The sequence below is a fragment of the Metabacillus mangrovi genome, assembly GCF_009711125.1.
Taxonomy (GTDB): Bacteria; Bacillota; Bacilli; order Bacillales; family Bacillaceae; genus Metabacillus_B; species Metabacillus_B mangrovi.
Window position 1 is genome coordinate 336,733 of the sequence record NZ_WMIB01000001.1, and the last position, 57,671, is coordinate 394,403.

Sequence of the window (57,671 nt, forward strand, 5' to 3'; positions counted from 1 at the left end):
TGGACAAAGCAAAGGAATTTGCTCTCGGTCTCGGGATGCCGAGCGAAGAATTTTATGAATCATCCGCGATCGGCGGCTATGACCATGTCTCCAGCATGCACATGGCCGGTGCATACAGCGCATTCGGCAACGGAGGATTCTACATAGAACCGCACGTTGTAAAATCCGTTGAATACCAGGATGGTACAAAGATGGATCTTGCACCGGAACCGAAGGCGGCTATGAAGGATTCCACAGCATTTATGGTTACCGACATGCTAAGAGATGTGCTTGAACCGGGCGGAACCGGTGCAGCAGCCAATGTACCCGGACTGGATATCGCCGGTAAATCAGGTACATCCAATAATTCAAAAGATTCCTGGTTCGTTGGCTATACCCCTTCTGCCACGCTTTCCGTATGGACTGGAAAAGATCAGGGGCTGAGTGATACAGAGGACGATATGGCAAGGAAAATTTTCAAATCTGTGCTCTCAAAAACGTCTTCTGATGATTCCAGATTTAAAAAGCCGGCAAGCGTTTCAGAAGTTGAAGTACTGACAGGATCAGATCCGGCTGTAAAAGCGGGTCCATATACTCCGGAAAGCAAAAAGACAACCGAGTATTTCGTTAAAGGAACAGAGCCAAATGAGGAGTCAAATCAATTCCAGCAGCCAGAGGAAGAGGAAGAACCTGAGGAAGAAAAACCGGCAGCTGAAAAACCTTCCGGCTTATCGGTCAACTATGATCAGGCTTCCAATGTAATTAATGTTTCCTGGGATGGCCAGGAAGGCGTTACATTCGAAGTCGCTCTATCACAGGATGGCGGTCCTTCCCAAACGGCAACGAGCACAAAAGGAACAAGCTTCTCTGTTTCGGGCCCTCAGCCAGGATCAACGTACCAATTCCTGGTTACAGCTGTAAGTGACAGTGATGGATCCAGAAGCGAGCCTGCCGCTGCTTCGATTACAGTACCGGCAGCTCAAGAACCTCCTGCAGAAGATGGACAGAATCCGGAAGAGCCTCCTCCGGCAGACGGGGGCGGAAATGAAGGACAAGAACCTCCTGCTGGAGAAGAACCCCCTCCAACCGAACCTCCTGCTGACGGCGGAGATGGCGGCCAGGACGATGGAGGCCAAGGCGGCGGAGGCCAGGATGACGGCCAGCCTGATCAGCCTGAACAGCCCGGAACCCCTCCTCCCGGCCAGGATGGAACCGGTGGTACTGGCGGTAACGGCGGTACAGGCGAATCAGATGATGACGGTGGAGACGACGATTAATAGACGATTTAAAGAGACCAGCCGGCGACAAGATCCGGCTGGTCTCTTTTTTACGGCTGATGGAGAACCATACAGCAGTTAGATACAGCTGCTTCCCATCTGGGTACCGGCATGCCGAAGTGAACCAGGATGGGCGGGAATGTTTGCAATTTTGCTTTGCTGGTATTCCGTATGCAGCACTGTGCTATCTACTATCCGCTATAGGAAATCTGTGTCTGACCTGCAAGATCCGTTCCATAACACACAAAAAAACCCCGCCTTCGCGGGGTTTTACTTGTATTTTGACATGGCCATTTTTTTCAAATAGAGCTTTTCAAGCTCTGTAACGAGCTGGTTCAGCTGAATAAAGGAATGAAACTGAAGCGGATTTTCTTTTATATAGCCCAGCCTTTCCCGCAAATTGAGCGGTTCGGTGCCGAGATTTGGCGGTTCTTTTTGAAGGGAGGATACCGGCTGGCCGCCGGCCCAGTGCAAGCAGGCGATAAACAGGCAGAATAAGCGGCCCGTCAGCTCAGGAGAGGCTTTTCCCCGCTCCTGTCTGAATCTGTCCTCCTGCCTCGCTGACACGTCCCTGCAGTACCCGAAAAGAAGCGGGACGGTATGCTCGTGATGCTTCCAGGGGCTGTAGGAAACGAATTTGTTTTCAGACTGCAGGACGTCAAATAGGAGAGGAAAGTCAGGAAGGATTTCTTCCGGCTTTTTATTAAGATCTGTATACCACACGTTCAGCGGCTGCAGAACCGGAAGCTGAAAGGAATCGGGCACGCTGAAAACGTCATTTGGCATACTGGATGAGCCCCTTCTTCATTCTTTTGCTTCCCTCTCTGCACAGATCAAACAGCGGGCATTCGCCGCATTTTGGAGCCTGGGCTTTACAGTGGTAACGGCCGAAGAAAATCATCCGGTGATGGGTATCCGACCATTCCTCTGCAGGGATTTTCTTCATCAGCGTCTTCTCGACCTCAAGTACAGAGTCTTTCCATCTGCAGAATCCGAGTCTTTTCGAGACCCGTTCGACGTGGGTGTCCACTGCAATCGCAGGGATCCCAAAAGCAACTGAAACAACGACATTGGCTGTTTTCCTGCCTACACCCGGAAGCTTCACCAGTTCATCGCGGTCCTTGGGCACCTCTCCGTTGTACTCTTCCAGAAGAAGCGCACACAAATTGCGGATGTTTTTTGCTTTATTCCGGTACAGTCCGATAGACCGGATGTCTTCCTGAAGCTCCTCAAGCGTCACTGCGAGATAATCCTCTGGTGTCTTGTACTTTTGAAACAGATTTTTTGTCACCCTGTTGACGAGTGCGTCCGTACATTGGGCGGAGAGTGCAACCGCAATTACCAGCTCAAAAGGATTCTCATGAACCAACTCGCAGTGTGCCTCCGGAAAGAGCTCCCCCATTTGATCCAATGCTCTTCTTATTTGGGTTTTAGTCAGCATACCAGAACCTACCTTCTAATTTTCAAGCCAGTTATAGAAAGGAACTTTGCGCTGATAAGGTTCACTTGCTGCATCAGCAGCCGGCTTGCTTTTTCCCTGCGCATAGCGGAACTGTCTTGAACTTTGTTTCGCCTGTTCAATTGTTTTTATCCCCTTGCGTTTCCATTCAAACAGGATGCGGTCTATATAGCGGAAATTAAGCTTGCCAGAAATAACGGATTCCCTTAAGGCAGCTTTAATAATTTCATGGTCGTGATGATCCTGGTCCATCCAGATTCCAAGCGTCTCACATTCAAATGGGGATAGCGGCCTGCCGAATTCCTGTTCGAATACTGTGTACAGGCTCTCATCCGTAATTTCCGGTTCGCATTCCTGCTGCTCAGGCACCGTTAAAAAGCGGAAGAGCTTATCCCAAAGCGGTTCAAGGGTATACTTTTCATACCCTACCTCCTGCTCCTCGATCTTTAGGAACCCGCGCTGAATCAATCCTCTCAGCATCATGGAGCAGTCTGGAGAAGAAGATGACATTCTGCCTGACAGTTCATCCGGTGTGGGAAACGGATTTCCCTGCTGAATAAACAGCTGAACCTGAAGCAAAAGGATCATTTCAGGCTCAAGCAGTCCAAGCTTCGGATAATTAAGGAGCAGAACTGCGGGGAGGCTGACTGACCCTTCCATTTGCATAGAGATGAATTGTTCTTTTTTCATGCAGTCCCCCTCCTTTCTCTTTTTTTCACAGCGCTCAGGCTGCATGTATAAAGGCCTTCATTGGCTGAAAAAAGTCTCCAATCATGGAGACTTCGCTTCATTGTGCATTATGGGTATAAGCGATTAAGAAGTCTTGGGAACGGAATGGATTCGCGGACATGTTCCACTCCGCTGATCCATGCTACTGTCCGTTCAAGGCCCAAACCGAAGCCTGAGTGAGGAACAGAGCCGTATTTACGAAGTTCAAGGTACCATTTGTATGCTTCATTTTCAAGACCATGCTCTTCAAGTCTCTGCTTCAGCAGCTCCTGGTCATGGATTCTTTCTGATCCGCCGATAATTTCCCCGTACCCTTCAGGGGCAATCAGGTCTGCACACAGCACAACATCCTCGCGGTCTTTTGCAGGCTGCATATAAAACGGCTTGAGCGATGTAGGGTAATGCGTGATGAATACCGGCATGTCAAAGCTTTCAGCGATGGCGGTTTCATGCGGCGCACCGAAATCATCACCCCATTTAATATCATCGAAGCCTTTTTCATGGAGCATTTTAAGAGCCTCATCGTATGTGATCCTCGGGAACGGCGCTTTAATTTTCTCCAGCTTCTCTGTATCTCTTCCCAGCACGCCGAGCTCTAAGCGGCAGTTTTCCAGTACGCTTTGAACGATAAAGGAGACATAGTTTTCCTGTACGATCAGATTGTCCTCAAATTCATAAAAAGCCATTTCCGGTTCGATCATCCAGAATTCGATAAGATGGCGGCGTGTTTTGGATTTCTCGGCACGGAACGTCGGTCCAAAAGAAAACACCTTTCCGAGTGCCATGGCAGCTGCCTCCATATAAAGCTGTCCGCTTTGGGACAGATAAGCATCTTCATCGAAATATTTTGTATGGAACAGTTCGGATGTGCCTTCAGGCGCACTTCCGGTAAGGATTGGAGGATCTACTTTGGCAAATCCTTCTTTGTTGAAAAATTCGTAGGTCGCCCGGATAATTTCATTCCGGATCTTCATCACGCTGTGCTGGCGTTTGGATCTGAGCCATAGATGGCGGTGGTCCATCAGAAACTCCGTACCGTGCTCTTTAGGCGTGATCGGATAATCCACAGCTTCGTGGATCACTTCTACATTCGTGACTCCCATTTCAAATCCGAACGGAGACCGCTCGTCTTCCCGGATGATTCCAGTAACATATACAGATGTTTCCTGGGTCACAGACTTTGCCTTTTGAAAAATTTCTTCGGAAACTTCAGCCTTGACTACGACTCCCTGCATAAAACCTGTTCCGTCCCTGAGCTGCAAAAAAGCAATCTTGCCGCTGGAGCGTTTATTGGCGATCCAGGCACCGATCGTGACTTCTTTTCCTGTATATTGGCTTACTTGAGATATAGTTGTTTTCACTTCAAAATTCCCTCCACGGACCCTTGTCCGAATATGTATGTTTTTTATTATACTAACGGCAGGATGAGCAGGTCAATACGGTGCTGCCATTAAAAAAGGGCGGCGCGTACACCGCCCTCCTTTTATGCTTGATGGTTCTCCATATACCTGCTGATTCTGGCAAGCGCTTCTGTTAACTGATCCTGGGATGTAGCGTAGGACAGACGTACGTGATCAGGAGAACCGAAGCCTGATCCCGGGACGAGCGCTACTTTTTCTTCTGAAAGGAGCGCTTCAACGAACGCGTCCACTGATTCATGCCCGGTAGCTCTAGCTGCTTCACTTGCATTTGCGAACAGGTAAAAGGCTCCCTGCGGCTTGATGCATCGGAATCCCGGTATTTTTTCAAGCAGCGCATGCGTCTGATCCAGTCTGTTTTCAAACGATTTGCGCATGTCCTCAACAGGCTCCTGAGATCCCCTGTAAGCTTCGATTGCCCCGTACTGGGCCATAGAAGCCGGATTGGATGTACTGTGGCTTGCGAGGTTCGTCATGGCGCTGATGATCTCTTTCGGCCCTGCAGCATAACCGATTCTCCATCCCGTCATGGAATGGGACTTTGAGACACCGTTGATCACGACGGTGCGTTCTTTCAGTTCAGCTGACAGCTGTGCGATGGAAAAATGCTTCGCTTCCCCGTAAACAAGCTTTTCATAAATTTCGTCTGACACAATCAGCAGATCATGCTTGATGCATGTTTCACCAATCGCGATCAGTTCCTCCTCCGTATAAATCATCCCGGTCGGATTGCTTGGAGAATTAAGGATGAGCGCTTTCGTGCGATCGTTTGCGGCGTGGGCGATCTGCTCAGGCGTAATCTTGAATTGCTTTTCTTCGCTGCCTTCGATAATAACCGGCTTGCCTCCGGCGAGCTTCACTTGTTCAGGATAGCTTACCCAATATGGGGATGGAACGATTACTTCGTCCCCTTCATCCAGGATCACTTGAAAAAGTGTGTACAGGGCATGCTTTGCACCCGTGCAGACAATTACTTCTGCAGGCGTATACGAAAGCCCCTGATCTTCTTTAAATTTATCGATGATGGCATCCTTCAGTTCTTTTAAGCCTCCTGAAGGCGTGTATTTTGTGTATCCCTTTTCCATGGATGCTTCCGCTGCTTTAATGATGGCTTCCGGGGTGTTATAGTCCGGTTCTCCAGCCCCGAGGCCGATCACATCATGCCCCGCAGCCTTCAGTTCCTTTGCTTTGGCCGTAATGGCAAGTGTAGTGGATGGTGTTAAGGATGCCGCTCTTTTCGCTAATTTCATCGGGAAAATTCCTCCTATTTAATTGCAATATGCGCTAACATCGTACCTGATTTTGCATCAATATAATCATATGTGTAACGGCTGTAGCTGTCGATGTATTTCACTTCCCACACAGGCACTTGCTTATTTTTCTGCGGAAGCAGCCCGAGTTTGACACTGATCATTTTTTTCGGGGAGTATTCCTGCCTGGAGATCTTTGAAGCCCTGCTCTCTGAAATGATATCCGACAGGATCACCGTTACCGGTTTCTCTTTCAGCCTGCCAGACCTCACGAGGGAAGCCGCTTCCTTGCCGCCCGCATTCCTTCCGTAAACCGCGTATACCGGCTTGGAGTTTTCAGTGGGACCGTTAAACACGGTGGTTTTTTCTGCCGAGACGAGTGAATCGCTGTCCAGGACTGCGGCTTCTGCCGCCTTTTTTCCGTCTTCCGTACGATGAATGCCTGCCTGTACGGCTGAGGTGACAAACCAGCCAATACCGGCGCCAGCTGCGGTGATGATCAGAATAATCAGCCATTTTTTACTCATTATGTACTCCTGCTATGTACGGTAAATCGTGAATACAGCCTTGCTTTGATCCTGCTCATCGAGCGCGAGGCCAAACATCAGATTTTCCCTTTTTAATGTTCTGTTCAGGGAGTCCACGATTTTATAAAGATCATCTGAATGCTCCACTTTTACTGTAGAAAGGATTTCAATTTTGCTTTCCATAACAATTTCCTCCTGTACGCCACAAAAATTGTAACTAATATGTCTTCCTATTGGCGGCACAATAAGATTACAGCAGTGCAGATCGTTCTGCAGGTGGTTCCATTATAACAAGAACCGTACGATTCAGTGAAAATAATTTCTTCCTGAACCCACACCAATTTTTCCGGCTGAAGACAAGCTCTTCAGCCGTTTTTTATTTCTTCAGCCAGTCTGCTGCAATTTCGGCCAGTTCTTTAACCGGCTTGTAATGAACTTCCAGACCAGGTACTGCCTGCAGGAAGGATTGGCCGTAGCGCGCCGTCAGGATCCTGCGGTCCATCACCATGAGGACACCCCTGTCGCGGCCCGAGCGGATCAGCCTGCCGAAGCCCTGTCTGTATTTAAGGACGGCTTCAGGAAGAGAAAAATCGTAAAATCCGTTTTTCCCTTCTCTTTCGATCCTTTTTGTTTTGGCTGAATTGACGGGCTGATCGGGAGGTGCGAAAGGAAGCCGCACCATGATGATGGCTTCCAGTTCCTCACCAGGCAGGTCAATGCCCTCCCAAAAGCTGTTCGTTCCGAGGAGCAGGGCTTTATCGAGCTGCCTGAAGGATTTAATCAGCTTTCCTTTTCCTCCTGCACCTGAACCCTGACCGAGTACCGTATAATCAGAGAGCTGTTCATTTGCTTTCAAATGCTGCTGCGTGCTTCTCAGCATCTCAAAGGATGTAAAGAGAACAAGGGCTTTCCCTTTTACTGTGCGGACAAATTCAGCAATGCCTTCCGCAGCCGCTTCTGTGTATTTTTCCTGACTCACATCCCGGATTCCGGGAATATCGGAAGGGATAAACAGCTTTGCCTGCTTCCTGTAGTCATATGCCTGCGGAAGGATCAGCTTCTTCGGATAAAAATCGGCAAGGCCAAGTTCTCTTATACAGTAGTCAAAAGAACCATTGACAGCAAGTGTGCCGGAAGCCAGGATGACAGACCTGTGCTTTTCAAAAAGGCTGCCCGCAAGCATTTCCCCGATTGCAACAGGCCTGCTGCATAGGGCAGCAGCATTTTTTGCACCTTTCGCTTCCACTTCAATCCAGCCTGCTGTATCTGAAGCTCCGGTTGAAAACAGCAATGACACAGCTTCCCCCGCTTTTTGAAGCTTCTCGGCAATCGAGAAATATTCATTCATACGGGTCTGAACCTTCAGCGGCAATTCCATATGGGAAAGAAGCTGTTTTTGCTTTTTCATAATGGATGTCAGGTCGAGTATGTAAAAGCGGATCCTGTCTGCGAGTTCTCCGATCGCCTGCCAGTATGGATCTTCAAGCACTAATTCATCTACTGTGTAGGAAACCCAGTTCCCGGAAGTTTTCTTTTTTCTTAATACTGTAGAGTGCAGGGCCGTAAAAAATTCATCCAGTTCTTCACTGAATTCTTTGAGCAGCACATCCAGCTCTAAGCACAGATCGTATCCTTTTTCACTGTTGTTTTCAAACCATCCGGCCGCCGCGGCGAGCAGATTATCCGAATAAAGATGGCCGATCCGCTGCAGCCAGGCATGGATCGATGCATACTCCAGCCTCACTCCCCACTGGTCGCCTGCGATTCTTTCCAGATGATGGGCCTCATCGATGAGGATCTCCTCTGTATCCGGAAGCTGCTGCCGGCCATTCGCTGCATCATTCAGCAGAAGAGCATGATTGACAATCACCACCTGGCTCTGTTCCGCTTTTTTCCGTGCGAGATGATAGAACGACCGGTCCCGGTAAGGGTTATCCGGGTGAGCGGATAGGTGATCATGATGGATTCTCTCCCATAGCATTCTCCCGCCGGACGGGATGTTCAGTTCATCTGCATCGCCCGTTTCCGTCTCCTGAAGCCAGATGAGGAGCTGGGATTTTGTCAGGTTGGAATCGTAGTTATCATCCTTCTCCATCAATGCCAGCTCAAATTTATGAGGACAGATGTAATGCGATTCGCCTTTAAGGACCGCAGCTTTAATCCTTTTGCCGAGGATTTTTTCTGCAAGCGGGAGATCCTTTTCCAGCAGCTGATTTTGCAGCGTAACGGTATGTGTGCTGTAGATAAACCCCTTCCCCGTTTCAAGCGCGTATTTCAAAGAGGGGATCAGCAGGCCGATCGATTTGCCGGTGCCGGCTGGAGCTTCTGCCAGCAAGTGCTCACGGTTTGCGAGCGCCTCATATACCGAAAGCATCAGCTGCTGCTGGTGGTTACGCTCTTCATAGCCTGATATGCTTTCCTCCATACGCAAGAAAAGTTCGGAGAAATCCGGCTGGCTTGCTTTTTCAGGAAGCGGCTCCTCCTTTCGTGTAAAGACTGGGGAAAATGCCAGGGAACCGAAGACTTCGGTTCTGTTTCCGGAAGCGGTCGAAGGAAAATCCCCTTTTCTTTCAATGATCTCCTCAAGCACTTCATCGAGATCGCTGATAAAAGCCTCCGAGAGCTTCCTCAGGCTTTTAAGGGTGACCAGAGGCAGCTTCTCAAGCCTTGAGAGGATCAATCCAAAAATTTCTGCTGTAGCCTCTGCGTCACTGTCCGCCTGATGAGGCCGGTCATGCAAAATTTCAAGCTCCCTGCACAGTTCAGAAAGCTTATAGCTCTCAAATGACGGAAACATCAGCCGGGAAAGCTCAACAGTATCCATAATGGATCCCATAAAGCGAGGATACCCCGCCTGCTCCAGCTCCGCCTGTACGTAAGACAAGTCAAAATGAACGTTGTGCGCGACGAACGAGGCGCCATCCAGAAGACGGCAGATATCAGCGGCAATGTCAGAAAAGACAGGGGCACCCTCTACCATTTCCGTGCTTATTCCAGTTAACTCTTCTATAAAAGCCGGTATGGGCTTAAGCGGATTCACATAGCTCATGAACCGCTCAGAAATTCTTCCGTTCTCCCATACAACAGCCGCGAATTGTATAATTTTTTCACCCTTTTTAGGGGAACTTCCAGTTGTTTCAACATCCAATACAACGTATCGGCGATCATCCATTTATGACACCTCAATCAGCTTCCATTCCAGTACATTGTAACACTTTCCGGCACAAAACGCCTTCACTGCTGATGAAGAAAGCACTTCACCATTCAAGAGCGATCAGACTCCTGTTGAATAGAAAATGGCCGGTTTCCCTGCCAAACCGGCCATCTGCCTGATTATATCCGGATTGTTGAAGCGGGCTCTGTGCCAAGCATTTCAACTATACGGTTCTCTTCATCCATGATTGCGACTTTAGGAGTATGAGTGCTGACGCGTTCTTCCGGAATAATGGCATAAGAAATAATTATGACAACATCCCCCTCCTGAACGAGTCTCGCTGCCGCTCCGTTCAAACACACGACTCCGGATCCCCTCATGCCGGGAATAATGTACGTTTCAAATCTTGCTCCATTGTTATTATTCACAATCTGGACTTTTTCATTAGCTGTCATCCCCACAGCATCCAGAATCTCTTCATCAATGGTAATGCTGCCTACATAATTAAGGTTTGCCTCAGTTACCCTGGCACGGTGTATTTTAGCGTTCATCATGGTGCGGAACATTTAGTTTCCCCCTTTGTTAACTGTCCAGATTATATTATCGATCAGTCTTGCACCGGAAAATTTCACTGCAGCAGCAGCAATTATTTCACGGCTTTGTTCCGTAACAGGCACGAGCTCAGGATATTGCAGAATTTCTGCATAATCCGTTTCCCCGCCCTCGATTTCTGCAAGATGGCGCAGGATCTCAGTCTTAGCTGATTCTGCATGGAATCCATCCTCATAATTACGCTGTCCAGCCTGCAGAGCTTTATAAATTTTCGGTGCCTGCATCCTTTCGTCCTCCGTCAGGAAAACATTCCTTGAACTCTTCGCGAGGCCGTCTGATTCCCTTACCGTCTCAACCGGGACGATTTCAAGCGGGAAGAAAAATTCATCCGTCAGTCCTTTTACGACGGCTACCTGCTGGGCATCCTTTTTTCCGAAGTACGCCCGGTCTGGCTGAAGGATATGGAAAAGTTTCGTCAGCACGGTTACGACTCCGTCAAAATGGCCCGGCCTGGATTCACCGCAGAGGACATCTGTCCTGGCAGCTGCTTTCATCGTGACCGCCGGAGTTCCCCTGTACATTTCAGAAGCTGCCGGAGCAAAAACAAGATCCGCGCCTGCTTCTTTTGCAAGCTCCAGATCCCGCTCAAGGTCCCTCGGGTAGGATTCGAAATCCTCATTCGGACCGAATTGGGTGGGATTAACAAAAATACTGACTGCGGTACGTCTGTTTTCTGACGCTGCGTGCCGGATCAATTCCAGATGCCCCTCATGCAGGAACCCCATGGTAGGAACGAATCCGACTGAATGGCCGGCCTCCTTCCACCCTGCTATTTCATCTCTTGCTTCTGATATGGTATTGACTGTCTTCACTTTCTCAATCCTCCATATAATCCTTCAAGCAGCTCTTCATTCATTGTGAATGTATGCTCTGCACTCGGGAAAATCCGGTTCTTCACTTCATCAACATAGCTGGATAATGCCTTCCCCATGTCAGCATCTGCCTGGCCGTACTGCTTGACGAATTTAGGAACGCGGCTCACTCCGTATCCGGTAATATCATGATACACAAGCACCTGGCCATCCGTTTCTGCACCCGCCCCGATTCCGATAACAGGGATGTAAAGTTCCTGCCGGATTACAGCTGCCAGCTGCCTCGGCACACATTCGAGCACCAGCACAGCCGCGCCCGCCTTCTCGCATGCGATAGCGTCCTGAAGCAGCTTTGCCGCAGCTTCTTTCGATTTCCCCTGAACCTTATAGCCTCCAAGCACGCCTACTGACTGTGGAGTAAGTCCAAGGTGGGCGACGGCGGGCACACCGCTGTCCGTGAGGGCCCTGATCATTTCCGTCACTTCACCTGCTCCTTCCAGCTTCACGGCATGGCAGCCTGCTTCCTGCATGAGGCGGGCTGCGTTTTTCAGCGTTTCAGCCTTGGATGAGTGATAGCTCATGAACGGCATATCCGTCACAATGAACGTATCAGGAGCCCCTCTTTTTACAGCTTTCGTATGGTGGATCATATCCTCCATCGTAACGGGGATGGTGGAATCGTAACCCAATACCACCATTCCGAGTGAATCACCGACCAGAATCATATCGGCTCCCGCTGCTTCTGCCTGCTTTGCAGAAGGATAGTCATAGGCCGTAATCATCGCAACCGGCTGGTCTTCCTGCTTCATTTTCTGTAAATCGGTTCTGTTTTTCATTCTTTTCCTCCTCTTCATCTGGAGGAACAAAGGTATCCGAAATATAAAAATTCCTTCTTTCATCAGGAAAGAAGGAATGGAGACTTCGCGCACACGGATCATTCCTCTGTCCCAGTCCTGTGGATCAAGGCAGACGCTTTATAAAATGTATGGATCATGCTTTACAGGTGCAGTTCCAATGAAAAGGGATACTGCCCGAGTTAAGTATATCAAACCGTTTTATTTTTTCAATTATTTTTCCTTTTCAGGCAGCTCAATATCAGCAGAATAGATTTTCTCAATGCTTCCGTTCATCGTTTCCAGCAGGAGAACGCCTTCATCGTTAATGCCGATGGCCTTCCCTGTGATGGTGCCCTGAAGAGTCCTTGCAATGACTGTTTTCCCAAGGCTGATAGCATAGGATTCCCACAGCAGCTTGACCGGTCTGAACCCCGAGGACAGGTAAGCAGTGTACAGCTGTTCAAGATTCCGGAGGATCGCCTGAACGAGAACGGCTCTCGAAACCTCGGACCCCTTTTCGATTTTTAAGGACGTCGCGATTTGCTGAATGCCTGCGGGGAAATCTTCGGGGGACTGGTTGACGTTGATTCCCGTTCCAATAATCACAGAATGGACGGAATCCGCTTCTGCCTGCAATTCAGTTAATATTCCCACTGCTTTCCGGCCGTTTATTAAAATGTCGTTCGGCCATTTGATGGAAGGGGAGATCCCTGTCGTCTCCTCGATTGCCTGGACGATGGCAACCGCCGCAAGCAAAGTAAGCTGAGGTGTCTGGCTGATGGGGATTTTCGGCTTCAAGATGCAGCTCATCCAGATCCCGGTATGAATGGGGGAGTACCACACTCTTGCAAGCCGCCCTCTTCCCTCTGTCTGCTCATCTGCAATGACAACGGTTCCGTCGGCAGCGCCTTCCCCTGCGAGCCGGTGCGCGATCTTCTGGGTGGAAGGAACCGACTTTTCGTAATAGATGCTCTGACCAATAAATTGTGTATTCAATCCGGACTGGATTTCTCCTTTACTGAGCGATAAGGGCTTATTGATCAGCCTGTAGCCCATCCTCCTTACCGCTTCCACTTCGTACCCTTCATTGCGAAGACCTTCGATATGCTTCCATATAGCTGTCCTTGAAAGGCCAAGCAGCTCACTGATTTTCTGGCCGGATACAAAATCATCCTCCGCCTCCGAAAATGCTTCCAGCAGCTTTTGCTTTACGTTTCGGTTTTCCTGCTCCAATTTTCCAGCCACCTCCCGATCTCTTCTCTATCGTTTTGCAGTCTTCCTGCGAGCACCTCAGCTTCAATCCGGCCCAGCAGTGCTGAAACCCATGACCCCGGAGGCTTGCCTGCAATACGCAGGAGATCATTTCCATTGACTGCCAGATCTTTTCTGCTGAAGATCGGCAGCTGCCTGTACCTGTCTGCAGCATCACGTTCAGCTGACCATTCCGGCTGTTCTGAACAGATTTTCTCCGTACTGATGACTGTTTTCCCGCCAGCTTCATAGAGCAGCTCTTCAGTCCAGCTGCCGGCAAGCCTCGCGAGCAGATACTGATACACCGCGGCAATCTCTGCGATCCGGCTTCCAGACATTTTCCAGTGCTTCAGGAAATCCTTAGGATCATCCGGTCTTATATCGTACAGCAATAAAGCCCACCTTTCGTTTGCTTCAAGCTTCTCAAAAGAACGGCCTGAAAAGCGATGCAGGCCTGCAGATCTGGTACCGAAACCTGGCAAATACTCGTGAAGGCCTGTCCGGATCAGCAAACGAAGAGCAGCGTTCACATTTTTGCCCTGTAAAAGCTTGTCTACTTCGGCAAGCTTGCGTTCAGCGGAAATATCCTTCATTAAGCCCGCGAGCTTTTCAATTTCATAGAGTGCTTCTTCCGATACTGAAAATCCGAGCTGGCTTGAAAACCTCAAGGCCCTCAGCATCCTGAGCGCATCCTCCGAAAACCTTTCTGCCGGATTGCCGACGGCTGAGATCAGCCCTGCCTGCAAATCCTCCCGGCCGTTAAAGTAATCATAGATCTTTCCCTTTTTGTCCATTGCCAGGGCATTCATTTTAAAATCTCTCCTCTTCATATCTTCGAGAAGAGAGGTCACGAACGTTACACGGTCCGGGCGGCGGTGATCAGCATAACCCGATTCCGTCCGGAAGGTTGTGACTTCATAAGGATGACCGGAATGGATGACGATAATGGTTCCATGCTCGGCCCCGACATCTATCGTTTTTGGAAACACTTTTTGTATGTCCCCGGGTGCAGCCGATGTGGCAATGTCCACATCATGAATCGGCCTGCCGATCAGTCTGTCCCGCACCGCCCCTCCAACGAAAAAAGCCTCATATCCTCTCGTCTCAAGGGCTTCTATTATCGGCATAGCCAGCAGAAATTCCTTTTCCATATCATCAGACTCCCTGAACCAGATCATAGTAAATCGATTCATATTGTTCGACTATCTGGTCTCTCTTGAATCGTTCCTGGGCTGCGATCTCAGCCTGCTTTGAGAAACGTCTGTGAAGCTCCGGATCGCCGAGAAGTTTCACGGCATGAGCAGCCGCGGCCCCGATGCTGCCCGTTTCTACAATGTAACCATTCTCATTATGGGAAATGACCTCGGGAATCCCGCCTGCATCCGTGCCGATGCACGGAACACCGCAAGCCATCGCCTCAAGCAGGACCAATCCAAAACTCTCTTTCTCGGACATCAGCAGCTTTAGATCACTGATCGAATACAGCTCATCCAGATTCTCCTGCTTCCCTAAGAGCAAAACCTGATCCTTGATTCCAAGTTCATCGACTAGACTGCATACAGAAGACATTTCCGGGCCGTCTCCAACCAGAAGAAGTTTAGAAGGAATCTGCTCTGCGATCTGCGCGAAGGTGTGGACCACATCCTGGACACGCTTGACCTTCCTGAAATTTGAAACGTGGATGACCACTTTTTCATGTTCTTCGATCTTATAAGCTGCCTTCAGGCGTGAAGCATCTTTTTTGTAGTAAATCCGCTCGTCAATAAAATTGTAAACGGTTTCGATATGTTTGTCGGGTGCGATCAGTTCGTGAGTCTGCTCGACAAGCGCATTCGATACAGCTGTGACGCGATCTGAAGCTTCTATCCCAAAGCGGATCAGCTGGGCCATCGATGGATCAGAGCCCAGAACCGTTATATCTGTCCCATGCAGCGTAGTCACGAATTTCAGACGGCTGCCCGTCATCTGCTTCGCTAAAAAAGCACAAATCGCATGCGGTATCGCGTAATGGACATGAAGCAAGTCCAGGTCCTCACGCCGGGCTACCTCAGCCATTTTGCTGGAGAGGGCGAGGTCATACGGGGGATGCTTGAATACAGAATACTGATTGACTTCTACACCGTGAAAATAAATATTGCTGTACACTTTGTTCAGCCGGAAAGGGACACTGGATGTGATGAAATGAATTTCGTGGCCTCTTTCTGCTAAAAGCTTTCCGAGTTCTGTTGCCACTACTCCTGACCCGCCTACGGACGGATAGCAGGTAATACCGATTTTTAACTTCTTTCTCATTTTTCCTCACCTGGCAATTCATTAATCAAAATAGGATCTGTGCTAAAGAAGCCTTCACCAAATGCTCGCTGGACCATGGACCCATAATGCTGCTCCCTGAAAAGGGCATGTTCTATGTATAGCTTGGAATCTGTTTCGTAAGCCCCAAGGCCCGCTTTTTTTATCTCGGTGTAATCTGTTATATCCAATACAAAATCCGGAGTCTGAAAACCTGCTGCCAAATAGCTGAACTGTTGCCGTACGGAATGAGAGGGCAGATTCAGACTGTCTCTGTACCGGTCGATCCCGGCAGAATGAACAGCTTCTTTCACTAAGGACGCACAGGATGCAAAATCGGGCTTTGTTCTTTCTTTAGCCGGAATGCAGATGATCTCGGGCCGGTATTTCCTGATGACCGAGACAAGACGATCTACGTAGGACGCTGCCATGTAGAGACCCCTGTCCGGGAAATCAAGGAAAACCCTTTTTTTCACACCGAGCATCTCAGCAGCTGAACGTGCCTGATTCTTCCTCTCTGCGACTGACACACCGGGTGACAGCTCTGCTTCTGTCAGGTCACAAATCCCTGTATCTTTTCCTAAGCTTGAGTATTTGGCAAGCGTGCCGCCCATTCCCGCTTCTGCATCGCCCGGATAGACGCCAAAGGCGAGAATAAACAGTTTATCTTCCTTCATCCGCTTCCTCTTCCCGGCGCTGATGAAGCACCTTCCTCCATTTCAGATCTCCCCGGTCCAAACCATGAATGAGGATTTCTGCTGTTCCCATATTCGTCGCGAGAGGAATCGCATAAACGTCGCAAAGACGGATTAAGGCAGATACATCCGGTTCATGGGGCTGTGCTGTCAGAGGGTCACGGAAAAAAATAACGGTGTCCATCTCATTGCGGGCAATCATCGCCCCGATTTCCTGATCTCCTCCGAGCGGGCCGGATTGGCATCTGGTGATCTTAAGCCCGGTCGCCTCCGTAATACGCAGACCTGTCGTTCCAGTTGCATACAATTCATGCTCCTCAAGGATGCTTTTGTAGGCAGTGGAGAACTGGACGATATCATTCTTCTTTTTATCATGGGCGATCAGTGCAATTTTCATTGGTATCCCTCACTATTCGATGATATTTTCCAGCCCGTAAACGAGCGTCTCAATCTTCATTACCTGTTCGGCAGACAGCCTGACGCCTGACATAAAGGATTTACGGTCATATGAATCATGCCTGATTTTAAGGGTCTGGCCTTCTCCCCCGAAAAGCACTTCCTGATGGGCAACGAGTCCTGGCAGCCTGACGCTGTGGATGCGGATCCCGTTGTACGATGCACCTCTTGCACCTTCAAGGGTTTCTTTTTCATCCGGATGGCCCTGCTGCTTTTCCTCTCTGATCTCCGAAATCATTTCAGCTGTCTTCAACCCTGTTCCGGATGGAGCATCGAGCTTCCGGTCATGGTGCTGCTCAATAATCTCGACGTCAGGAAAAAATTTGGCGGCAAGCTGTGAAAATTTCATCATCAGCACGGCTCCCACCGCGAAGTTAGGGGCGATTATCGCACCGAGTCCCCGGCTTTCAGCCAGCTCCCTTAGCTCCTTCAGATCCTCTTCAGAAAATCCGGTTGTACCCACTACCGGTCTCACTCCTGCTTCCAAAGCCGTTTTCGCATGATACATTCCGGTTTCAGGTGTCGTCAGATCAATGAGGACGTCCGGGTTTGTCTCAAACAGACATTCCTTAATGTCTTCATAAATACGAGCCTCACTGCTGAACCCTTCTCCGATTTCACTCAGTTTGCTTCCGCCGTTCCTGCGGTCGAGTGCACCGGCGAGTGTAAAATGAGGGGTTTCTTCTGCAAGTTTAACGGCTTCTCTGCCCATTCTTCCGCGGGGCCCCGCGATGACCACTTTAATTTGTTCCATTTTACTTCTCCTCTTTTCTCGTCCAGCGGTTCGCATCCCGTACTGTGAATTTGTTCATGACCAGGTCATGTGCCTGCGCTAGATCAATGTTTAACGAGTTTGCCATACAAACAAGGACAAACAGGACATCCCCTAGCTCTTCTTCAATCGCTTTATCACCTTCGGATGATTTTTTCGGTTTTTCACCATACCGGTGATTGATTTCCCTGGCAAGCTCCCCGAGCTCCTCTGCCAGTCTGGCCGTCATGGCGAGCGGGCTGAAATAGCCTTCTTTAAACTGGCCTATGTATTGATCCACTTCATTCTGGATCTCCTTCATGCTTTTTTCTTTCATCTATAAACCCCGCTTCCTTAGATCAATCCATGAATCTGTTCAACATTATACCATCTGCTTTGCCATTTCGCCTTGATTTGCTGTTTCTTCCGGGTTGAACTATAATGTTAACGCCAACATAAGCCATTTGGGAGCTGATTGCAATTGTACGGTCTAAAATTTGAGAATATTTTGTTTATCCTTCTCGGTTCAGCTATCTTCGCATTTGGACTCGTCCACTTTAATATGCAGAATGAACTGGCAGAGGGCGGTTTTACGGGGATCACCCTCCTGCTGTTTTTCCAGTTTAACATCGATCCTTCGATCTCAAACCTGGTGCTGAATATTCCCCTGTTCGCAGCGGGATGGAAACTGCTCGGCCGGGTTTCGTTTATCTATACCGTAATCGGCACTGTGAGTCTGTCCTTGTTCCTCTGGATTTTTCAGAAATACCAGTTCCCCCTTCACCTGGAGAACGACTTGCTGCTCGTATCCTTGTTTGCCGGAGTGTTCATCGGTGTCGGACTCGGAATTATCTTCAAGTATGGCGGCACTACAGGCGGAGTTGATATCATCGCACGGCTCGTGCAGAAATACAAAGGGGTCAGCATGGGAAAAACCATGTTTCTTTTTGACGTGTGCGTCATCGGACTTTCACTGTTAACCTACCTTGACCTGAAAAGGGCGATGTATACCCTTGTTGCTGTGTTCGTGGGTGCCCGCGTCATCGATTTCCTGCAGGACGGGGCATACGGGGCGAAAGGCGCAACCATCATCTCCAGAGATAACCTGCTGATTTCGAAAAAAATTCTCGAGGAGATGGACCGCGGTGTAACCATCCTCAAGGGGCAAGGCTCTTACTCAGGAAACGAGATGGATGTCCTGTACTGCGTCGTTGATAAAAGAGAGATTGTCATGCTCAAACAAGTTATCACTTCCGTCGATCCTCATGCATTCGTAGCCGTTACCGATGTCCATGATGTGCTCGGAGAAGGATTTACGTTGGACAGCGAGAAAAACCCGATCGCAAGATGACCCTTATAAGCACCTGTGCCTGAAGACTTCCGGCACAGGTGCCTTTTTTAATGAGTGTTTCTTTTCCGCTTCTTTCCCGGCATCGAGCAGCGAAAAAGAAAACCCCGGAAAGCATGCGCAGCAGCACATTTCCAGGGTTTTCAGCCAATCGGTACACGAGGGATCATTAATAGGATAGAACAGCTGCTTCAACTTGCTTCAGCTTGTAAAAGTCCCCTTTTTTGTTCATGAGCTCTTCATAAGTTCCTTTTTCCTTTATCCTTCCCGCTTCCATCACGACGATTTGGTCCATCGATTGCAGACCAGCCAGCCTGTGGCTGATGAAAACAGCTGTTTTTCCGTCTGATTTCTCCAATACTTTTTCCATCAGCCGTTTTTCCGTCAGCAGGTCCATAGAAGAAAAGGCTTCATCCAGGAGCCAAAGCTGTCCTTCCCTTAAAAACGCGCGGGCTAGGGCAAGCTTCTGCCGTTCGCCGCCTGATAAATTTTCCCCTTTTTCAAGAACTTTGTCCTCCAGGCTGTACTGGCTAAGCTCTGCTTCTTTCAAGGCCTGTTCCATCATTTTTTCTGTGGCATGCTCATTTGCAAGCAGCAGATTGTCGCGTATAGATCCAAAGAAAAAATGATTTTCCTGCAGGACGGGGTTGGCCAGGCGCCAGATGTCTTCCTGATCAATGGACTGAAAAGGACGGTGATTGCAGGTCAGTGACCCGCTTTCAGGCTCGTACATCTTCAGGAGAATCTGAAGGATCGTCGATTTTCCGGACCCTGATGGACCGACAATCGCGGTTCTCGATCCCAGTTTCAACTCCAGGCTGATATGATGCAATGTATTTCTGAAGTCCTCCGGATAGGCGAAGGTCACATCGTCCATGATGATTTCCACAGCATCCGCTGCAAAAGGTTCGGCCGGCTCCTTTGCTGAATGGGCATTATCCTGCGCAACGGATTGAAGCTGGATGGCTGAACGGCGGGCATCCGCAAAATGAGCCGGGAGGGCTGCCATTGGGAAGGCATACTCGAACACATTCAGCCCCATCATGATCAGCATCGCTAAAAACAGTCCGTCCAGCTGTCCGCTTGCAGCTTCAAAAGCACCAATCATGGCGATGGACCATACAGCGAGCATGGATACAGCCATATTTACGGCTTGCCCGCCGTTGTCCAGTGACTGTCTTCTTTCCTGTTCCTCAAGGGCAAGGCCTGATAATTTAAGAAGATCCTGCTTTTTTGTTTCGGCTTTTTGATGGATTTTAAGATCCCGGAAGCCATATAAGAACTCCGCTGCTTCAGCTGACAATTCATTCCTCTGTGCCTGAACCGACTGCTTCGCCTTATGCTGGCGCCAGGCAAAAAAAGCAGGCGCGGCAAGGCCGGTGATCAGCATTCCGATTCCCAATGTCAAGCTGATCCAGACAGAATAAAAAGCCGTAAAGAAAATGACAGCCGTAAAGACAAAGAAAAAGATGAGCGGCGGATAAAAGACTCTTAAAAAGAAGTTCTGCAGGTTTTCAACGTCTCCTACAAACCGGGCAAGCAGATCCCCGCTTCTCCAGCGCTTTAAAACAGAAGGCGGGAGCGGCTCAAGCTTTTCAAAAAACCCGCTGCGGAGATTGCCTAGAATGGTAAAGGTCGCCCTGTGTGAATAATACCGTTCCGCATATTTGCCCAAGGCCCTGGCGATCCCAAATACCTTAAGCAGTGCGAGCATAATCGTTAGTGTGTAAAGGGGCGGAATAAGGGCGGCTTTTGAAATGACATACCCGCTCGCCCCAAACAGGGAGATTCCAATCAAGGCAGCAGCTATTCCAAGACCTGCTGATAAAAGGACATCCTTTTTCTCTTTCATGACCATTTGACTGACGATCATCAAAGCCTTCAAGTGACCAACGCCCCCTTTTGGTTATCCATCATTTTCCGGTAAGCGGGTACCGTTTTAAGAAGGTGATGATGAGTTCCGGCTGCCAGGACTTTTCCGCTGTCCAAATAGACGATGGTGTCCGCCTCTTTGATCGTATAGAGGCGGTGAGCTACTGTAATCATGCTTGCGTGACGGCTCAATTCCTTGATCGATGCTTGCAGGATTTGCTCGGTGGATAGATCCAATCCGACAGTCGGTTCATCAAAGAGGATGATGGACGGCTTTTTGATGAAGGCTCTTGCCAGAGCGATGCGCTGTTTTTCGCCTCCTGATAAGCCTCTTCCCCCTTCTCCGATCTCCGTTTCAAATCCGGATTCCAAGGACTGAACCAGCTCAAGAAGACCTGCTTTTTCTGCTGCTGCGTGCAGTTCGGACTCTGTCACGTCATGTTCAGCACCAAGGCTGATGTTCTCCCTGATCGTACCTGAAAACAAGTACGGATTTTGGGAGATGTAGCTGAGCTTTGAGAACCACTCTTTTTCCAGATAGCTGTTTCTAGGCTTACCGTTTATGTGAATCGTTCCGGAGGACGGCTCGATCAGTCCGGACAGCAGCCGGAGCAGTGTGGTTTTTCCGGAGCCGTTCGGACCGATAACAGCAAGCTTTTCACGCGGGTGTACGGTGAGGTTCAGCCCCTCCAGCGAGAAAGGTCCGCTCTCGTACACAAAATCAACATGTTCCAGCTTGATTTCAGGAGGGCTGCTGTCTAATAATCCTGATTCTCCCCAAGCCTGGAGCCTCGCTCGTGCATTCAATTCTTCACTGATCTTAGATGCTGCTCCGCTGCTTCCCCGGCCTGCATGGAACGCGCTGCCCAAATCCCGCAAAGCGAGATAAAAATCCGGGGCCAGAATCAAAATGAAAAACGCAGCAAAAAAAGAAACATTTTGAAACACGACAAGCTGAAGACCGAGTTCAAAAGCGATGAGGCCTACACTGAGCATGGCGATAAACTCCAAAGCGAGCGAAGAAGCAAAGGCCGTTTTTAGAACATCCATCGTTGCATCACGGAATGCAAAGCTTTTTTGGCGGATTGCCTCTTTCTGCTGTTTTGCTTTACCCATAAGCTTTAATGTAACAAGTCCCTGTAGGACATCGAGAAAATGGCCGGAGAAGGCCGTCATTTTTTCCATCTGCTTATCTGCTTTTTTTTGCGTTTTCAGCCCGATCACAATCATATAGATCGGGAAAAACGGAGCAGTGATCATCATCAGCAAACCTGAAAACAGGTGCTGTGAGAACACCGCTGCCAAAATGAAGACCGGCACAATCGCCGTTTGAATCACCTGTGGAATATAAAAGCTGTAGTACTGATCCACTTCATCTACCGCATCTAAAAGGATGCTGGTTTTTTTCCCGGTCTGTCCGCTTAGCGATGCCTGCAGAGGATGATCTGCATACGTTTGAACGAGCTCCCTGCGTATTTCCTTCTTTACAGCTGTCCCGAGCTTTATACCGGATCGCCTCGAGCTGAAAAGCGTCACGACTCTAAACAGCAGGAAGCCGAGCAGGATAAAGAAGACCGGAAGAACCGTTTTAAAATCCCCTTTTTCCAAAAAGATTTCATTCACGATCCATACAAAGCAATAAGCCTGGCCGATCAGCACGGCTCCATTAAACACAGATGAGAGAATCAGCGGAATCATCCATTTTTTATGAGCAAAAGCTCTCTTTCTCAGCTGTTCCATTTATTGAGAATCTCCTCACTTGACAATTAGTTTAGCGGGGACTTCCCTTTTGCCCCCCATACAAATAGGATGACGATGGCCGAAATGACCAGAATTACTGGTGCTGCCGTGATTAAAAACGTGTTCATGACAAGTCCTCCCTATTTTCTTCCCTGCACATAGTCGTTATTGAACAGGAATAATCTCATCAGCAGATACAGCGATGGAACAAGCAGGAAAAATCCTGCCAGGAATGCAATGATCAGCGTGATGGCCATTGTGTCATTTGTAAAGCTTCCATAAATGGTCAGGTACGGATAGAGCAAATAGGGGAGATGCGCGGCTCCGTACCCGTAAAAGGCAAATGCAAACTGAAGCATGACCAGAATGAATGAGATGCCCGGTCTTTTCTTTTTCCAGATCAGATAAACGGCTCCGAGGAAAAAGAGGAAGGAGAGCACGAACATCCAGCTGAGGTCCAGCATTTTCTCAAAATGGACAGAGTTATGGCTACTCATCGCCCAGAAAACGAGAATACTTGCAAGAATCGTCGGAGCACTCCAGGAAAGGGCATATTTCCGGAGCACAGCATACGCTTCCTGATCCCCTGCCTTGTGTGCATAAAAGGTCAAAAAACAAGCTGAAATGTAGAGAACACTTACGATTGCAAGAAGAATCACCGCCCACGAATAAGAGCTTGTAAACAAAGCACTATAGTTCAGGGAAACGTCCGGTCCGGCCACTTCTATATAGCCGCCCTCCGAAATGGTAAAGACGGTAGAAAGAGATGCCGGGATGAGGAGGCCTGTCGCGCCGTAGAGCAGCTGATACCAGCTGCGTGCTTTGCTGCCGTAATGATGAAACGCATAGTAAGAACCACGGATCGCCAGCAGAATCACCGCTATGCTTCCAGGAACAAGCAGTGCTGTTCCATAGTAAAAGGAAACCTCCGGGAAAAAACCGACAAGCCCGATATAGAAAAAGATCAGGAAGACGTTGGTGACCTCCCACACCGGAGACAAATACCGGTTGATTACTTTTTTAACGACATTTCCTTTACCGGTGACCGATGCGTAATAGCTGAAGAAACCTGCGCCAAAATCAATGGATGCAACAATGACATACCCGTATAAAAAGGTCCATAGCACCGTAATCCCGATGATCTCATAGCTCATCTCCATCCCTCCTGTCGAGCCCTGTTTTTTCAAGTTCTTTTTCTGCCGGATTCCCTTTAAATGTGCGGATTAATACGGCAGCAGCGGAAACAATCAGGATCAGATAGAGCGCAGCGAATAAATAGAGCATAAGGTCCACATTCTGTGAGGTGGTTGCCCCTTCTGCCGTTTTCATGACCCCTCTGATAATCCAGGGCTGACGTCCCTCTTCCGCAAAAAACCAGCCGGCTTCGATCGCAATCATGGCAAGCGGACCTCCTGCTGCGATCATCATCAGGAGCGGTTTATTATAAGGATTCCACTTTTTTTTCTTGTAGAAGAAAAGGTACAGGAAGGAAATCAGGGCAAGAGCCATCCCGATACCGACCATTGTGTCAAACATATAGTGGACAACAAGCGGCGGCCAGTTTTCTTCAGGAAACTCTTCAAGTCCGGTCACCTCGGCATCCGGTGTTCCGTGCGCCAGTATGCTCAGCGCATAAGGAATTTCGAGGGCATATTTAATCTCACCGTCTTCCTCAAGAATTCCTCCAAGGATCAAGGAAGCCTCTTCCACCGTTTCAAAATGCCATTCAGCAGCAGCCAGTTTTTCTGGCTGGTAATTGGCTAAATATTTTCCTGACAAATCACCTACAAGCGCAGTCGTTACTGCAAAAACAAAGGCGACAGTCATAGAAAGGTGAAGTGCTTTTTTATGGTAAACATGATTTCTTCCCCGTAACAGGGCTACGGCAGAGATGGCAGCCAGCACAAAAGCCGCGGTCAGGTAGGCTGATGATAATACATGAGACACCTTAGTGGGTGTAGCCGGATTAAACATAGCTGCAAACGGATTAATGTTGGACAGCACTCCATTCTCATAAGTAAACCCGAGCGGTGCGTTCATAAATGAGTTAACCGTCGTAATGAAGAAGCCGGATGCTGTGGCCCCGAGCGCAGCAGGAATCAGCAGCAGCAGGTGGTACATTTTGTTTTTAAAGCGGTCCCACGTATACAAGTAGATTCCAAGAAAAATGGCCTCAAAGAAAAAAGCGAATGTTTCAAGGAACAGCGGCAAGCTGATCGTCTGGCCGGCAACCTGCATGAATTTAGGCCACAGCAGGCTGAGCTGCAACGCTATTGCGGTTCCTGTCACGACTCCTACAGCAACGGTTATGATATACCCCCTCGCCCATCTTTTGGCGAGCAAATGGTAATGATCATCATTCCGTTTAATGCCGATCCACTCAGCGAGAGCAATCAACAGCGGAACACCCACTCCCAATGTAGAGAAGATGGTATGAACGGCGAGCGTTAGTCCTGTTAGTATTCGGCTGTATAAAACCGGATCATATTCAAACAAGTGCGGTTCCTCCTTTTCGATTTCGAAGGTGTATTGTAGATGAAGTATACGCATCTGCCATGCATCAATCTATACGTTTCACGAATTCTCCTCAAATTGTTCACAGTTTCACAATCTTATTTTCGACACATTTACAAAAAGCTTCGTTTCGGATCACCTAAACCTGCGGGACAGCAAAAAGAGCAGCACCCAGCTGCTCTCCTGTTTACTGCTCTCTTTCCCTCTCCCCCTGCTTTTCTCCTTTAAACTTTCGCCAGCCCGCATAAAAGAGAGTGGAGATGATGATTCCGCCTGTTGAGATGATGACCCAAATCAGCGATGGGTCGGATTCGTCTTTTTTTACTCTGTCAAAAAGCTGCTGAAATTCAGATTCCATGGCTGTCAGATGTTCGACCTTCTCTTTTTCCGAACCGCTCTCCACCCATTGATTTTTCCCGCTGGTAATGAGAGCGTCTACTTTCCGGATCTGATCAGGCGGCACATCAACGGACACCGATGGATAAATCAATTCGTAAAAGCCGAGGAATTCATTCCAGTCCTGCTCAAACGCGGCCGCTTCGCCTGCTGCATCTTTTTTCATATTCTGAAAAGCTGCCATTATACTTGGTTCTGCTGAACTCCACAGCGGTTCATTCTCTGTAAAAGCAGCATCTACTACCATGTGGAACTGGGTGACGGCCCTCACCTTATCTTCTTCGCCGCTGTTCATGTTCATCAGTGCATCCACCGCATTCTGATGGACGGATGAAATGGTGCGGACTGTCCGCCCTGATACAGACGAATTACTTCCCTGGTCCTGAAATTGCCTGGAGAAATAATTCAGTACTTTTAAGGAATCCTCTATGCGTCCCTGCTTAGCAAGCTGAAAAGCACTGTAAGAGGTTTCAGATAAACTTTTCCACCGGTCCGGCGGCTCTTCTGCCTTTACTTTGCTTCCCGAGAAGAGAAAAAGCAGGATCACTATGCACGCTGTCCATCGTTTCATGTTTGTCCCCCCACCAATCATCTAGTAAAAAATATGTGGGGAAGGACAAGATTAGACCAGTCAGTGACACGGATTAAATAATCTCGAGTCTCGTTCTTTTCTCTTTAATCACGAACCAGTAGGCAATGCCGAGAGAAGCAATGCTCAGCCAGAACGTAAAATACCCGATATTCGGCATATAATCCATTAAGGAATAATAGATCGGCATCTGTCCGAATACATAGTCAATTACATCATTATGAAGCGTCCAGATGGCAGCGATAATCAGGTGGCTCATTTTAAACCGGTAGAATGGTATGTACAGGAGCCCCTGGATGGCCATCGCCATATGTGAAGCCATCAGCATGTATCCAGCAGGCTCAAGATCGCCTGTTGTCAATAAGACAAGCAGATTCATGACAGTCGCCCAGATACCGTATTTGAAAAGGGTGACGACAGCGAGAACCTCCATCAGGCCCGACCGTTTCCCTATCAAATAAAGGAAAAGTACGATCGTAAAGAAAAGACTTGCTGTTGGACTGTCTGGCACAAAAATCAAAAAATGCGCAGGTGTCACAACGAACTGGCCCATATACCAATAATAGCCGTAAATCGTTCCAAGGAGGTTTACTGCAAAAAGCAGCCATAAAAACGGTCTTTGGATTAAAGCAAATTGAATAAATTTCATCATCACAGCCCATTTCAAGTGAATTTACCACTTAATATCATATAAAAAAGCTGACAGATTGTCAGCTTTTCATATTTAGATTCGTTTATTTCGAAGAAACTTTGGAGACAAAATCGGAAAGCACCTTCAGCTCTTCGTCTGTTCCTTTGAAAATCCCCCCAGGCATCGAACCTTTTCCCTCTTTGGCAATCTTCGCAATTTCCTCAGGCTTCAGACCGTTATCCACAAGCGAAGGACCCGCAGCCCCTCCCTGAAGATTATCTCCATGGCAGGATACACACGTTTGCTCCTGAAATACTTTGTACCCTTCAGAACTCGTATCAATTTTTGCTTCCGCCTGGATTTTTCCCTGCTCGGCGGCTTTTTCCCAGTCATGGGTCGATACGGACTCCCACGTCAGGAAAATGATCGCTGCCGTGGCGAGAAGCATCATACCGACCGTGACCGGCCTCTTGGCAGGACGGCGCTCCGGCCCTCTGTCTAGGAACGGAACGAGGATTAAGGCTCCTGCTGCGATGCCCGGCATGATGATTGCACCAAGAACAGTATAGGGTCCGGCCGCGTATGTGTATTTCAGCAGCTGGTACAAAAATAGAAAATACCAGTCAGGCAGCGGGATGTAGCCGGTGTCTGTTGGATCGGCAATCCGCTCAAGCGGTGATGGATGAGCAGCTGTCAGGCATAGGAACCCAATAAGAAACACCGAGCCGACAAGCCACTCCTTTAACAGGAAATTGGGCCAGAACGCTTCTGTTTTACCTGGGTACTCTGAATAATCTTTCGGAATGTTCGGTTTTCTTTCGGCAGGAACACGTGAATCCCCGACGAATTTCATGCCTTTCCCGCGATGCATGAATCCCCCTCCTTTTTTTAATGACGGTTATAGAGCAGCATGCCTCCTTACAGCGGTCCGGAAATCCCCTGTTTCCTGATCATCAGGAAGTGGGCTGCCATCAATCCGAACAAGGCGGCCGGAAGGAAAAATACATGTATCGCAAAAAAACGGGTCAGTGTCTGTGCCCCTACAATATCGGGATGCCCCGACAGGAGGACTTTAACCTGCGTTCCAATCAGCGGGGTCGCCTCTGCGATCTGCAAGCCTACTTTCGTCGCGAAAAGCGCTTTCATATCCCAGGGCAGCAAATAACCCGTGAAACCGAGACCGAGCATAACGAAAAAGATCAGCACTCCGACGATCCAGTTCAGTTCCCTCGGCTTTTTGTAGGCCCCCTGGAAAAAGACACGCAGTGTGTGCAGGAACATCATCACGATGACGAGGCTTGCTCCCCAGTGATGCATTCCGCGGACAATCTGGCCAAAAGCTACTTCATTTTGAAGATAATAGACCGATTCCCATGCATTCTTGATATCCGGAACATAATACATGGTCAAAAACATTCCTGACAGCACCTGAATAACGGTAACGAAAAATGTCAGGCCTCCGAAGCAGTAGACAAAAGCAGAAAAATGGTGCGCCGGATTCACGTGTTCGGGCACTTCATGGTCGGCAATATCCCGCCATAAAGGAGTTATATCCAGACGCTCATCCACCCAGTCATAAATTTTGTTCAGCATCTGCTAAGCTCCTTTCTTCTTGGCTTTGCCGAGATAAAGATACCCGTCTTTGACCTGCTGCTCGAAGATGTCAAGCGGCGCGAGAGGCGGTGTTCCGGCAATGTTTTTCCCGTTTTTTTCATAACGGCCGTAATGGCACGGACAGAAAAACTGGTCTTTGTTCTCCGGATCGCCGTTCCAGCTTACCGTACAGCCAAGATGCTTGCATACAGGAGAGAGCGCTACAATGTCACCCTTCTCATCTTTGTATACCCATGCTGAACGCGGTTCATCTGACTTGTACCAGGCATCCACCTGCTTGATTTTAAAATTAAAACGCTTCGGCTCAGCCGTAATTTCGTCCACCTTTACCACCTGAACCATATCCTGGCCTGCTACGGGACGCAGAACAGGGTCAAGGGCAAACCGGACCATTGGCATAATCATTCCTGCAGCCATAAATCCGCCGACTCCCGTCAGCGTATAGTTGAGGAATTGCCTTCTCGATACCCCGTGTTTTCTCTCGCTCATCTTCCTCCCCCTTCTATCCCCTTTAGATGAAGTCTGGATGCAAGGCTGTAAAAATTTATAGTACTAGGACATTCTAATGATATATCAATCTGCCAAGAGGGTCAATATCATCCACATATGGAAAAAAGTATAATGATAGGGTTTTCATTTACAGTTCCAAAATTGTAATAAAATGTTCATAATTTGGTCAAGATGACTGTCAAGAAGCTGTTCGGCAACAGCATGGTCCAGTGTGTGGAGCGGCATGGACGGAATCCAGATGAGCCGGTCCTGAAGCTCCGCCGCTGTCTTCCAGCGGGGATCTGAAGTCAGGAAAAAGACATGCCGGACTGCTCTCTCTGCGTCTTCCTTCCAGTGAAGCAGCCGTTCTTCCACGCCTTCTTCTTTATGCAGATATGTAAATGGAACACTGAGCATCACTCTGCCGCGCAGCCTTCTTTCGAGCTCTTCAGAAAGCAGCAGCGCAAATTCCCCAAGCTGCACAGTCTGCAGAAAATCAGGACCGGTGCCAGCAGGGATCAGCGGGATCACCGCAGTGTCTATGTATTCTTTTTCTTTTTCCAAAGCGGTTGCATCCTTTGCAGCCCATTTCATGATATTTCACCTCCCTTTCTCTTATTATCCTAAAAGAAGACAATAAGGACATGCCCTATTGTCTTCATTTTACTACATTTTTTTATTGTATTCAGAAAATTTTTAATGCTTCCATTTCGTAAGAATTACTGTTCCTCCATCCGCTCTTGCCGGAATCGTCACAGTCACTTTTCCATCTTTGCCTTTTTGATAATCTTTATTGCTGTACAGATCTTTCACTTTTGAATCAGATGGGAGTGTGACCTGCTTCGGCTGATCTGTTGTATTGATGCCGACTAAAAGCTCCTGGCTTTCATATTTTCTGGAGAAGAGGAGGTAGCCTTCTTCATCTCCGCCTGCCACCATTTTACGGTCTCCTTTTGCAAAAACTTTCGAGTAGTGCTTTCTTGTCTGAAGGAGCTTTGCATAATGGACAGCAAGGTCATTGCCTTTCACCTGATCCCATGGCATATCATAGCGGTTTTCGTTAAATTCCCCTTTGTCAAAATCACCGCCGTGTTTGCCGGAAAGGCCGAGTTCTTCCCCGTAATAGATGACCGGCTGGCCTTTAGCGGTTATTTGCAGACTCGCTGCAATCTTCTGCTTTGATTTGTCTCCTCCAGCGCGGGAGACGAGGAAGCCGTCTTCATCATGGCTGCTCAAAAACTGGCCGAGCGTAGCGGTGTTGTTCAGCATGCTGTTCCGTTTTTGCATACTTGCTTCGGCTGCTTCAATGTTTCCGTTGATGAACGCTGCCGCGTCGGATTTGAATCCGAAGTCAAGAAGGGAGTCCATCTGGCCTGTGCCGAGGTAGCCGCCGGTATTGTCAGCACTCGCCCCGTAATTTTCACCGATCAGTTTGAAGTCCGGTTTAATTTTTGTCAGTTCATTCTTGAAGGCGCTCCACGTTGTGCTGTCTACATGCTTGACTGTATCGACCCTGAAATAGTCAATCGTATCGCCTCTTTTTGTTTTCGCTTTGTTCAGCCAGTCGGTCTGCCACTTGATCAGCTGATTTCTGACAGCAGGATCTTCTGTTTTAAAGTCCGGCAGACCTGCAAGTTCTCCTTTGATGACATCTGTGCCTCCATCACGGAACATGTCTTTGAAGCGGAGGGCATCTTCTACTGTCGGATAGTTGCGGATGGATTGCTGTCCGCCGTCCTTCAGCCCGTAGCCGCCATGGTTCAATACGACATCGACCATGATTTTCATGCCTTTGTCGTGCGCTTTGTCAATCAGCTTCTGGAACGCCTGCATATCACCAAGATGCTCGTCCAGTTTTGTAAAGTCTTTCGCCCAATACCCGTGATAAGCATATTGCGGACCCTCTTTTCCTGTCCGGATGTTCCAGTCTACATTATCGACAATCGGAGTGATCCAGATCGTATTGATTCCCATATCCTCGAGATAGTCGAGCTTTTTGGTGATGCCGGCAAAATCTCCGCCGTGATACGTTTCCGGATGGTTCCGGTCGTAGTTTTCTTTGTTCGGGTTGTTGTTTGATGAATCCCCATCAAAGAACCTGTCCGTCAGCATAAAGTAAATTCTCGCCTCATCCCAGTCGAATTGATCCTTACCGGATCCTTTCACTTGAACAGGCTTCACTTCAAGCTGTGCCATCCCTTTATGCGTGTTGCCGTACTGGTCCTTCACTGTAATCGGAAGCTTCTTCACACCCGCTGTCACATTGTCTTTAACAGCTACACTAATCTCATTCAGCGCAGGATCAACAGGTGTTTTCTCCGAACCTCCCAGCGCTCTTAAATCAATGCTCATTTCTGCCGTTTCTGCCCCGTCTCCTTTAGCTGATACAGTGATGACGGCATTTTCTCTCGATGATATTTTTTTAGGATAGGCTTCTGCCGTTACATCGATCTTCGGCACAGCATATTTCACAATCGATTTCCCATTGGTATCGGTATTATACGGATCGCTTACTTCGGATGTCTGCCCGTCTTTAGTGACGAGGAACGTATATTCATAGTTTCCTTCTTTCAGGTTCTCCATCGTATAGCTGAAATATTGGTTTTTGCTGTCGTATACCATCTTGTAAGACGTTCCGTTTATCTTGACTGATACGTTCTCAATCTTTTCCTGCGTTCCCTGCTCATAAAGCTCCTGGTCCCTGTAATAGAAGGTGAGCTTGCCATCTTTCAGAACAGGGCCTTTAACTGCCGGCACTGTTTCAATTGGACCGACGCCGCTTGTAACGGTCACTTTCGTCACAGACTGGGCGAGATCGGCTTCAATATAGCGGTCCTGGCCGTAAGCATCTTTTTCAGCCCAGTCGGTTCCTTTCCTGAGTACGAATCCGATGCGGCTCGTATCAGGGCCGATCGGGAACCTGGCCACTGCTCCGGCATCTGTTACTTTGGAGAAACGCTTTTCTCCATCTTCCACACCGGTCTGCCATGTCCAGATGTTCCAGCCATCATATTGGCCATCCCCTCTTTTGTACGTAAACTCTACATATCTCTGAACATATTTCTTCACTTCTATTGTCTTTGAGGCTACAGCTGATCCTGCTTTAGCTGTGATGACAGCCTTACCGGTATTCAATCCGGTGACTTCCCCTGATGAAGAAACAGCTGCGACCTTTGGATTGGATGAAGTCCATTCGATGGAAGCATCCGTCAGCTTTTGGCCGAACTGGTCTTTTACCGTGCTCTGAATCTGTATGGAGCCTGATTCGTAAACAAAATCTTTGCTTTGCAGTTCAATCGAAGCAGGCTGGATGTCCTCAACCGTTACATTCATTGTTTTCTTTGCTTGTCCGCTCTTTGCCGTTACCGTCGTTTTGCCTGGCTTCTTCGCAGTAATCTTTCCTCTTTGGTCGATGGCTGCAACAGATTCATCTCCGCTGGTCCATTCTACAGGCTGTTCTTTCATCAGTCCGCCGAACTGATCTTTTACAGAAGCCTGGATGAACCGGGATTCCTGATCATCGAGGAACAGATTTTCCGATGGCAGTGTGATGGACGATGCAACCGGTTTTTCCGTCCGTTCTTCATCATACAGGACCATCATGGATAGCGGCTGAACATCCACAGCGGTTCCGCTGATTTCGTTCAGCACTTTAACTCCTGCACGGTTTCCGTCTGTTACCGTCTTCCAGGTTGAAGCAGATGCCGGCACGGTTACTTTTTTCGTTTCATTAGCGGCATTATAGATGACGATAATGTTCTTCCACTTGTCTCCGTTGGCATGGTTTTTCAGCTGATACGCGATGAGCTGATCCTGCTTCTGAAGGACTTGCAGATGATTTTCGACGTCCTGCTTTGCCGTCATTTTAAAGGCAGGATGCGCGTTACGCAGTTCATACAGCCCTTGATAGTAATCATTGACCTCATCGAATGCTGAGACATCGGACCAGTCGATCTGATTGATAGCATCCGGGCTCTTATACGAATTATGGTCGCCATATTTCGTTCTCAGCATTTCATCTCCCGCATGAATAAATGGGATCCCCTGTGCTGTGATGGCGATGCCGTTTGCGAGCAAGGAACGTTTGACCGTTTCGTTTTCAAGCTCGTTTTTAACATCGACCGCATGATGCGGTGTAGCCGCTGCAACTGCTTCTTCCACCGATTTAAATGCAGCAGCATCTTCTCCCTGCAGCTTCCCGTCTTTAATGTTTACAAAGCCTTCTTTTTCTCCCAGTCCCTGCGTTTTGATCACTTTATCCCACATATTGAGATTATCGTGGGCTGTTACGTAGTTGATGGATTCAGCTGGTGAATTTGTAAAGTCTGTATAAGAGCCCTTCACCCCTGTGATGATCGCATCTTCGCGGCCTTTTTCTCCAGTTGCAAAGCCTTTGGATGCATCATCACTTCCGCCTTTGATCGCACCGCGGATGTTATCGTTGAACACTGCGAACCCTTTGTCTTTCTGTGAGCCTTTCAATGTCTGAAGACTTTCCGCGAGCGGAGATCCTCCAGCCTGCCAAGGTTCACCGTACACGAGGATTGTTGGATCAACCTGCTCCTTCAATTCTTTCGTAATCTGTTCCATCGTGTTTACATCAATCAGACCCATCAGGTCAAATCTGAATCCGTCAACACCATATTCCTCCGCCCAGTACTTAACGGAATCTTTGATGTATTTCCGGACCATCGGGCGCTCAGAAGCGACTTCATTACCTGTTCCGCTTCCATTTGTGTACGAGCCGTTTTCACTGGTCCTGTAAAAGTAGCCCGGGACAAGTTTGTTGAACGGTCCGTTATCAATTTCAAATGTGTGGTTGTATACGACATCCATGACAACCCTGATTCCTTTTTTATGCATCGCCTGAACCATCTCTTTGAATTCTTTGATCCTTACACCCGGTTCTTCCGGGCTGGTGGAATAAGAGCCTTCAGGAACATTGAAGTTCTGAGGATCATAGCCCCAGTTAAACTTCGGATCGGCTGCATCCGGGTCATCGACCTTCAGTTCATTGACTGTTTTAAAATCATAGGAAGGCAGCAAATGGACGTAGTTTATGCCAAGCTCATCCAAGTGGTCGATCCCAGTCGGATCTCCCGCACTGTTTTTCGTGCCCGTTTCTGTGAAAGCTTTGAATTTTCCTTTGTTTTCAATACCTGAATCATCACTGATGGAGAAGTCCCTGACATGAAGCTCATAAAGAGAAGCATCCGCAGGTGACGAAACGGCAGGCTTGTCCATCGGCTTCCACTCTTCAGGATCGGTGCCATCCAAACTGATAACAGCTGATCTTTGGCCATTGGCACTTACTGCTTTTGCATACGGATCAACTGAATAATTGACTGTTCCGTCCGTGAATTCTGCTTTATACATATAAAACTTGCCCTGCAGGTCTCCAGAGCCTTCAGCAGACCAAACTCCGTTGTCTGCTCTCTTCATTTCCTGTTCTTCCCCGCCGCTGTGATCCTGGACGGTTCCTTGAGCATTATACTCACCCGCCTCATCGTAAAGCACGAGGCTCATTTTCTGCGCTGTAGGCGCCCACACTTTAAAAGATGTGCCAGCGGGGGTATAGACGGCTCCCAGGTCCGTGCCGCCGTAGTAAAATTTCCGGTCATCCAGTGCTTTCCGGACTGTGACCTTCCCTTTCCCATACCGCGCACTTTCAACCGTATACGCGTTCCGGACGTCTATCGATGCCGGATCATTGATCAGGATAAGGACTTGATTATCCTTTACTTTTTTTATGACAGCCGGTATTTCTTTATCTTCGGCAGAATCTTTCAGCTTAATAGCGCTTACATCTTCCTCTTTTAACGGATGAGAGGTACTCACTGTGATCCTGTCCATGGAGTCCATCATCGCCGATGTGATCCGCTCTCCGACATTCGCATCCCCTCTGCTGTAATAGACAGATGCATCCCCTTCCACAATCCAGGCTTCCACAGTGTTTTTGCCGTCCGGCACAGTGATGGTTCTGGTCATTTCCTGTGAAGTCCAGTCACCTGGACGGGCGATCACGTTCAGCTTATTGGAGGAAGCTTTAACTTCAGCCTTCGCGAAACCATTTGCTGATCCGCTGAAATCTGCTTCTCTTCCATCTTTTCCGTCTTCCCAAACCCATAGATCCCAGTTTTCAGGTTTGCCATCATTCCGGTAATAATGGATGGTGTAGCTGTATTCCTGATCTGATGCAACCGCTTGCAATTTTCCTGAAGCCAACGCTCCGGACGCACTGCTAAAAGAAGTCAGCAGCAGAACAAAAGCAAGAATAATGGATATGCCACCTTTGATATGCCCTCTCATAACTTTCCCCCTGTTATTCAATTGTGGAAACGTTTGCACTTGCAAACGTTTCCATATTATTTTCACACGTTAATGAGATAAATTCAATCTCTTGCAGAAAATTGAGAATATTATCCCACCTTTAGAAAATACAAGAAAAAAAGCCCTCGAATGGAGAGGGCTTTTCGCTCATTTTAAGCTGTTCAGCTGGCTTGACAGGCTGGTAAATGCCGCCTTATCATTTCGGTCAAGTGCCTCATCAATCATTTTCAAAAGTTTATCTTTTTGATAGGTTTGAAGGGCGGTTTCAATCACGCGCTCCGCAATAAGACGGTCCTTCTCATTGCCGTTGAGATGCTTTGGCATGAACGGATTCGTTTCCATAACGGCTGCATACTGCGGAGACTGATAAGCGGACCGGAAATTGATTTGAATATACAGCTCTTCATCTCTGTTCAGACGGATATCGTGGAAGGATTTTTCAGCATCGGTCGTCATCACATTTTCTTTGTAAAAGCGGAAAGGCACCTCTTCTACACAGTGAGTGGACATGATGATGCCGCGCGGGCAATACTGTGCCTGTTCAACAAAATGGACCCGCTCCATCAAGGCATCATGGCTCATCAAGTAGTTGAGGATCCAGACACACTCCCTCCGCTTCAGCTGATAATGATTCAAAAACCAGCGGATAAAATCCTTTTTTTCATGGACAGAAACAGGGGTCATCATTGTAGTTCCCTCCTCTGCAAAACGTTTCTTGTATAAAAGTTTCAACACGGCAAAATTAAAATCCTGCCTTCCTACCTGTTAATTTCATCTTCTAATTGCATCAATAACGATTCAATTTCGACATGAGCCGGCTCAATAACCAGAATTTCCTTGCATAATTGTATCGCTTTTGGGCGATTTCCTTCCTCTATGAGGAAACGTGCGTATTCTTCGAGGAACTCCGTATCATCTTTATAGAATTTATATGCCCGTTCATAATAGTCTGATGCCAGTGAATATTGTTCCGTTTCATTGTAGCTCTTTCCGAGGAGCCAGAAGTATTGGGGATCTTCTTCGTCAAATTTCATGACTTCCGTCAGGCAGTCAATGATTTCTTCATATTGTCCCCGCTGAAGATAAATATTGGCCAGCGTGATAACAGCCTCTGCGTGACCCGGATCCATAGCTGCCGCCTCTCTAAGAAGATCAGCTGCCTGATCGGGAAGATGGTTTTTCAGAGAAATTTTTCCCGCAAAGAGATACAGATCTTTATTGAACTCATCCTCGCGCACCCCTGCAAGTGCCGTTTCCATGCTCTCTGCAAGCATCTCTTCTGCTTCATACGCTTTTGCAAGCGGCAAATAGACGGAAGTAAAAGAAGGATCAAGCTCCTTCAGCTTTTCAAACTGCAGGACAGCTGTCTTATTCTCGCCGGCTTTCATTGCAGCCAGCCCATAACCGAAAAGGGAATGAAGATCTTCCTTCTCCTTTACGGTTTTTTCATAATAGGGCAGTGCTGCCTCAAATTCACCTACTCCGCTCAAGGCATCCGCGAGCCTCTGCTGGACATCAATACCGGCAAAGGCTGTACCTGCTTCAGCCGCCCGTTCATAATAGGGGATAGCCGTCTTATCGTCGCCTGAATGGTAATAAAATTCTCCCAGTGCAAAGTCGAGCAAAGGTTCTTGCGGAAGAATCTTTTTTGCCTCCTTCAGCTTTTTCTCCGCCACTTCATGGAGACCCTGCAGCTGATACAGATCAGCTTGAAGGAGCAAAGCCTGGGCATATGCCTGATCTTCCGGCTGAACGGACTCCAGGATCGAAATTGCTTCATCTTCCTGTTCCAGGTCGATGTAAGCCTCAGCCATCAGGAGGGAGATATCCGTTTCATGGGGATACAAAAGGTGAAGATCTTCAAGGAGCCTCAGTGCCTGATCAGGCAGACCCCATTCGTAATACTTATCTGCAAGGAGGAACTTCTCTTCATCATGGAGGGAATTCTCCAGGCCCTTCAGCCTCTTCAGACCTTCCTCCGCTTCCCCGCTCTCTACAAGGGCAATTGTTTCTTCTAATGATAAAGCCACACAGCATGTTCCTTTCTATATAAGAGGACGGGGCCAGCAGGCTGCGGGTTGCCCGCTGCCTCACCTTAAAGCCCTTCCTCTGTGAAATGTAATGGTTGGAATAAGCTTATCATAATCGAGATGCCGGTCTGTTTCAACCGAATCGCTTAGATGGGAAAGATTGCAGACTCCGTCAGCTCCTGCTGCGATTGCCCTTCTTTGCAGGTCAGGCATGGTCCTGCAGGGACCTGAAGTAAAAGGATGACAAGCTTGCTTCGCCATATACGTCCTCCTTCGCTTTGAACGTCTTGCAGTTCCATCGGGGATTGCGGTGACTCTGGCAGTAAAGACCATCCTTCAGCCACTGTAACCAAGACTGGATGAACTCAGCCTCTGATCATTCAGCAAAATACACCTGCTTATTCAGCTGTGAATCGGTCCTGTTCAAAACGGATGGACCGGTCGCGATCCAATCGTATCGGATAAAACCAGCTGTATCTCCTGTTGAAAACACTTGCTTTTTCTGACTGAACTGTGAAACCATTCAGAGTTTTTGCTATTTTTCTCCCTGTGCAGCAGTGTTATAGACAAGCTATGCGAATAAACAGCGATTTATGTGTGCATGGTGGAAAAAGCCGCTGTACCGCGATTGTTGCGGTTGCGGTCCTCTTCTGCTCAAACGTAAAACCCCCGATGCTTGAAGCATTTCGGGGGTGACTCTTACCTTTTTCAGACAGAAGCTCTCTTACCGGCTGCTCAGCCGCTGCAAGTCTTCAAAGAAATGGGGATACGATACATTGATTGCCTCGGGACGGTCCAAATCGATAGGCGATTCAGTCAGGCAGGAGGCAATTGCGAGCATCATGCCGATGCGGTGATCCCCATGGCTTGAAACCGCGGCTCCGCCTTTTAGCGGTTTTTTCCCGGTGATGACCATTCCATCCTCTGTCGCCCGTATATCCGCGCCAAGCTTCTTCAGTTCGTGCACGACTGTATCAATCCGGTTCGTTTCTTTAACCTTGAGTTCTTCAGCATCTTTAATAATGGTTTCGCCTTCAGCCTGAGTGGCCATAAGGGCGATAATAGGAATCTCATCTATCAGCTTCGGAATCAATTCTCCGGAAATGACCGTTCCTTTTAAGGAAGACGTTTCAATTTCCAGATCTGCTGCCGGCTCATATGAAGCAGATTCAACCGGAAGGATACGGAAGGATGCACCCATTTTTTCCAATACATCAAGAATGCCGTCCCTCGTAGGGTTGATTCCAGTGTTTCTCAGCAGGATACGGCTTCCTGGAATAATGGCTCCCGCGGCAAGGAAAAAGGCTGCCGAAGAGATGTCACCGGGAACAGCAACCGTTGTCCCCTTCAAGCGCTGGCCTCCTTTAATCGAAACCTTCAGTCCTTCCTCTTTAACCTCGGCACCAAAGGATTTCAGCATCCGTTCTGTATGATCCCTGGATTTATGAGGCTCCGTCACACTCGTCCACTCATTTTCAGCATGAAGTCCGGCAAGCAGGATGGCTGATTTCACCTGGGCACTGGCTACATGGGACGTAAAATCGATCCCTCTCATCCGGCTCCCGCGTACGGAGACCGGTGTGTAATTTCCACCGCCCCTGCCATCTATTGCCGCGCCCATTTCCCTTAGCGGATCTGTTACCCGCTTCATCGGGCGCTTAGCGATCGATTCATCACCGGCGAGGCAGGAATGAAAAGCAGTCCCAGACAGAATGCCGAGGATGAGCCTGGCCGTCGTACCGGAATTCCCGACATCCAGCACCTCTTCCGGCTCCTTGAGGCCGCCTATTCCTTTTCCATTCACTTCAACATCTGTCCCGTTGATGGCAATGTCCACACCCATCTTCTGAAAACAGGAAATCGTGCTGAGACAGTCGGCACCGTTCAGAAAATTGGAGACCACTGTCTGCCCTTCTGCGATTGAACCGAACATAACAGCTCGATGCGAGATGGATTTATCGCCCGGAACACGGATTTCTCCCTGCAGGCCGCTTGTAAAATGAAGCTTCATTTCTTTTCCTCCTAGCCGAAAAATGTTTCATAAGAAGTATACTTGGCAATACAGTCTCTCGCCCGAATCCGGTCTTCTTCCCTCTGGAAGCTGATCCGTAATACTCCATTCACATCTTCCCTGGTTTCAATGATTCGAATGTTCGTAATACTGATCTGTTCTTTGGCGAGAAAACCGGTTATTTCTGAAATGATCCCCGGGAAATCCGGAACATCGATATAAAGGTCGTAAAAAGCAGGGATCGCTCCCTGCTGTCTCGCAGGCAAACCATCGCGGAATTCTTTTGCATCTGAGAAGTACCGGTAGATGGCGTGGCTGTCTTCGGTATCCACATAATTGCGGATCCGCTGCATTTCTTCAAACCAGCGTTCAAAAAGCTGAAGCATATGATCTTTGTTTTGCAGCAGAATATCCCTCCACATCCCGGGGCTGCTCGAAGCAATTCGGGTGATATCCCTGAATCCCCCGGCAGCGAGCCTTCTCGTCAGCGGATTTTCTTCCTCATGCCTGACAGCCTGATGAACCAAGCCGGCAGCTATAATATGGGGGAAGTGGCTGATTACCCCCGTGGCAAGATCATGTTCTTTCGGGTCCATCACCACAAAATTTGCTTTTGTCCCCGCGAAAAGATTTTTTAATTCTTCTATGTATAGAGCTTGCTCATCCTTCTCGCCGCACAGGACATAAAACGCATTCTCGAACAGATGGGCTTTTGCAGCCGATACCCCTGATTTATGGGAGCCTGCCATGGGATGTCCGCCGATAAACACTACATCATCCGAAAAGATTTTCTTTGCGTGCAGGCTGATCGTTTCTTTTGTGCTTCCCACATCGGTAATGAGCACGCCTTTTTTCAACGGGAGACGGGACAGCTCTTCCATCAATTGAAGGGTTTGCTGAACAGGAGCCGAGAGGATGATGCAGTCCGCCCCTATGGCACCCTCTGCAGCAGAGCCCGCAATCTCATCAATGACCCCCAATGTGAGAGCTAGCCCTGCATTTTCGGAATTGATATCGTATCCGGTCACATAGATGGAAGGGTGTTCTTTTTTAACAGCCATGGCAAGGGACCCGCCTATGAGGCCCAAGCCGATAAAACAAACACGGTTTCTCATTATGGCACATCCTCTTCTTGATGCATCTGATTTTCCTTCTGTCACGCTTCAGTTTTTTTACAGAATGGTTTTTAACAGGCTGATGATTTCATTGTTCTCCTGCTCTGAACCGACGGTGATCCGCAGTGACGAAGGGAACCCCAGTGCTGCTCCGGAGCGTACGATGTATCCTTTTTCAAGAAGCTTCCTGAACAGGACATCCGCGTCTTTATTAAAATCAATCAAGATGAAATTACCTTCTGAAGGATAATAAGACAGGTTCATTTCTTTGCAAAAGCGGTAGTATTGCTCCAGCCCTTGTTTGTTTCTTTCGCGGCAGGAGCCGATAAACTCCTGATCATCCAGGGCAGCCAGTGCTGCAGCCTGCGCAATTCTGCTTGTATTAAAAGGCTCTCTTGCAGGTTCAATTCTCTGAATCAGGCTTTTTTCGCCGATTCCGTAGCCGATGCGGAGAGAGGCGAGGCCGTATGCCTTGGAAAACGTCCTGAGAATCATTACATTCGGATAGGCATTCAGGTATGCGATTGTATCAGGGAAATCTTCCGCGGTAACATATTCATAGTACGCTTCATCCAGCACAACGAGTACACCTGAAGGGACTGCTTTTAAGAACCGGTCAAGCTCTTCCCGGCCCGCATACGTTCCCGTTGGGTTATTCGGACTGCACACCCACACTACTTTTGTATAATCATCAATGGCCTTCAGCATCGCGTCCAGATCATGCTTCCCTTCCTTGAGCGGCACCTCGCGGATTTCCGCATTTTCAATGACCGCATTGTGGCGGTATTGAGGGAAAGTAGGAGTAGCCATGACTGTATTGGAAAGACCATCAAGGAAAGCACGGCATATGATCTGGACAACTTCGTCCGATCCATTTCCGAATATCAGCTGTTCCTCCCCCACTCCCAGCCTCGCTGACAAAGCGGTTCGAAGCTGTGCACTGTAACCATCGGGGTATAGAGCGAGCCTGCTGATCTCTTCTTCGATTGCCTGCTTTACTTTTGGAGAACTGCCGTAAGGATTCTCATTTGAAGCAAGCTTTACAATCCGGTCCAGCCCGAATTCCTTTTTCACTTCTTCAATCGGTTTTCCCGGCTGGTAAGGCTTTAAATCAAGCAGCTGGCTTTTGACTTCCATTTCTAACACCTCTCCTAAACAGTATGAACATCTGTCTGTAATTCATTTATTGAAGGAATTGCATCCCTAGAAAAATAAACGGGCACCGGCTTGTGCGGCCGGAAACCCTATTCAAATAAAACAGAAGGCTTATCTTCCTGGCCTGCTCACTGCTTCCCGGCTTTTTTCAGAAACAAAGGCACGTGCGTATTGTTCTACTTTTCTCAGTGCTTCAGGACGGCCTGATTCGGAAAGAAGCTCACTTCCCAGTTCTTCCACTTTTCTGATGATGGCACTGCCGACCACAACCCCGTCGCATACTTCATTCATTTCCGCTGCCTGCTCTCCTGAAGAAATTCCGAACCCTACGGCTACTGGAATCGGCGAGGCATTTCTCACCTCATTAACGAAACTGAAAACTTCATCGCTGAATTCTTTTCGTTCGCCTGTAACCCCGAGAGAGGAAACACAGTATAAAAACCCTTCAGAGGATGCTGCGATTTTTTCAAGCCTGACACTGGATGTCGGAGCCACCATCGAGATAAACTGGATTCCCTCTTCTCTGCAGCGCTTCCTGAGGTGCCCGCTTTCTTCAAAAGGAAGGTCAGGAATCAGCACGGCATTTAACGTATTTTCGCGCATTAAAGCGAAAAAGTTTTCTTCTCCCAATTGTAACACAGGATTGTAATATGTGAACAGAATGATGGGAATTTCCACTCCATTCTCCCTCATCTCCGGAACGAGTTCCATCGCCTTTACGATGTTCATTCCCCGCTCAAGAGCCCTGCCGGACGCCCTTTGAATGACAGGGCCGTCCGCGAGCGGATCAGAATAAGGAATGCCAAGCTCAATTGCGGATGCTCCAGCACTCTGGAGGGCTGAAGCGAGCCCGACCGTGGCCTCTGCGGATGGGTCTCCCGCTGTAATAAACGGAATAAACAGCTTTTTACTCTGCTCCTTGATTGACTGATAATAATTCATCCTGATCCACTTCCCCTTTCATTGCTTTCATTAAGGTATGAACATCCTTATCTCCCCTGCCTGACAGACAGACAAGAATGGATTGGTCCTGATCCATCTCTGCCGCGAGCTCAAAAGCTTTGGCAAGGGCATGGGCCGATTCGATCGCAGCAAGCAGTCCTTCTTCCCGTGCAGTCCGATGCAAGGCTTCAAGCGCCTCATCATCTGTTGCATGAAGGTATCTAACCCTTCCTGTGGCTGCGAGATGGGCATGCTCAGGACCTACACCAGGATAATCCAGACCTGCTGAAATCGAATAAGGCTCGATAATCTGTCCATATTCATCCTGTATGAGACGGGTTAGGGAACCGTGAATGACTCCGGTTGTTCCTTTTGTGATCGTTGCTGCATGCAGCGGGGTATCGATGCCTTTTCCTGCCGCCTCTACACCAATCAGTTCTACGTCGTCCTGAAGGAAAGGGTGGAACATTCCGATCGCATTGCTGCCTCCGCCAATGCAGGCTACAATTTTATCTGGCAGTCCGCCTGTTACGGCCTCAAACTGTTTTTTTGCTTCTTCCCCGATTACTTTTTGGAAGTCCCTCACGATCATCGGATATGGATGAGGACCGACAACAGAGCCGATCATGTAAAAATGGTCTTCGCAATGCTGAACCCAATAGCGGATCGCCTCATTTGTTGCATCTTTAAGGGTTTTGTTGCCCGAGTGCACCGGAATGACTTCCGCCCCGAGCAATTCCATTCTGAAGACATTCAGCTGCTGTCTTTGCACGTCTTCATGCCCCATGAAAACCTTGCACTCCATTCCGAATTTAGCTGCCACGGTCGCAGCAGCCACACCATGCTGTCCTGCGCCTGTTTCAGCGATCAGCTTCGTTTTGCCCATCCTCCTCGCAAGAAGCGCCTGTCCGATCGCATTGTTGATTTTATGGGCTCCTGTATGATTCAGGTCTTCCCGTTTTAAATAAATCGATGCTCCGCCAATCGACTCCGTCAGATTTGAAGCATATGTCAATGCCGTCGGTCTCCCGGAATAGTTTTTCAGCAGCTTGACGTATTCTTTTTCAAACTCAGGATCCGCTGCTGCTTCCCTGTATGCTGCTTCCAGTTCTTCAAGCGGCTCCATAAGCGTTTCGGGAACAAACTTTCCTCCGAACTCCCCAAATCTTCCTCTAATATCCGGATACATATCGCGACACCTTCTCCTCAAGTATTTTCATCAGGTTTCTGTCTTTTTTTCCGCTGCTTTCAATTCCGCTCGCCAGATCGATTCCATGGGGGGACGACTGCTGCAGCAAACTCTCTGCATTCTCCGGAGTGATGCCTCCGGCAATAAAACAGATCTTTCCAAGCCCCTCTGCCTTCTGTATATAGGCCGATGCCCGGCTCCAGTCAAAGGCTGTTCCCGTCCCGCCCCATGCTCCTTCGACTTTGCTGTCGATCAGGAACACATCTGTGAACGGAGCATAAGCCTCCATTTTCTGAAGTGCGCTTTCTTCATGGCGGATCGCTTTCCAGATCTCTGCACCGTTGCGGCTTCTGAACTTTTCCAGGAGTGCAGAATCCTCTTCTCCATGAAACTGAACGGCATCCAGCTTCAGCATGGAAGCAGCTTCTTCCGCTTCTTCAAGAGAAGGATGAACAAAAACTCCGGTCAGCTTTTTGCCTTTCCTCCCATATTCATCGATCCATTGTTTTACTTCTTCAGGCTTTACCCGCCTCTTGCTGTCTGCAAAAATAAAACCGAGATAATCCGCATCCGAAGCAAGGGAGAGCTGATAATCATGGTTGCTTTTGTTCCCGCAATACTTCAGCAGCGGCCGGTTCATGCATGTTCACCGAAAAGCGAGCGCACGGCCTGTTCCTGATCCTGTTCTCTCATCAGCGCCTCACCGACCAGTACAGCGTCCGCTCCGAAGCGCCTCACCGTTTCAATGTCTTCAGGGGTGTGAATGCCGCTTTCACTGACAAGAAGCGAGTCTTCGGGAACAAGTCCCCTGAATTCTTCCACCCTCATGATACTCGTCTGAAAGGTCCTTAAATCCCGGTTGTTTACACCGATAAGCTTTGGTGTGACATGTTTGAGGATGCCCTCTAAAACCTGCACAGAATGGACTTCCACCAGAACGTCCATTCCAGATTCCACTGCATGTGCATGCAATTCGGCAAGCAGTACAGCATCCAGTGCTTCGCCAATCAGCAGGATCGCGTCCGCCCCGATGGCATCCGACTCCTCTACCTGCCTGTGATCAATAATAAAATCTTTTCTCAGTACCGGCAGACCCGCCGCTCTTTTGACGGAGCTCAAATATTCAGCTCTTCCCTGAAAAAAATTTTCGTCTGTCAGCACAGACAGGCAGTCCGCTCTTCCTCTTTCATATTGCAGCGCATGCGTTTCCGGAGAAAAATCCGCTTTGATGATCCCTTTTGAAGGGGATGCCTTCTTCACTTCGGCAATCAGACCGGTGATCCGGTTCGGATTTTTCAGTGCTTGGAAAAAGGAGCGTTTTTCAAGGCCTAGATGCTCGCGCTTCCGGTAATTCATCAATTCCTCTTTTTTATGGGCAAGTATTAGATCAAGCATATTTTTCCTCCTTTTTCTTCTGCAGCCTCTGCAGCTGCTGCATCGCCTCTCCGCTGCTGATGGCTTGTTTTGCGGCGTGCACACCTTCAGCCAGGTCCTCTGAGCGTCCTGCCGCGTAAAGGGCGGCGCCGGCGTTCAGAGCAATAATATCCCTTACCTCTTGCGGCCCCTGATGCTGAAACGCCTTGAGAATCATTTCAGCACTCTGCTCTGGACCTTCCGCTTTGAGTGCATCGGGGTCTCCGCGTTTCATCCCGAACTGTTCCGGGGAAATGACCGTTTTGCTTATTGAACCGCTTTTGACTTCGATCACATTTGTCTCATCTGTAACTGTAATTTCATCCAGTCCATCTGCTCCTGTAACGAGGAGGGCATGAACCGTTCCCATTTCCGAAAGCGCACCGGCCATGAGCTCTGCATATTTTTCCGAAAACACTCCGATTACCTGCCTTTTCGCCCTAGCCGGATTTGCCAGAGGACCGAGCAGATTAAACACTGTCCTGAAACCAATCTCTTTTCTCGGATTGACAGCATGCTTCATGGAAGAATGATAGAGGGGGGCAAAAAGGAACCCCATGCTGTTTTTCCTGATTTCCTCGGCCGCCTGTTCCGGTGAATCGGCTGCCTGGATGCCCAGTACTTCAAGTACATCTGCGCTCCCGCTTTTGGAGGTGAAGGAACGGTTTCCGTGCTTCGCAATTTTGACACCAAGCGAGGAGGCAGCAATGGCTGCAGCAGTTGAAATATTAAAGGTTGAGGCATGATCACCTCCGGTACCGCAAGTATCCACAGCATCCTCAAGGCCTTTTATTGTCAGCATTTTCTCTTTCATTGCATTCGTAAAGCCGATGATCTCCTCAACGGTTTCCCCGCGGAGCCTCAGAATGGAAAGGAAACTTGCAATCTGGCTTGGAGTCGCCCTGCCTTCCATAATGACCATCATCGCTTCCTGTGCTTCTTCTGCGGAAAAGAGGTACCCGTCAACGGCTTTTGATAGAATGTCCTTCATACTCCGCCTCCTTGCCGAATTGGTCATTGGCCATTTCGATCGCCTTGATCAGTGCACTTGCTTTGCTCCTTGTTTCTTCCCATTCGTTTTCCGGAACCGAATCTGCTACGATTCCTGCTCCGGCCTGTATATGAGCCATTCCATCTTTGATTACCGCTGTACGGATGGCAATGCATGAATCGATGCTGCCATCAAAGCCGATATAGGCTATACAGCCGGCATATTGATCTCTCGGAGTCGGTTCGAGCTCGCGGAGAATTTCCATCGCCCTGACTTTTGGAGCACCTGAAACGGTGCCTGCCGGGAAAGAGGCAGCGAGAGCATCAGCCGGATGTACATCCTCCCTCAGCCGGCCGGTTACTTTTGAAAGCAGGTGCATGACATGGGAGAACCGGGTAAGCTCCATGTAATTCTCGGTTTTAACAGAATGATAGTCTGCTACTCGCCCAATATCATTTCTCGCAAGGTCCACAAGCATGAGATGCTCCGCTTTTTCTTTTTCATCTGCCAAAAGATCTGCTGCAAGTCTGCGGTCCTCTTCTTCGTCTTTCCCTCTCCTGCGCGTTCCGGCGATTGGATGGATTTCGAGATGGCCGTTCTGAACGTGGATCAGCCTCTCAGGCGAGCTTCCGGCAATCTCTGTGTCACCGTAGTTTAAATAAAACAGGTACGGGGAGGGATTGACCTTCCGCAGTATACGGTACAGCTCAAACCCGCCTGAACGGATCGGAACCTTGAAACGCTGGGAAAGAACAGCCTGGAATACATCGCCGCTCGCGATATATTCCTGGATGATGCCGACCTTTTCTAAAAATGCCTCTTTGCTCATATTCGAATTCACTCGATCAAAGGAAACGGTTCCCTGGCCGCTGTAATCGAAAAACAGATCCTTCAGCGGACTGCTGCTGTTCACCTGCGTAATCAGGCTGCTGATGCTCTCACAGGCTTTCGTATAGCAATCGAGCAGCTCCCGCTCTGTTTCACGTCCGTCTAAAAATGCATATTCGATGCAATACAGCTGATTGGCTGCATGGTCGAATGCCAGGTAGGAGCGGCATATAAACAGGCTGCACATCGTTTCTTCTTCAAGGCGGGCGGGGTGCTTTTTCACTTTTTCAAAGAGACTGACAGCATCATAGCCAATGTACCCCACTGCACCTCCTTTAAAAGGAATGGGGATATCCGGCTGCTTCAACTGAAGGCTTCTGTCCAGATAGCGGAAGATGCCGGACAGACTGTTTTCTGAATAGACGGTGCTGCCGTCTGTTCCTTTCACTGTAAATACATCGTTTTTTTCTCTGATGGTATAAACCGGATTCAGACCGATAAAGGAAAAATTGGACCAATCCGACTCCTGGTCGCTGCTCTCCAATATATATACCGCCTTGTCTTTAAGGGCGTTAAACAATTGTATGGGGGTTAATGTATCAAGCTTGTAGGTTTTGATGACCGGAATGGTCCTGTGTTCTTCTGCATGCTGCAGAAATGAGGTGAATTCTGATTGGCTCATCTCGTATTCCTCCTTTTTTTGAGAAAAGGCGAATGGAGGAGCGTGAGGGGGGCCCGGCCCATGCGTATAACGAAAACAGCCCAAAAATGCACGTATATGCATTTTTGGGCAGCAAAAGTCCGGTTTCTTTTAAGAAAGTACATCCTCAGCTCTGCTCTAACATTCTCTGCTACCCTAAACTCTTCTCTGCTCTTGCTCTAAACTAATACTCTCTAAACTTATTGAATATTTTAGTATGTTCTTACTTCTCTGTCAATCCTGGAGACTTCTGCAGGTCCGGTCTCAGCACTTCCGCACCGCCCAAATAGATATGGCGGATTTCCTGCTGGTCTTTTTCTGTGTCTGTATGCATCATGACTCTGATGCACTTTTCGAGAGAACCCGGCACATCAATTTCAGACATGCACATAACCGGCACATGAGTCCATCCTTTTAGCTCCCGGAGTGCTTTGGCAGGAAAAGCCGCATTCAGATCAGGTGTAGCCGTAATGATAACACTGGACACCTGTTCCGGAGAAATCTTGTTTTCAACAGCCATCTTTCTGAACAGCTCTTCCGCTGCAGTCCAAATGGCTTCCTCTGAATTGTTCTCTGCTGTTGCAGCACCCCTGATTCCTCTGATCAATTCAGCTCCTCCTTTCGGTAACGATCGAGCAGCGCCTGAAGCTCTTCCCGGCTGAAAGAATACAGCACCGGAGCTCCGATCCGCTCCAAAAGAACCATGATTATCTTTCCGGCCCCGGCCTTTTTGTCTTTCAGCATAAAAGGAAGAAATTCTTCTGTTTTCATTTCAGGAACAAGCGGCTGCGGAAAACTGCACGAATGAAACCATTCTTTTAGGCGGGTATAGTTCAAATCTGCCCCGAGAACCTTTTCGCTCAGCCATGCTGCGAACAGCATCCCGGATGCGACCGCGTCACCGTGCGTGATACGGCCGTAGCCCATATACGCTTCAATCGCATGCCCCAAGGTATGGCCGAAATTTAAATAAGCCCGAATGCCCTTCTCTTTCTCGTCCTGAGAAACGATTTGCGCCTTTATTTCGATCCCTTTTTTAATCATATAGGCAAGCTGCTGCCCATCAGGCGCCATCACTGCTTTTGAATCGGATTGCAGCCACTCCAGGAAGAGCGGATCTGCAATCATCGCATGCTTGATGACTTCAGCCATTCCGGAACGTATTTCCCCGCCGGAAAGAGTCTGTAAGTATTGAGGATCATAAAATACCCCTGCAGGCTGGTGAAAAGCGCCTATCATATTTTTGCCAAGAGGATGATTGATTCCTGTTTTCCCCCCTACTGCACTGTCATGGGCAAGAAGGGTCGTTGGAATTTGAATAAACGGGATGCCCCGCATGAATGTTGCAGCGGCAAAACCGGCGAGATCCCCGACCACTCCCCCTCCGAGAGCAGCGATCATGCTGCTGCGGTCAAGCTCCTTTTCGAGGGCAAAAGTCAGGATTCTGTAGTATTCTTCAAACGATTTTGCTTCTTCCCCGCTTTCAACAACGAGACATTCAACCGGAGCTATTTCCCCGAGCAGGGTCTTCACCTGCTCTCCGTAAAGAGAATAGACCGTTTTGTCTGAGATCAGGAGGATTTTTTTTGGATTTTCCGCACATTCTTTGACAGCCCCCAGAGAAACAGGTCCAATGTATACGTTATAAGAGGAAGAAGTCGTTTTGACTGCCACCTGCTCCATTAAAACTCCCTCGCACGCTGCCGCATGTTTTCTGCGTTTTCCCTGATCTGGTCTATTCTGTCCTGACCGAATTGTTCCGTAATCGCAGCTGCAAGCTCCCATGCCACAACGGCTTCTGCTACGACAGCTGCCGCAGGAACAGCACAGCTGTCAGACCGCTCGATGCTTGCAGAGAACGGTTCTTTCGTTTCAATATCCACGCTCTGCAGCGGTTTGTACAGAGTAGGAATCGGCTTCATCACTCCGCGCGCGATAATCGGCATCCCAGTCGTCATCCCGCCTTCCAGACCGCCGAGCCGGTTTGTTTTTCTGTAATAGCCGCGTTCCCGGTCCCAGGCGATCTCATCATGCACCTCGCTGCCGAATAACCTGCCGGCCTCAAAGCCGATGCCGATTTCTGCACCTTTAAATGCATTGATGCTCATGATGGCGCCCGCAATCTTCGCATCAAGTTTTCTGTCATAATGAACATAGCTTCCGACGCCCGGAGGCATGCCTTCTGCTACCACTTCGACGATTCCTCCGATCGAGTCCCCGTTCTTTTTGGCCTCATCGATGGCTTCCATCATTTTCACAGCCGCCTTCTCATCCGCGCACCTCACAGGAGAGTCCTCCGTCCTGCCGATCAGCTCATCAACGCTTTCAAAAGAAGGATGCTCCGAGCGGATGCCGCCGATTTCGAGTACGTGCCCGGCAATCTTGATGCCGCACTCGGCCAGGATGCGTTTCGCGACAGCTCCTGCTGCCACACGGACGGTCGTCTCCCTTGCCGAAGAGCGCTCAAGCACATTCCTCATATCACGGTGGCCATATTTGATTGCTCCATTCAAATCCGCATGGCCCGGTCTCGGCCTGCTGATTTGTCTTTTTACCTCTGAATCTTCCATATCCTCGAGCGGCTCTGCGCCCATGATCTTTGTCCAATGCTTCCAATCTTTATTTTCCACAATCAATGCGATCGGAGAACCGAGCGTCTTTCCGTGCCGGACGCCTCCCGCTATTTCCACTCTGTCTTTTTCAATCTGCATCCTGCGGCCTCTGCCGTGCCCTTTTTGCCGTCTTGCCAAATCAGCATTAATATCTTCTGCCGTCAGGCTTAAACCGGCTGGAACCCCCTCCAGAATAGCCGTCAGCTGAGGACCGTGCGATTCTCCCGATGTTAAATACCTCACAGACCTTCTCTCCCTTCAACGCGTTAACGCTTTTAAGTATGTATTTGATTATTTTACACTATACCACAGTTGAGTGCCGAAGAGTAGCACGTGTTACATCTTCCGGTAGAAAAAAGGTTCTTCCGACTGCAGTCCGTACCGTTCAGGGTGAAAAATCTGCTCTGTGCTCCCGACGAACAGGATGCCCCCTTTTCGCAGAGCCCCGCTGAATTTGTGATAGATTCCCTCTTTTGCTTCCTCTGTAAAATAAATCAGCACATTCCGGCAAACGATTAGATCGAATCCGCTATCGTACCGGTCTGATAAGAGATTTTGCTGTCTGAACTGAACCATTTTTTTCACTTCATCTTTCACTTCATAGGAATCATTGCTGATCGTAAAGTATCGGGATTTCACTCCTTCCGGAACTTCCTTCACCGACCGCTCGCCATACAGCCCGAGTCTGGCTCTAGCCAAAACATTTTCATCAAGATCGGTCGCAAGAATTCCAGCTGAACTGATCCCGGCATGTTTCAGGATCATCGCAATGGTATATGGCTCTTCTCCTGTGGAACAGGCTGCACTCCAGATCTTCAATGCGGGTTTTTCCAGCAAAAGGGTGGGCAGGATCTGCTGCTCCAACACTTCCCACCGCTTCCTGTTCCGGTAAAACTCCGAGACATTGATTGTCATTCTGTCAAGAAGCTCCAGCAAAAGGGAATCATTTTTCTTCAGCTCCTGAAAATAAGAAGAAAAGGAATGAAAGCCCCTTTTTTCATAGAGCGAGGTAAGCCGCCTCTTCATTTGTGCTTCCTTGTATGAAGCAAGGTCAATTTTCGTCAGATCATAAATATTTTTGGCAAAAAGCTGATATTCATCCATATGTTTTTCTCCTACTGCTTTATTCTGAGATTTCTTTACAATGAGTATAGCTTAAATGCTGCACATGCGGGTGGAAAACATGATGTCGCGGCAAGCGGTTTTTTGCGGTTTGGATTGGAGCAGATCTATGTGGATTTTGGAAGCGGGATACCGGGCGTGGGCTGGGTGTGGTCTGATCGTTGAGGAGGTGTGGTCTGATCGTGGGCGGACCGGTGCTCTGACCCCACTTCCGCTAAAGCACTAAACCTCCGTCCCCTTACGCTGCACCGCTTACCTGCCATAGGCTGACGCTGCTTTTGCTTGTTCCCCTGCCGCTTTAAAGCATAAGGGGTCAGAGCAATGACCCCACTTCTGCTAAAGCACTAAATCTCCGTCCCCCTCACGCTGTACCCCTTGCCTGCCATAGGCTGAGCCGGCTTCCGCTTGTTCCCCCGCTGCTTTAAAGCAATGAGGGTCAGAGCAAAGCAGCGGCCACGCAGAGTACTATCAACAAGCCAAAGCTGAAGCCCTGATCTCGTATCCCCCTCCAAACCCGCTAACCACAGGTATTACCAGTCTTACTCACTTCCGTCTAAAGAAACACGCGTTAACAACAAAAAAAACCAGCCCGGGGGCTGGCAGAAATCAGTAAATGCAGCTGTTCATTAATTTTTCGTAGCCTACCAGCTCTTCCTGCTTAAAGAAAAGGCTGATTTCCCTTTCAGCACTTTCAGGTGAATCTGAGCCGTGAATGATGTTTTTTCCAACGATTACTCCGTAGTCTCCTCTGATGGTGCCAGGAAGAGCTTCTTTCGGATTGGTTTTGCCCATCATCTGGCGGGACGTCTCGATGACATTTTCCCCTTGCCATACCATGGCGAAAACCGGTCCTGAAGTAATAAACTCGACCAACTCGCTATAAAAACCTTTCCCCTTATGTTCCCCGTAGTGCTGCTCGGCAAGCTCCGGAGAGATCTGCATCAATTTGGCACCGGCTAATTGAAAGCCCTTTCTTTCAAATCTTTGCAGAATTTCCCCAATCAGCTGTCTTTGGACACCGTCAGGTTTGACCATCAAAAAAGTCTTTTCCATATACAATTCTCCACCCCGTCAAATTATGTATGGGTTTTCATTTCCCCTTCATGAGCGTACCATTTTTAAAGGGAATATTCAATCAGGAGCAGAGAATTGCATTAAATTTTTCTTTTTCCAATATATTTTGCGATGGAATGCATCGTGCTTCTTGCTTTGTTGGATGGCATTTCATCCAGCAGGGCAAAAGCTTTTTCCAGATAGCGGTTGCTGACTTCGTATGATTTTTCAATGGCGCCGGAAGCTTTAATGTCCCGGATCAGCGGCTGTATATCAGCCGGCTCTGTAGATGGCCCGATTTTGATAATCTGGTTCCGCAGGCTGCTGTCCTGCATGGCAATCAGTACAGGAAGGGTGATGTTGCCCTGCAGCAAATCGCTTCCTACCGGCTTTCCAAGTTCTTTCTCAGAGGAAGTAAAATCGAGTATATCATCGATGATCTGAAAAGACATGCCTACATAATAACCGAAGCGGTACAGCTTTTTATGGAGCTCAGGCTCGGTTCCCGCTGAGATCGCACCAAGCTGGCAGCTGGTGGCAATGAGAATGGCTGTTTTCCTTTTAATACGAGTTAAATAATCCTTCAGGGATTGCTCAAATCGGTATTTATCCTTCAGCTGCTCAATTTCGCCAATGACTACATCCACTATCGTTTTTGAGAGGATCTTATGGGCGAGCGGATCTTTGAGCTCTGTCATCAGCTCGAGTGACTTAGCGAAAAGGTAGTCACCTGTGTACATGGCGATCCTGTTGTCCCATCTCGCTTTGACTGTAGGACGGCCTCTCCTCAATTCAGCATCATCTATTACATCATCGTGAACAAGCGTTGCCATGTGAATGATCTCCAGGGCGACCGCCACGTTTTTGATTTTATGAATGTCATAATCCCCAAACATCCCCGACAGCAGAACAAAAACCGGACGGATCCGTTTTCCCCCTGCCTGAAGCATGTCCAGTCCGGCCTCGCTCAGCATTTCATAGTCGGATTGTACAACGTTCTGCAGTTCCTGCTCAATAACATCAAGATCTTTGTTCAAAAACGTATATAAATTCTTAAATTTCATTTCATCCACCAACAATCAAGTGATTATTTAACAGGTTTAACGCCTAAATGCATGGCAGCCACTCCGCCTGTGAACGGTTTTACTTCCACGTTTTCCAGGCCTGCTTCCATGAACAGCTCTGCAAGTTCTTTTCTTCCCGGGAAATCTCTTGCTGATTCTTGAAGCCAGGAGTACTCATTATAGCTTTTGGCAAACATTTTTCCAAACACCGGCATAACATACCGGAAATATAGGAAATACAGCTGTCTGAAGACTGGCAGCTCAGGCTGTGAGGTTTCCAGGCAGACTACCTTCCCGCCCGGTTTGACGACCCGCTGCATTTCTTTCAGAACGGTCAGATAGTCAGGCACGTTTCTTAAGCCGAAACCGATGGTCACATAATCAAAGCTGTCATCCGGAAATGGCAGCTCCATTGCGTTCCCGTGGATTAGCTCAATGTTTTTGAAGCCTGAATTTTTTACTTTCCCCTCTCCCGCTGAAAGCATGTTCCGGCTGAAGTCCAGACCGGTGGCATGCCCTGAGGGTCCGGCTGCCTCTGCAAGCGCAAGCGTCCAGTCAGCTGTGCCGCAGCATACGTCCAGGGCCCTGCTGCCGGGTTTTACATCCATTCTCTTCATCGTTTCATTCCGCCAGGCGATATGCCGCTGAAAACTGATGACAGAATTCATCTTATCGTAATGAGGGGATATTTTTTCAAATACCCCGTGTACGCGTTCTTCCTTTGACTGTGCCATTTATAACCCTTCTTCCGCAAGCTTGCTCACTGAGCTGTCTTCATTAAACCTCATATTTTCCAGTCTGCCTAAAAGGGCATCCTTCATCGTATGGGAGCTTTCGAGGCTTCTCTCCACCAGAGCGACAGCCTCATCAAAATAGTGGTTGCAGCGCCTGATCAGATCTGTCTTTACGGCTTCCATATCCTGAAAGGCTGACCTGCCCGCGGGATAGCTGCCAATTCCCGGGCTCCCGGAAAACATCCTGAGCTTTTCCTCGGACAGTATTTTATATGAGAGGAATTTTTTTGAGAGCGCCTTCCACAGATCAATTCCGAAATGATCGGAAAGATGCTGGGAAAGAGCAGTCTCAATGACAATCATGCTTTTGACTGCTTCTTCCAAATTCAGTTCTGCTGCCTCATAAAGCCTAATTTTGTGCTCATTAATTTCTTTTATCGCCGTTGCTAACGTTCGAACCATGCTGACATCATTCATTTCGGCCAGCAGAGAGTAATAGAGTCCGCTGTAATAATCCCCGGCAAGCACGGTCAGCTGCCGTTTGAAAAATTGACCTTTTTCAACATGTTCAGCTGTCGTGACGTGATCATGGGTATCAAGGGCGATTTGGACAAGCATCGCTGTAATCGTATAATTCTTTTTTTCTTCTTCGGTTACAGGAGCTTCATCTAAAATCGCATAAAATAAAAGCAATTTATCCTCGTCCACTTCCGGAGAAGATAGATACCTCGCCAAATAAGGATGGCTTAGCTTAAGATTAAGCCGATCTTTCAAATCCGCTATTGTTTCATAGATGTTCTGCAAAGAAATCACCCTTGTCCCCTAATCATTTGTTCGTCCATTCGACCTGCTAGCAAAGACATAAAAGCCAAAACAGGCATGTTTCATTATACCATATTCTTATCATATGCTGTTTGCATTTGCCTGCTTGATTGGATACGGCGCTTAGAAGGGCACGTTTCATGCCCGCTCTTTTTCATTGCGCCTCATGCCTATTTGCGCGGATCGCTTTCCATTTCCCCGTGGCTTGTCAGGATTTTTGCATTCCCGCGGACTTTTATCGCTGACGTGTGTTCAGTGAACTGGGCGATCATGACCTCACCCTTATCCAGTTTCTCCGAATGATGAAACCTCGTATCAGAACCGCGAGTCAGCCCGATCACATGAACGCCGTCTTCAATTGCTTTTATAACAACAAAATCGTTTGCAGGATTTTTCATTCTGCTTTAGACCACCCGTCTATAATTAATAATTAGCTGCTGTGGATGAGGGATAAAACTTCAGCTCTCGCAGCCTGATCTGTCTGGAAAACTCCTCTGACAGCCGAAGTGATGGTTTTTGAACCCGGTTTTTTCACGCCGCGCATGGTCATGCACATATGTTCTGCTTCCACTATGACCATTACACCGTGCGGATCGAGAGTATCCAGGATGCTGTCAGCCACTGTAGAGGTAATCCGTTCCTGCAGCTGCGGGCGTTTCGCGACCGCTTCAACAGCTCTTGCCATCTTGCTGAGTCCAGTTACTCTCCCGCCTTTCGGGATATAGGCCACGTGGGCGTGTCCGTAAAAAGGAACAAGATGGTGTTCACACATAGAGTAAAAAGGAATGTCTTTTATAAGTACCAGTTCTTCATGGTCTTCCCCAAAGATCGTCTTAAAATGTTCAGACGGATCCTCGTTCAGTCCTGAAAAAATTTCTGTATACATTCTTGCAACCCGTTTTGGGGTGTCGAGAAGCCCTTCCCGTTCCGGGTCTTCACCGATTGCCTCAAGAATAAGTTTGACTGCCTCTTCTATTTTGCCCTGATTGATTTCGCTCATTTTGCTGCCTCCTGCTTGCATCACCATTATTACGTTCGTTTGATTCAGATTCTAGCATATTCCTGACTTTAAAAGCAAAAGCGAGTACCCTTTCGCGCTCTTTTAATCGGTACGGCAGAGCATTTTCCGTGTACAAATGAAAAGCCCCTTAAAAGGGGCTTTCTGTGAAGAAACGTGTATGTATTTGCTCATGCCATACACAAATAAAAATCTTAGCTAATTATTTGCCAGCAACAGCATCTTTAAGAGCTTTACCTGGTTTGAAAGCAGGCACTTTGCTTGCCGGGATTTCGATTTCTTCGCCTGTTTGAGGATTGCGTCCTTTACGGGCAGCGCGCTCGCGCACTTCGAAGTTACCGAATCCGATCAGCTGTACTTTATCGCCGTCTTTCAATGCGTCAAGGATTGTATCGAATACAGACTCAACTGCTTTAGTAGCGTCCTTTTTGGAAAGTTCGCTAGCTTCAGCTACTGCATTGATTAGTTCTGTTTTGTTCATGCCTTTCACCTCCTCCCAAGAGCGGGTACAATAACAGCGGGACTGTTATTACATTTCTTCACAGAAAACGCCTGAAATATACGTCAAATCAAGCTTTAACTGGTAACACGCTTATCTTAACGGATAAACATCAGGAATTCAATGATTTTCCGCTTGAAAAGCGCATATTTTAGGCAAATCTGACCATTAAAGAGAAATTATTCTCTCAATGCTGTTAGTAGATTATCATAATTAAAATGCCTTAGCAAGAAATAATCATGAAAAATCCTTGATATTAAAGGGATTCGGCTCGTTTATGTTCCATTTTGGATCCTATTTCCCCATTATGTAAACTGTCTTCAAACGCTTATGCAGCAGTGTTTTTCCTCTAAATTCAATCCTGTTCGTCTTATCTTCTCATTTAAGCTTACTGAAGCGTGTGCATCCTCCTTTATATGTGATGCTTCCCGGCCATGTTTGGCGATTTCCGCACCACCCGGCAGGTGCCTCAGCATGGTTTTTCAGTATATTACTTCGAACGCCTCTTACAGTTCATGGACGTGACAACAAAAAAAGGACCGATTCCGTTCGGGAATTGTCTTTTCCCGTGAATCAGTCCCTGTATGCAGTTAGAGAATAATGGCGATCAGCCCGCCGGAACCTTCGTTAATAATGCGTTCCAGCGTTTCTTTCAGCTTGTAGCGGGCATTTTCAGGCATGAGCGACAGCTTTGCCTGGATCCCCTCCCTCACGATAGAGCTGAGTGATCTGCCGAAGATATCAGAGTTCCAGATAGAGAGCGGATCGTCTTCGAAGTCCTGCATCAAGTACCGGACGAGCTCCTCGCTTTGCTTTTCCGTTCCGATAATCGGAGAGAATTCGGATTCTACATCCACTTTGATCATATGGATGGACGGGGCCACCGCTTTCAGGCGCACTCCGAACCTTGAGCCTTGGCGGATGATTTCCGGTTCATCGAGGCTCATGTCCGATAAGGCAGGAGCTGCGACTCCATAACCCGTCTGCTTTACCATCCGGAGCGCATCGGAGACCTGATCGTATTCCGCTTTTGCATAAGCGAAATCCTGCATCAGCTGGAGGAGATGGTCTTTTCCTCTGATCTCCACCCCGACAACCTCTCTCAAAATATCATCATACAGGTAATCAGGTGCATACAAATCGATTTCGGCGATTCCCTGGCCCATTTCGATTCCTGCAAGACTGGCCCGTTCAATAAATTCATATTCGCTGAAGAATCCTACTACACGATCTACGTCCCTTAAGCGTTTAATGTCCTTCACCGTGTCTTTGACAGCTTCCTGATAGCTTTCGCGGAGCCAGTGATTTTCCCTGAGCACCATCACCCAGCTCGGCAGGTTCACATTCACTTCAAG

General features: G+C 48.4%; 56 protein-coding genes and 1 pseudogene (2 of these 57 only partly in view). 2 read left to right on the forward strand and 55 right to left on the reverse strand.

What is annotated here, in order from left to right; translation table 11 throughout:
* Positions 1-1,256 carry the 3' portion of a transglycosylase domain-containing protein gene (locus GKZ89_RS01840; RefSeq protein ID WP_155110663.1) on the forward strand. The gene continues 1,351 nt to the left of window position 1, outside the view, so only the last 1,256 of its 2,607 coding nucleotides appear in the window; its start codon lies off the left edge, out of view; the stop codon is at positions 1,254-1,256.
* A 270-nt stretch (positions 1,257-1,526) separates the two neighbouring features.
* Here GKZ89_RS01840 and GKZ89_RS01845 read toward each other — a convergent pair whose 3' ends face one another.
* The 18 genes from GKZ89_RS01845 to GKZ89_RS01930 all read right to left on the reverse strand — a co-directional run bounded on the left by GKZ89_RS01845 (position 1,527) and on the right by GKZ89_RS01930 (position 17,832).
* Positions 1,527-2,042 carry a YpoC family protein gene (locus GKZ89_RS01845; protein ID WP_155110664.1) on the reverse strand — a complete coding sequence of 172 codons (516 nt, stop codon included), beginning with the start codon at positions 2,040-2,042 and terminating at the stop codon, positions 1,527-1,529.
* Positions 2,032-2,697 carry an endonuclease III gene (nth, locus tag GKZ89_RS01850; RefSeq protein WP_155110665.1) on the reverse strand — a complete coding sequence of 222 codons (666 nt, stop codon included), beginning with the start codon at positions 2,695-2,697 and terminating at the stop codon, positions 2,032-2,034. Before nth ends, GKZ89_RS01845 begins: the two co-directional genes overlap by 11 nt.
* Positions 2,698-2,712: 15 nt before the next feature.
* A complete protein-coding gene (locus GKZ89_RS01855; protein WP_155110666.1) occupies positions 2,713-3,405 on the reverse strand; it encodes a DnaD domain-containing protein in 693 nt (230 codons plus the stop codon).
* A gap of 107 nt (positions 3,406-3,512) precedes the next feature.
* Entirely contained in the window at positions 3,513-4,805 is a 1,293-nt protein-coding gene (gene asnS / locus GKZ89_RS01860) for an asparagine--tRNA ligase (protein ID WP_162356361.1), read from the reverse strand.
* Positions 4,806-4,927: 122 nt separating this feature from the next.
* Positions 4,928-6,112, reverse strand: a complete 1,185-nt coding sequence (locus GKZ89_RS01865; RefSeq protein WP_155110667.1) for a pyridoxal phosphate-dependent aminotransferase — start codon at positions 6,110-6,112, stop codon at positions 4,928-4,930.
* A 14-nt stretch (positions 6,113-6,126) separates the two neighbouring features.
* Positions 6,127-6,639: a PepSY domain-containing protein gene (locus GKZ89_RS01870; RefSeq protein ID WP_155110668.1), complete on the reverse strand. Its 513-nt coding sequence runs from the start codon at positions 6,637-6,639 to the stop codon at positions 6,127-6,129.
* Between the two features lie 12 nt (positions 6,640-6,651).
* Positions 6,652-6,822: a YpmA family protein gene (locus GKZ89_RS01875; RefSeq protein ID WP_155110669.1), complete on the reverse strand. Its 171-nt coding sequence runs from the start codon at positions 6,820-6,822 to the stop codon at positions 6,652-6,654.
* A 193-nt stretch (positions 6,823-7,015) separates the two neighbouring features.
* Positions 7,016-9,811 carry an ATP-dependent DNA helicase DinG gene (gene dinG, locus GKZ89_RS01880; RefSeq protein ID WP_155110670.1) on the reverse strand — a complete coding sequence of 932 codons (2,796 nt, stop codon included), beginning with the start codon at positions 9,809-9,811 and terminating at the stop codon, positions 7,016-7,018.
* Positions 9,812-9,972: 161 nt separating this feature from the next.
* Positions 9,973-10,359, reverse strand: coding sequence for an aspartate 1-decarboxylase (gene panD, locus GKZ89_RS01885; protein WP_155110671.1), 387 nt, complete (start codon positions 10,357-10,359; stop codon positions 9,973-9,975).
* Positions 10,360-11,217, reverse strand: a complete 858-nt coding sequence (panC, locus tag GKZ89_RS01890) for a pantoate--beta-alanine ligase (RefSeq protein ID WP_162356363.1) — start codon at positions 11,215-11,217, stop codon at positions 10,360-10,362.
* A complete protein-coding gene (gene panB, locus GKZ89_RS01895) occupies positions 11,214-12,053 on the reverse strand; it encodes a 3-methyl-2-oxobutanoate hydroxymethyltransferase (RefSeq protein WP_155110672.1) in 840 nt (279 codons plus the stop codon). Before panB ends, panC begins: the two co-directional genes overlap by 4 nt.
* A gap of 231 nt (positions 12,054-12,284) precedes the next feature.
* Positions 12,285-13,298 carry a biotin--[acetyl-CoA-carboxylase] ligase gene (locus GKZ89_RS01900; RefSeq protein WP_338324876.1) on the reverse strand — a complete coding sequence of 338 codons (1,014 nt, stop codon included), beginning with the start codon at positions 13,296-13,298 and terminating at the stop codon, positions 12,285-12,287.
* The gene (locus GKZ89_RS01905; protein ID WP_162356365.1) at positions 13,262-14,455 is read right to left on the reverse strand and encodes a CCA tRNA nucleotidyltransferase; all 1,194 of its coding nucleotides are present in this window, start codon (positions 14,453-14,455) and stop codon (positions 13,262-13,264) included. The genes GKZ89_RS01900 and GKZ89_RS01905 overlap by 37 nt, the downstream gene beginning before the upstream one ends.
* A gap of 4 nt (positions 14,456-14,459) precedes the next feature.
* Positions 14,460-15,596 (reverse strand): N-acetyl-alpha-D-glucosaminyl L-malate synthase BshA, encoded by a 1,137-nt coding sequence (gene bshA, locus GKZ89_RS01910; protein ID WP_155110674.1) that lies wholly within the window; start codon positions 15,594-15,596, stop codon positions 14,460-14,462.
* Complete coding sequence (gene bshB1 / locus GKZ89_RS01915) at positions 15,593-16,270, reverse strand: bacillithiol biosynthesis deacetylase BshB1 (protein WP_155110675.1); 678 nt, start codon at positions 16,268-16,270, stop codon at positions 15,593-15,595. The genes bshA and bshB1 overlap by 4 nt, the downstream gene beginning before the upstream one ends.
* On the reverse strand, positions 16,257-16,685 hold the full coding sequence (mgsA, locus tag GKZ89_RS01920; protein ID WP_155110676.1) for a methylglyoxal synthase: 429 nt from the start codon (positions 16,683-16,685) through the stop codon (positions 16,257-16,259). The genes bshB1 and mgsA overlap by 14 nt, the downstream gene beginning before the upstream one ends.
* A 12-nt stretch (positions 16,686-16,697) precedes the next feature.
* Complete coding sequence (dapB, locus tag GKZ89_RS01925) at positions 16,698-17,498, reverse strand: 4-hydroxy-tetrahydrodipicolinate reductase (RefSeq protein ID WP_155110677.1); 801 nt, start codon at positions 17,496-17,498, stop codon at positions 16,698-16,700.
* A 1-nt stretch (position 17,499) separates the two neighbouring features.
* A complete protein-coding gene (locus GKZ89_RS01930) occupies positions 17,500-17,832 on the reverse strand; it encodes a nucleotide pyrophosphohydrolase (RefSeq protein WP_155110678.1) in 333 nt (110 codons plus the stop codon).
* A 144-nt stretch (positions 17,833-17,976) separates the two neighbouring features.
* Here GKZ89_RS01930 and GKZ89_RS01935 point away from each other — a divergent pair, with 144 nt between their 5' ends.
* Positions 17,977-18,846, forward strand: a complete 870-nt coding sequence (locus tag GKZ89_RS01935) for a YitT family protein (protein WP_155110679.1) — start codon at positions 17,977-17,979, stop codon at positions 18,844-18,846.
* A 166-nt stretch (positions 18,847-19,012) separates the two neighbouring features.
* Here GKZ89_RS01935 and cydC read toward each other — a convergent pair whose 3' ends face one another.
* From cydC to spoIVA, 37 genes and pseudogenes are all read right to left on the reverse strand, one after another.
* Complete coding sequence (cydC, locus tag GKZ89_RS01940) at positions 19,013-20,728, reverse strand: thiol reductant ABC exporter subunit CydC (protein WP_155110680.1); 1,716 nt, start codon at positions 20,726-20,728, stop codon at positions 19,013-19,015.
* A complete protein-coding gene (gene cydD, locus GKZ89_RS01945) occupies positions 20,725-22,455 on the reverse strand; it encodes a thiol reductant ABC exporter subunit CydD (RefSeq protein WP_155110681.1) in 1,731 nt (576 codons plus the stop codon). The genes cydC and cydD overlap by 4 nt, the downstream gene beginning before the upstream one ends.
* A 26-nt stretch (positions 22,456-22,481) precedes the next feature.
* A complete protein-coding gene (gene cydS / locus GKZ89_RS21555) occupies positions 22,482-22,583 on the reverse strand; it encodes a cytochrome bd oxidase small subunit CydS family protein (protein WP_430696519.1) in 102 nt (33 codons plus the stop codon).
* 12 nt (positions 22,584-22,595) lie between these two features.
* Positions 22,596-23,609 (reverse strand): cytochrome d ubiquinol oxidase subunit II, encoded by a 1,014-nt coding sequence (locus tag GKZ89_RS01950; RefSeq protein WP_155110682.1) that lies wholly within the window; start codon positions 23,607-23,609, stop codon positions 22,596-22,598.
* A complete protein-coding gene (locus GKZ89_RS01955) occupies positions 23,599-24,951 on the reverse strand; it encodes a cytochrome ubiquinol oxidase subunit I (RefSeq protein WP_155110683.1) in 1,353 nt (450 codons plus the stop codon). The genes GKZ89_RS01950 and GKZ89_RS01955 overlap by 11 nt, the downstream gene beginning before the upstream one ends.
* 205 nt (positions 24,952-25,156) lie before the next feature.
* Positions 25,157-25,936 (reverse strand): sporulation protein YpjB, encoded by a 780-nt coding sequence (ypjB, locus tag GKZ89_RS01960; protein WP_162356368.1) that lies wholly within the window; start codon positions 25,934-25,936, stop codon positions 25,157-25,159.
* Between the two features lie 73 nt (positions 25,937-26,009).
* The gene (lhaT, locus tag GKZ89_RS01965; RefSeq protein ID WP_155111085.1) at positions 26,010-26,603 is read right to left on the reverse strand and encodes a lipoprotein heptaprenylglyceryl N-acetyltransferase LhaT; all 594 of its coding nucleotides are present in this window, start codon (positions 26,601-26,603) and stop codon (positions 26,010-26,012) included.
* 85 nt (positions 26,604-26,688) lie between these two features.
* Entirely contained in the window at positions 26,689-27,456 is a 768-nt protein-coding gene (locus GKZ89_RS01970; RefSeq protein ID WP_155110685.1) for a menaquinol-cytochrome c reductase cytochrome b/c subunit, read from the reverse strand.
* A gap of 47 nt (positions 27,457-27,503) precedes the next feature.
* Positions 27,504-28,178 (reverse strand): menaquinol-cytochrome c reductase cytochrome b subunit, encoded by a 675-nt coding sequence (gene qcrB / locus GKZ89_RS01975; RefSeq protein WP_155110686.1) that lies wholly within the window; start codon positions 28,176-28,178, stop codon positions 27,504-27,506.
* Positions 28,179-28,181: 3 nt separating this feature from the next.
* Positions 28,182-28,688 carry a QcrA and Rieske domain-containing protein gene (locus GKZ89_RS01980; protein ID WP_155110687.1) on the reverse strand — a complete coding sequence of 169 codons (507 nt, stop codon included), beginning with the start codon at positions 28,686-28,688 and terminating at the stop codon, positions 28,182-28,184.
* 144 nt (positions 28,689-28,832) lie between these two features.
* Positions 28,833-29,282, reverse strand: a complete 450-nt coding sequence (locus GKZ89_RS01985; protein WP_155110688.1) for a DUF2487 family protein — start codon at positions 29,280-29,282, stop codon at positions 28,833-28,835.
* A gap of 102 nt (positions 29,283-29,384) precedes the next feature.
* Positions 29,385-32,552 carry an alpha-amylase family glycosyl hydrolase gene (locus GKZ89_RS21560; RefSeq protein WP_430696670.1) on the reverse strand — a complete coding sequence of 1,056 codons (3,168 nt, stop codon included), beginning with the start codon at positions 32,550-32,552 and terminating at the stop codon, positions 29,385-29,387.
* Positions 32,553-32,939: 387 nt separating this feature from the next.
* Positions 32,940-34,997, reverse strand: a pseudogene (gene pulA, locus GKZ89_RS21565) (type I pullulanase); the annotation flags it as partial.
* Positions 34,998-35,165: 168 nt separating this feature from the next.
* Positions 35,166-35,705 (reverse strand): ReoY family proteolytic degradation factor, encoded by a 540-nt coding sequence (locus tag GKZ89_RS01995; RefSeq protein WP_155110690.1) that lies wholly within the window; start codon positions 35,703-35,705, stop codon positions 35,166-35,168.
* A gap of 71 nt (positions 35,706-35,776) precedes the next feature.
* Complete coding sequence (locus GKZ89_RS02000; RefSeq protein ID WP_155110691.1) at positions 35,777-37,048, reverse strand: tetratricopeptide repeat protein; 1,272 nt, start codon at positions 37,046-37,048, stop codon at positions 35,777-35,779.
* 60 nt (positions 37,049-37,108) lie between these two features.
* Positions 37,109-37,309: a hypothetical protein gene (locus tag GKZ89_RS02005; RefSeq protein ID WP_155110692.1), complete on the reverse strand. Its 201-nt coding sequence runs from the start codon at positions 37,307-37,309 to the stop codon at positions 37,109-37,111.
* 463 nt (positions 37,310-37,772) lie between these two features.
* Positions 37,773-39,059: a 3-phosphoshikimate 1-carboxyvinyltransferase gene (aroA, locus tag GKZ89_RS02010; protein ID WP_155110693.1), complete on the reverse strand. Its 1,287-nt coding sequence runs from the start codon at positions 39,057-39,059 to the stop codon at positions 37,773-37,775.
* 11 nt (positions 39,060-39,070) lie between these two features.
* A complete protein-coding gene (locus GKZ89_RS02015; RefSeq protein WP_155110694.1) occupies positions 39,071-40,174 on the reverse strand; it encodes a prephenate dehydrogenase in 1,104 nt (367 codons plus the stop codon).
* A gap of 57 nt (positions 40,175-40,231) precedes the next feature.
* Positions 40,232-41,311, reverse strand: coding sequence for a histidinol-phosphate transaminase (gene hisC / locus GKZ89_RS02020; RefSeq protein WP_155110695.1), 1,080 nt, complete (start codon positions 41,309-41,311; stop codon positions 40,232-40,234).
* 129 nt (positions 41,312-41,440) lie between these two features.
* Positions 41,441-42,271: a tryptophan synthase subunit alpha gene (gene trpA / locus GKZ89_RS02025; RefSeq protein ID WP_155110696.1), complete on the reverse strand. Its 831-nt coding sequence runs from the start codon at positions 42,269-42,271 to the stop codon at positions 41,441-41,443.
* A complete protein-coding gene (gene trpB / locus GKZ89_RS02030) occupies positions 42,237-43,460 on the reverse strand; it encodes a tryptophan synthase subunit beta (RefSeq protein WP_155110697.1) in 1,224 nt (407 codons plus the stop codon). The genes trpA and trpB overlap by 35 nt, the downstream gene beginning before the upstream one ends.
* The gene (locus GKZ89_RS02035) at positions 43,444-44,100 is read right to left on the reverse strand and encodes a phosphoribosylanthranilate isomerase (protein ID WP_155110698.1); all 657 of its coding nucleotides are present in this window, start codon (positions 44,098-44,100) and stop codon (positions 43,444-43,446) included. The genes trpB and GKZ89_RS02035 overlap by 17 nt, the downstream gene beginning before the upstream one ends.
* Positions 44,097-44,855, reverse strand: a complete 759-nt coding sequence (gene trpC, locus GKZ89_RS02040) for an indole-3-glycerol phosphate synthase TrpC (protein WP_155110699.1) — start codon at positions 44,853-44,855, stop codon at positions 44,097-44,099. The genes GKZ89_RS02035 and trpC overlap by 4 nt, the downstream gene beginning before the upstream one ends.
* Positions 44,848-45,864, reverse strand: a complete 1,017-nt coding sequence (gene trpD, locus GKZ89_RS02045; protein ID WP_155110700.1) for an anthranilate phosphoribosyltransferase — start codon at positions 45,862-45,864, stop codon at positions 44,848-44,850. Before trpD ends, trpC begins: the two co-directional genes overlap by 8 nt.
* Positions 45,836-47,374 (reverse strand): anthranilate synthase component I, encoded by a 1,539-nt coding sequence (gene trpE / locus GKZ89_RS02050; protein ID WP_155110701.1) that lies wholly within the window; start codon positions 47,372-47,374, stop codon positions 45,836-45,838. Before trpE ends, trpD begins: the two co-directional genes overlap by 29 nt.
* Before the next feature lie 241 nt (positions 47,375-47,615).
* A complete protein-coding gene (aroH, locus tag GKZ89_RS02055) occupies positions 47,616-47,999 on the reverse strand; it encodes a chorismate mutase (RefSeq protein WP_155110702.1) in 384 nt (127 codons plus the stop codon).
* A complete protein-coding gene (aroB, locus tag GKZ89_RS02060; protein WP_155110703.1) occupies positions 47,996-49,075 on the reverse strand; it encodes a 3-dehydroquinate synthase in 1,080 nt (359 codons plus the stop codon). Before aroB ends, aroH begins: the two co-directional genes overlap by 4 nt.
* On the reverse strand, positions 49,075-50,247 hold the full coding sequence (gene aroC / locus GKZ89_RS02065; protein ID WP_162356371.1) for a chorismate synthase: 1,173 nt from the start codon (positions 50,245-50,247) through the stop codon (positions 49,075-49,077). Before aroC ends, aroB begins: the two co-directional genes overlap by 1 nt.
* Positions 50,248-50,340: 93 nt before the next feature.
* Positions 50,341-51,108: a CheR family methyltransferase gene (locus GKZ89_RS02070; protein ID WP_155110704.1), complete on the reverse strand. Its 768-nt coding sequence runs from the start codon at positions 51,106-51,108 to the stop codon at positions 50,341-50,343.
* A gap of 624 nt (positions 51,109-51,732) precedes the next feature.
* The gene (gene ndk / locus GKZ89_RS02075; RefSeq protein ID WP_155110705.1) at positions 51,733-52,179 is read right to left on the reverse strand and encodes a nucleoside-diphosphate kinase; all 447 of its coding nucleotides are present in this window, start codon (positions 52,177-52,179) and stop codon (positions 51,733-51,735) included.
* A gap of 101 nt (positions 52,180-52,280) precedes the next feature.
* Positions 52,281-53,243 carry a heptaprenyl diphosphate synthase component II gene (gene hepT / locus GKZ89_RS02080; protein ID WP_155110706.1) on the reverse strand — a complete coding sequence of 321 codons (963 nt, stop codon included), beginning with the start codon at positions 53,241-53,243 and terminating at the stop codon, positions 52,281-52,283.
* A gap of 23 nt (positions 53,244-53,266) precedes the next feature.
* Entirely contained in the window at positions 53,267-53,977 is a 711-nt protein-coding gene (locus tag GKZ89_RS02085) for a demethylmenaquinone methyltransferase (protein ID WP_155110707.1), read from the reverse strand.
* Positions 53,978-54,790, reverse strand: a complete 813-nt coding sequence (locus GKZ89_RS02090; RefSeq protein ID WP_155110708.1) for a heptaprenyl diphosphate synthase component 1 — start codon at positions 54,788-54,790, stop codon at positions 53,978-53,980.
* A 179-nt stretch (positions 54,791-54,969) separates the two neighbouring features.
* Positions 54,970-55,197 (reverse strand): trp RNA-binding attenuation protein MtrB, encoded by a 228-nt coding sequence (gene mtrB, locus GKZ89_RS02095; RefSeq protein ID WP_035408631.1) that lies wholly within the window; start codon positions 55,195-55,197, stop codon positions 54,970-54,972.
* Positions 55,198-55,229: 32 nt separating this feature from the next.
* Complete coding sequence (gene folE / locus GKZ89_RS02100) at positions 55,230-55,799, reverse strand: GTP cyclohydrolase I FolE (RefSeq protein ID WP_155110709.1); 570 nt, start codon at positions 55,797-55,799, stop codon at positions 55,230-55,232.
* Between the two features lie 220 nt (positions 55,800-56,019).
* A complete protein-coding gene (gene hbs / locus GKZ89_RS02105) occupies positions 56,020-56,298 on the reverse strand; it encodes a non-specific DNA-binding protein Hbs (RefSeq protein WP_035408626.1) in 279 nt (92 codons plus the stop codon).
* Between the two features lie 608 nt (positions 56,299-56,906).
* Positions 56,907-57,671, reverse strand: the 3' portion of a protein-coding gene (gene spoIVA, locus GKZ89_RS02110) for a stage IV sporulation protein A (protein ID WP_155110710.1). It continues 714 nt past the right edge of the window; only the last 765 of its 1,479 coding nucleotides appear in the window; the start codon falls outside the window, past its right edge; the stop codon is at positions 56,907-56,909.

What these genes read in the sequence shown, in the direction of transcription:
- GKZ89_RS01950 (WP_155110682.1), bottom strand. Translation starts at nt 23,609, where the DNA reads ATGAGCTATGAGATCATCGGGATTACGGTGCTATGGACCTTTTTATAC.
- panD (WP_155110671.1), bottom strand. Translation starts at nt 10,359, where the DNA reads ATGTTCCGCACCATGATGAACGCTAAAATACACCGTGCCAGGGTAACT.
- GKZ89_RS01870 (WP_155110668.1), bottom strand. Translation starts at nt 6,639, where the DNA reads ATGAGTAAAAAATGGCTGATTATTCTGATCATCACCGCAGCTGGCGCC.
- bshA (WP_155110674.1), bottom strand. Translation starts at nt 15,596, where the DNA reads ATGAGAAAGAAGTTAAAAATCGGTATTACCTGCTATCCGTCCGTAGGC.
- qcrB (WP_155110686.1), bottom strand. Translation starts at nt 28,178, where the DNA reads ATGCTGAACAAAATTTATGACTGGGTGGATGAGCGTCTGGATATAACT.
- nth (WP_155110665.1), bottom strand. Translation starts at nt 2,697, where the DNA reads ATGCTGACTAAAACCCAAATAAGAAGAGCATTGGATCAAATGGGGGAG.
- trpC (WP_155110699.1), bottom strand. Translation starts at nt 44,855, where the DNA reads ATGCTTGATCTAATACTTGCCCATAAAAAAGAGGAATTGATGAATTAC.
- dapB (WP_155110677.1), bottom strand. Translation starts at nt 17,498, where the DNA reads ATGGAACAAATTAAAGTGGTCATCGCGGGGCCCCGCGGAAGAATGGGC.
- folE (WP_155110709.1), bottom strand. Translation starts at nt 55,799, where the DNA reads ATGAGCGAAATCAATCAGGGCAAAATAGAAGAGGCAGTCAAACTTATT.
- cydS (WP_430696519.1), bottom strand. Translation starts at nt 22,583, where the DNA reads ATGAACACGTTTTTAATCACGGCAGCACCAGTAATTCTGGTCATTTCG.
- hepT (WP_155110706.1), bottom strand. Translation starts at nt 53,243, where the DNA reads ATGAAATTTAAGAATTTATATACGTTTTTGAACAAAGATCTTGATGTT.
- panB (WP_155110672.1), bottom strand. Translation starts at nt 12,053, where the DNA reads ATGAAAAACAGAACCGATTTACAGAAAATGAAGCAGGAAGACCAGCCG.
- GKZ89_RS02070 (WP_155110704.1), bottom strand. Translation starts at nt 51,108, where the DNA reads ATGGATGAATATCAGCTTTTTGCCAAAAATATTTATGATCTGACGAAA.
- aroB (WP_155110703.1), bottom strand. Translation starts at nt 49,075, where the DNA reads ATGGAGCAGGTGGCAGTCAAAACGACTTCTTCCTCTTATAACGTATAC.
- GKZ89_RS01905 (WP_162356365.1), bottom strand. Translation starts at nt 14,455, where the DNA reads ATGGAAAAGGAATTTCTGCTGGCTATGCCGATAATAGAAGCCCTTGAG.
- GKZ89_RS02015 (WP_155110694.1), bottom strand. Translation starts at nt 40,174, where the DNA reads ATGAGAAACCGTGTTTGTTTTATCGGCTTGGGCCTCATAGGCGGGTCC.
- hisC (WP_155110695.1), bottom strand. Translation starts at nt 41,311, where the DNA reads ATGGAAGTCAAAAGCCAGCTGCTTGATTTAAAGCCTTACCAGCCGGGA.
- bshB1 (WP_155110675.1), bottom strand. Translation starts at nt 16,270, where the DNA reads ATGAAGGAAGATAAACTGTTTATTCTCGCCTTTGGCGTCTATCCGGGC.
- GKZ89_RS02035 (WP_155110698.1), bottom strand. Translation starts at nt 44,100, where the DNA reads ATGAACCGGCCGCTGCTGAAGTATTGCGGGAACAAAAGCAACCATGAT.
- GKZ89_RS02005 (WP_155110692.1), bottom strand. Translation starts at nt 37,309, where the DNA reads ATGGCGAAGCAAGCTTGTCATCCTTTTACTTCAGGTCCCTGCAGGACC.
- GKZ89_RS01865 (WP_155110667.1), bottom strand. Translation starts at nt 6,112, where the DNA reads ATGAAATTAGCGAAAAGAGCGGCATCCTTAACACCATCCACTACACTT.
- hbs (WP_035408626.1), bottom strand. Translation starts at nt 56,298, where the DNA reads ATGAACAAAACAGAACTAATCAATGCAGTAGCTGAAGCTAGCGAACTT.
- GKZ89_RS01875 (WP_155110669.1), bottom strand. Translation starts at nt 6,822, where the DNA reads ATGGAAAGCAAAATTGAAATCCTTTCTACAGTAAAAGTGGAGCATTCA.
- lhaT (WP_155111085.1), bottom strand. Translation starts at nt 26,603, where the DNA reads ATGAAATTTATTCAATTTGCTTTAATCCAAAGACCGTTTTTATGGCTG.
- GKZ89_RS01970 (WP_155110685.1), bottom strand. Translation starts at nt 27,456, where the DNA reads ATGCATCGCGGGAAAGGCATGAAATTCGTCGGGGATTCACGTGTTCCT.
- GKZ89_RS01855 (WP_155110666.1), bottom strand. Translation starts at nt 3,405, where the DNA reads ATGAAAAAAGAACAATTCATCTCTATGCAAATGGAAGGGTCAGTCAGC.
- mgsA (WP_155110676.1), bottom strand. Translation starts at nt 16,685, where the DNA reads ATGAAAATTGCACTGATCGCCCATGATAAAAAGAAGAATGATATCGTC.
- GKZ89_RS01845 (WP_155110664.1), bottom strand. Translation starts at nt 2,042, where the DNA reads ATGCCAAATGACGTTTTCAGCGTGCCCGATTCCTTTCAGCTTCCGGTT.
- aroA (WP_155110693.1), bottom strand. Translation starts at nt 39,059, where the DNA reads ATGAAGCTTCATTTTACAAGCGGCCTGCAGGGAGAAATCCGTGTTCCG.
- dinG (WP_155110670.1), bottom strand. Translation starts at nt 9,811, where the DNA reads ATGGATGATCGCCGATACGTTGTATTGGATGTTGAAACAACTGGAAGT.
- GKZ89_RS01985 (WP_155110688.1), bottom strand. Translation starts at nt 29,282, where the DNA reads ATGAAATGGGCTGCAAAGGATGCAACCGCTTTGGAAAAAGAAAAAGAA.
- trpD (WP_155110700.1), bottom strand. Translation starts at nt 45,864, where the DNA reads ATGAAGGACATTCTATCAAAAGCCGTTGACGGGTACCTCTTTTCCGCA.
- trpA (WP_155110696.1), bottom strand. Translation starts at nt 42,271, where the DNA reads ATGAATTATTATCAGTCAATCAAGGAGCAGAGTAAAAAGCTGTTTATT.
- trpB (WP_155110697.1), bottom strand. Translation starts at nt 43,460, where the DNA reads ATGTATCCGGATATTAGAGGAAGATTTGGGGAGTTCGGAGGAAAGTTT.
- trpE (WP_155110701.1), bottom strand. Translation starts at nt 47,374, where the DNA reads ATGAGCCAATCAGAATTCACCTCATTTCTGCAGCATGCAGAAGAACAC.
- mtrB (WP_035408631.1), bottom strand. Translation starts at nt 55,197, where the DNA reads ATGAAAAATCCTGCAAACGATTTTGTTGTTATAAAAGCAATTGAAGAC.
- GKZ89_RS01980 (WP_155110687.1), bottom strand. Translation starts at nt 28,688, where the DNA reads ATGAGCGAGAGAAAACACGGGGTATCGAGAAGGCAATTCCTCAACTAT.
- cydD (WP_155110681.1), bottom strand. Translation starts at nt 22,455, where the DNA reads ATGGAACAGCTGAGAAAGAGAGCTTTTGCTCATAAAAAATGGATGATT.
- GKZ89_RS01995 (WP_155110690.1), bottom strand. Translation starts at nt 35,705, where the DNA reads ATGATGACCCCTGTTTCTGTCCATGAAAAAAAGGATTTTATCCGCTGG.
- ypjB (WP_162356368.1), bottom strand. Translation starts at nt 25,936, where the DNA reads ATGAAACGATGGACAGCGTGCATAGTGATCCTGCTTTTTCTCTTCTCG.
- GKZ89_RS01930 (WP_155110678.1), bottom strand. Translation starts at nt 17,832, where the DNA reads ATGAAAGAAAAAAGCATGAAGGAGATCCAGAATGAAGTGGATCAATAC.
- GKZ89_RS02085 (WP_155110707.1), bottom strand. Translation starts at nt 53,977, where the DNA reads ATGGCACAGTCAAAGGAAGAACGCGTACACGGGGTATTTGAAAAAATA.
- ndk (WP_155110705.1), bottom strand. Translation starts at nt 52,179, where the DNA reads ATGGAAAAGACTTTTTTGATGGTCAAACCTGACGGTGTCCAAAGACAG.
- GKZ89_RS21560 (WP_430696670.1), bottom strand. Translation starts at nt 32,552, where the DNA reads ATGACGGCAAAGCAGGACGTCGAAAATCATCTGCAAGTCCTTCAGAAG.